This window comes from Salinivibrio sp. IB574, from assembly GCF_001996205.1.
Taxonomy (GTDB): domain Bacteria; phylum Pseudomonadota; class Gammaproteobacteria; order Enterobacterales; family Vibrionaceae; genus Salinivibrio; species Salinivibrio proteolyticus.
In genome coordinates this window covers 57672-115342 of the sequence record NZ_MUFN01000018.1, presented here as the reverse complement: position 1 = coordinate 115342, position 57671 = coordinate 57672, and the positions used below count along the sequence as shown (strand labels likewise).

Annotated in this window: 47 protein-coding genes and 5 pseudogenes (1 of these 52 only partly in view); 21 read left to right on the top strand and 31 right to left on the bottom strand. The window is 49.4% G+C overall.

Going from position 1 to position 57671, the window contains the following annotated elements; all coding sequences use genetic code 11:
- From BZJ17_RS10590 to BZJ17_RS17290, 9 genes and pseudogenes are all read right to left on the bottom strand, one after another.
- Positions 1-53, bottom strand: partial view of a YoaH family protein gene (locus BZJ17_RS10590; RefSeq protein ID WP_077480879.1) — the 5' portion only. Its footprint begins 106 nt before the window's first position; only the first 53 of its 159 coding nucleotides appear in the window; it begins with the start codon at positions 51-53; the stop codon falls past the left edge of the window.
- An 80-nt stretch (positions 54-133) separates the two neighbouring features.
- Positions 134-1267: a conjugal transfer protein TraF gene (locus BZJ17_RS10585; RefSeq protein WP_069586625.1), complete on the bottom strand. Its 1134-nt coding sequence runs from the start codon at positions 1265-1267 to the stop codon at positions 134-136.
- A 119-nt stretch (positions 1268-1386) separates the two neighbouring features.
- Positions 1387-2277: a DUF2861 family protein gene (locus BZJ17_RS10580; protein WP_077640686.1), complete on the bottom strand. Its 891-nt coding sequence runs from the start codon at positions 2275-2277 to the stop codon at positions 1387-1389.
- Positions 2277-2942 (bottom strand): response regulator transcription factor, encoded by a 666-nt coding sequence (locus BZJ17_RS10575; RefSeq protein WP_077640685.1) that lies wholly within the window; start codon positions 2940-2942, stop codon positions 2277-2279. Before BZJ17_RS10575 ends, BZJ17_RS10580 begins: the two co-directional genes overlap by 1 nt.
- The gene (locus tag BZJ17_RS10570; protein ID WP_241836789.1) at positions 2914-4320 is read right to left on the bottom strand and encodes a DUF3404 domain-containing protein; all 1407 of its coding nucleotides are present in this window, start codon (positions 4318-4320) and stop codon (positions 2914-2916) included. Before BZJ17_RS10570 ends, BZJ17_RS10575 begins: the two co-directional genes overlap by 29 nt.
- 214 nt (positions 4321-4534) lie before the next feature.
- Positions 4535-5911 (bottom strand): Re/Si-specific NAD(P)(+) transhydrogenase subunit beta, encoded by a 1377-nt coding sequence (pntB, locus tag BZJ17_RS10565; RefSeq protein ID WP_077457734.1) that lies wholly within the window; start codon positions 5909-5911, stop codon positions 4535-4537.
- 9 nt (positions 5912-5920) lie between these two features.
- Positions 5921-7290, bottom strand: a pseudogene (gene pntA / locus BZJ17_RS10560) (Re/Si-specific NAD(P)(+) transhydrogenase subunit alpha).
- 372 nt (positions 7291-7662) lie between these two features.
- Positions 7663-7947, bottom strand: coding sequence for an HlyU family transcriptional regulator (locus BZJ17_RS10555; protein WP_077640684.1), 285 nt, complete (start codon positions 7945-7947; stop codon positions 7663-7665).
- Positions 7948-8112: 165 nt separating this feature from the next.
- Positions 8113-8286 carry a hypothetical protein gene (locus tag BZJ17_RS17290; protein ID WP_167315127.1) on the bottom strand — a complete coding sequence of 58 codons (174 nt, stop codon included), beginning with the start codon at positions 8284-8286 and terminating at the stop codon, positions 8113-8115.
- Between the two features lie 338 nt (positions 8287-8624).
- Here BZJ17_RS17290 and BZJ17_RS10550 point away from each other — a divergent pair, with 338 nt between their 5' ends.
- Complete coding sequence (locus tag BZJ17_RS10550; RefSeq protein ID WP_077640683.1) at positions 8625-9569, top strand: hypothetical protein; 945 nt, start codon at positions 8625-8627, stop codon at positions 9567-9569.
- A gap of 227 nt (positions 9570-9796) precedes the next feature.
- Here BZJ17_RS10550 and BZJ17_RS10545 read toward each other — a convergent pair whose 3' ends face one another.
- Positions 9797-11545, bottom strand: a complete 1749-nt coding sequence (locus BZJ17_RS10545; protein ID WP_077640682.1) for a bifunctional metallophosphatase/5'-nucleotidase — start codon at positions 11543-11545, stop codon at positions 9797-9799.
- Positions 11546-11655: 110 nt separating this feature from the next.
- On the opposite strand from BZJ17_RS10545, the gene BZJ17_RS10540 reads away from it, so the two are divergent.
- Together BZJ17_RS10540 and ylqF are read left to right on the top strand one after the other, a co-directional pair.
- On the top strand, positions 11656-12540 hold the full coding sequence (locus BZJ17_RS10540) for an NAD(P)-dependent oxidoreductase (RefSeq protein WP_077640681.1): 885 nt from the start codon (positions 11656-11658) through the stop codon (positions 12538-12540).
- A 144-nt stretch (positions 12541-12684) separates the two neighbouring features.
- On the top strand, positions 12685-13629 hold the full coding sequence (ylqF, locus tag BZJ17_RS10535; protein ID WP_077640680.1) for a ribosome biogenesis GTPase YlqF: 945 nt from the start codon (positions 12685-12687) through the stop codon (positions 13627-13629).
- 98 nt (positions 13630-13727) lie between these two features.
- Here the strand turns inward: ylqF and BZJ17_RS10530 are convergent, their stop codons facing one another.
- Positions 13728-14579, bottom strand: coding sequence for an SIS domain-containing protein (locus tag BZJ17_RS10530; RefSeq protein WP_069586909.1), 852 nt, complete (start codon positions 14577-14579; stop codon positions 13728-13730).
- 236 nt (positions 14580-14815) lie between these two features.
- Here BZJ17_RS10530 and murQ point away from each other — a divergent pair, with 236 nt between their 5' ends.
- Both murQ and murP read left to right on the top strand, forming a co-directional pair.
- Positions 14816-15718 carry an N-acetylmuramic acid 6-phosphate etherase gene (gene murQ, locus BZJ17_RS10525; RefSeq protein ID WP_069586910.1) on the top strand — a complete coding sequence of 301 codons (903 nt, stop codon included), beginning with the start codon at positions 14816-14818 and terminating at the stop codon, positions 15716-15718.
- A gap of 28 nt (positions 15719-15746) precedes the next feature.
- Positions 15747-17201: a PTS N-acetylmuramic acid transporter subunit IIBC gene (gene murP / locus BZJ17_RS10520; RefSeq protein ID WP_077640679.1), complete on the top strand. Its 1455-nt coding sequence runs from the start codon at positions 15747-15749 to the stop codon at positions 17199-17201.
- A 153-nt stretch (positions 17202-17354) separates the two neighbouring features.
- Here murP and BZJ17_RS10515 read toward each other — a convergent pair whose 3' ends face one another.
- From BZJ17_RS10515 to nrdD, 3 genes are all read right to left on the bottom strand, one after another.
- Positions 17355-18542: an amino acid aminotransferase gene (locus BZJ17_RS10515; protein ID WP_077640678.1), complete on the bottom strand. Its 1188-nt coding sequence runs from the start codon at positions 18540-18542 to the stop codon at positions 17355-17357.
- Between the two features lie 74 nt (positions 18543-18616).
- Positions 18617-19114, bottom strand: coding sequence for an anaerobic ribonucleoside-triphosphate reductase-activating protein (nrdG, locus tag BZJ17_RS10510; RefSeq protein ID WP_077640677.1), 498 nt, complete (start codon positions 19112-19114; stop codon positions 18617-18619).
- A gap of 9 nt (positions 19115-19123) precedes the next feature.
- Positions 19124-21265 carry an anaerobic ribonucleoside-triphosphate reductase gene (gene nrdD, locus BZJ17_RS10505; protein ID WP_077640676.1) on the bottom strand — a complete coding sequence of 714 codons (2142 nt, stop codon included), beginning with the start codon at positions 21263-21265 and terminating at the stop codon, positions 19124-19126.
- A 312-nt stretch (positions 21266-21577) separates the two neighbouring features.
- Between nrdD and BZJ17_RS10500 the strand changes: the two genes are divergently transcribed.
- From BZJ17_RS10500 to BZJ17_RS10490, 4 genes are all read left to right on the top strand, one after another.
- Positions 21578-22483 carry an endonuclease/exonuclease/phosphatase family protein gene (locus BZJ17_RS10500; protein WP_077640675.1) on the top strand — a complete coding sequence of 302 codons (906 nt, stop codon included), beginning with the start codon at positions 21578-21580 and terminating at the stop codon, positions 22481-22483.
- 224 nt (positions 22484-22707) lie between these two features.
- Positions 22708-22833, top strand: coding sequence for a hypothetical protein (locus tag BZJ17_RS17615; RefSeq protein WP_277868801.1), 126 nt, complete (start codon positions 22708-22710; stop codon positions 22831-22833).
- A 124-nt stretch (positions 22834-22957) separates the two neighbouring features.
- Positions 22958-23275, top strand: coding sequence for a hypothetical protein (locus BZJ17_RS10495; protein WP_077640674.1), 318 nt, complete (start codon positions 22958-22960; stop codon positions 23273-23275).
- A gap of 133 nt (positions 23276-23408) precedes the next feature.
- A complete protein-coding gene (locus BZJ17_RS10490; protein ID WP_077640696.1) occupies positions 23409-24203 on the top strand; it encodes a DUF2797 domain-containing protein in 795 nt (264 codons plus the stop codon).
- Positions 24204-24304: 101 nt separating this feature from the next.
- Here BZJ17_RS10490 and BZJ17_RS10485 read toward each other — a convergent pair whose 3' ends face one another.
- Positions 24305-24529: a DUF3389 family protein gene (locus tag BZJ17_RS10485; RefSeq protein ID WP_069586918.1), complete on the bottom strand. Its 225-nt coding sequence runs from the start codon at positions 24527-24529 to the stop codon at positions 24305-24307.
- Between the two features lie 5 nt (positions 24530-24534).
- Complete coding sequence (locus BZJ17_RS10480; protein ID WP_069586919.1) at positions 24535-24981, bottom strand: hotdog fold thioesterase; 447 nt, start codon at positions 24979-24981, stop codon at positions 24535-24537.
- Between the two features lie 172 nt (positions 24982-25153).
- Here BZJ17_RS10480 and BZJ17_RS10475 point away from each other — a divergent pair, with 172 nt between their 5' ends.
- Positions 25154-25948 carry a M48 family metallopeptidase gene (locus BZJ17_RS10475; protein WP_077640673.1) on the top strand — a complete coding sequence of 265 codons (795 nt, stop codon included), beginning with the start codon at positions 25154-25156 and terminating at the stop codon, positions 25946-25948.
- Between the two features lie 182 nt (positions 25949-26130).
- Positions 26131-27660 (top strand): sensor domain-containing diguanylate cyclase, encoded by a 1530-nt coding sequence (locus BZJ17_RS10470; RefSeq protein ID WP_198534148.1) that lies wholly within the window; start codon positions 26131-26133, stop codon positions 27658-27660.
- 6 nt (positions 27661-27666) lie between these two features.
- Here BZJ17_RS10470 and BZJ17_RS10465 read toward each other — a convergent pair whose 3' ends face one another.
- The 3 genes and pseudogenes from BZJ17_RS10465 to BZJ17_RS10455 form a co-directional block, all read right to left on the bottom strand.
- Positions 27667-28128 (bottom strand): PAS domain-containing protein, encoded by a 462-nt coding sequence (locus BZJ17_RS10465; RefSeq protein ID WP_069586922.1) that lies wholly within the window; start codon positions 28126-28128, stop codon positions 27667-27669.
- Positions 28129-28132: 4 nt separating this feature from the next.
- Positions 28133-28899, bottom strand: a pseudogene (locus BZJ17_RS10460) (response regulator).
- Between the two features lie 105 nt (positions 28900-29004).
- A complete protein-coding gene (locus BZJ17_RS10455; protein ID WP_077640671.1) occupies positions 29005-30588 on the bottom strand; it encodes a hypothetical protein in 1584 nt (527 codons plus the stop codon).
- 268 nt (positions 30589-30856) lie between these two features.
- On the opposite strand from BZJ17_RS10455, the gene BZJ17_RS10450 reads away from it, so the two are divergent.
- Entirely contained in the window at positions 30857-32005 is a 1149-nt protein-coding gene (locus BZJ17_RS10450) for a fatty acid desaturase (RefSeq protein WP_069586925.1), read from the top strand.
- A 93-nt stretch (positions 32006-32098) separates the two neighbouring features.
- On the opposite strand, the gene BZJ17_RS10445 is transcribed toward BZJ17_RS10450, so the two are convergent.
- A complete protein-coding gene (locus tag BZJ17_RS10445; protein WP_077640670.1) occupies positions 32099-33073 on the bottom strand; it encodes a GTP-binding protein in 975 nt (324 codons plus the stop codon).
- 212 nt (positions 33074-33285) lie between these two features.
- Between BZJ17_RS10445 and BZJ17_RS10440 the strand changes: the two genes are divergently transcribed.
- Positions 33286-34674, top strand: coding sequence for a TldD/PmbA family protein (locus BZJ17_RS10440; protein ID WP_077479975.1), 1389 nt, complete (start codon positions 33286-33288; stop codon positions 34672-34674).
- Positions 34671-36023, top strand: a complete 1353-nt coding sequence (locus BZJ17_RS10435) for a TldD/PmbA family protein (protein WP_077640669.1) — start codon at positions 34671-34673, stop codon at positions 36021-36023. Before BZJ17_RS10440 ends, BZJ17_RS10435 begins: the two co-directional genes overlap by 4 nt.
- A 34-nt stretch (positions 36024-36057) precedes the next feature.
- Here BZJ17_RS10435 and BZJ17_RS10430 read toward each other — a convergent pair whose 3' ends face one another.
- Positions 36058-36963: an alpha/beta fold hydrolase gene (locus tag BZJ17_RS10430; RefSeq protein WP_077640668.1), complete on the bottom strand. Its 906-nt coding sequence runs from the start codon at positions 36961-36963 to the stop codon at positions 36058-36060.
- 370 nt (positions 36964-37333) lie between these two features.
- Here BZJ17_RS10430 and BZJ17_RS10425 point away from each other — a divergent pair, with 370 nt between their 5' ends.
- The 7 genes from BZJ17_RS10425 (at position 37334) to BZJ17_RS10395 (ending at position 46917) form a co-directional block, all read left to right on the top strand.
- Positions 37334-38725 (top strand): L-cystine transporter, encoded by a 1392-nt coding sequence (locus tag BZJ17_RS10425; protein ID WP_069586930.1) that lies wholly within the window; start codon positions 37334-37336, stop codon positions 38723-38725.
- 186 nt (positions 38726-38911) lie between these two features.
- Positions 38912-39475, top strand: coding sequence for a PhnA domain-containing protein (locus tag BZJ17_RS10420; protein ID WP_077640667.1), 564 nt, complete (start codon positions 38912-38914; stop codon positions 39473-39475).
- A gap of 169 nt (positions 39476-39644) precedes the next feature.
- On the top strand, positions 39645-40097 hold the full coding sequence (locus tag BZJ17_RS10415; RefSeq protein ID WP_077640666.1) for a hypothetical protein: 453 nt from the start codon (positions 39645-39647) through the stop codon (positions 40095-40097).
- Positions 40098-40236: 139 nt separating this feature from the next.
- Complete coding sequence (locus BZJ17_RS10410; protein ID WP_077640695.1) at positions 40237-41892, top strand: LytS/YhcK type 5TM receptor domain-containing protein; 1656 nt, start codon at positions 40237-40239, stop codon at positions 41890-41892.
- Positions 41889-42602 (top strand): LytTR family DNA-binding domain-containing protein, encoded by a 714-nt coding sequence (locus BZJ17_RS10405; protein WP_269599022.1) that lies wholly within the window; start codon positions 41889-41891, stop codon positions 42600-42602. The genes BZJ17_RS10410 and BZJ17_RS10405 overlap by 4 nt, the downstream gene beginning before the upstream one ends.
- A 131-nt stretch (positions 42603-42733) precedes the next feature.
- Complete coding sequence (locus BZJ17_RS10400) at positions 42734-43960, top strand: OFA family MFS transporter (protein WP_077640665.1); 1227 nt, start codon at positions 42734-42736, stop codon at positions 43958-43960.
- Between the two features lie 275 nt (positions 43961-44235).
- Positions 44236-46917 carry an EAL domain-containing protein gene (locus BZJ17_RS10395; RefSeq protein WP_198534146.1) on the top strand — a complete coding sequence of 894 codons (2682 nt, stop codon included), beginning with the start codon at positions 44236-44238 and terminating at the stop codon, positions 46915-46917.
- Positions 46918-47074: 157 nt separating this feature from the next.
- Here the strand turns inward: BZJ17_RS10395 and BZJ17_RS10390 are convergent, their stop codons facing one another.
- The 10 genes and pseudogenes from BZJ17_RS10390 to BZJ17_RS10350 all read right to left on the bottom strand — a co-directional run bounded on the left by BZJ17_RS10390 (position 47075) and on the right by BZJ17_RS10350 (position 57604).
- Positions 47075-48031: a hypothetical protein gene (locus BZJ17_RS10390; RefSeq protein WP_077640663.1), complete on the bottom strand. Its 957-nt coding sequence runs from the start codon at positions 48029-48031 to the stop codon at positions 47075-47077.
- A 1-nt stretch (position 48032) separates the two neighbouring features.
- Entirely contained in the window at positions 48033-48989 is a 957-nt protein-coding gene (locus BZJ17_RS10385) for a hypothetical protein (protein WP_077640662.1), read from the bottom strand.
- Positions 48990-49020: 31 nt separating this feature from the next.
- Positions 49021-52563 (bottom strand): toxin VasX, encoded by a 3543-nt coding sequence (locus BZJ17_RS10380; RefSeq protein ID WP_077640661.1) that lies wholly within the window; start codon positions 52561-52563, stop codon positions 49021-49023.
- The gene (locus tag BZJ17_RS10375) at positions 52556-53362 is read right to left on the bottom strand and encodes a DUF4123 domain-containing protein (RefSeq protein ID WP_077640660.1); all 807 of its coding nucleotides are present in this window, start codon (positions 53360-53362) and stop codon (positions 52556-52558) included. The genes BZJ17_RS10380 and BZJ17_RS10375 overlap by 8 nt, the downstream gene beginning before the upstream one ends.
- Positions 53359-54405 (bottom strand): annotated as a pseudogene (gene tssI / locus BZJ17_RS10370) (type VI secretion system tip protein TssI/VgrG); the annotation flags it as partial. The gene BZJ17_RS10375 and the pseudogene tssI (BZJ17_RS10370), both read right to left, overlap by 4 nt.
- A pseudogene (tssI, locus tag BZJ17_RS10365) lies at positions 54308-55840 on the bottom strand (type VI secretion system tip protein TssI/VgrG); the annotation flags it as partial. The pseudogenes tssI (BZJ17_RS10365) and tssI (BZJ17_RS10370), both read right to left, overlap by 98 nt.
- A gap of 123 nt (positions 55841-55963) precedes the next feature.
- Complete coding sequence (gene hcp-2 / locus BZJ17_RS10360) at positions 55964-56482, bottom strand: type VI secretion system effector Hcp-2 (protein WP_069590456.1); 519 nt, start codon at positions 56480-56482, stop codon at positions 55964-55966.
- Positions 56483-56585: 103 nt separating this feature from the next.
- Positions 56586-56681, bottom strand: a pseudogene (locus tag BZJ17_RS10355) (type VI secretion system tube protein Hcp); the annotation flags it as partial.
- 302 nt (positions 56682-56983) lie between these two features.
- A complete protein-coding gene (locus BZJ17_RS17140; protein WP_131825055.1) occupies positions 56984-57271 on the bottom strand; it encodes a hypothetical protein in 288 nt (95 codons plus the stop codon).
- Between the two features lie 75 nt (positions 57272-57346).
- Positions 57347-57604 carry a glutathione S-transferase N-terminal domain-containing protein gene (locus tag BZJ17_RS10350; RefSeq protein ID WP_077640658.1) on the bottom strand — a complete coding sequence of 86 codons (258 nt, stop codon included), beginning with the start codon at positions 57602-57604 and terminating at the stop codon, positions 57347-57349.
- Positions 57605-57671 lie beyond the last annotated feature (67 nt).

Below are 57671 nucleotides of genomic sequence, written 5' to 3'. Positions count from 1 at the left end.
CGCTCTGCAGCCTGTTGCTGCTCATCATGCGTCAATGTAATACCGTCGAACATAAATACGCTCATCTATTAGAAAGGCAGGCTATTTTAGGGCCTGCCTTTTGCGTTGTCATCGACTTTTCGTCACCGCGAGCTTAGAAAGTAAATGCGAGTTGGGCTGAGCCCCCATAGCTGTTGCTATCAATGATACTCGCCGCGATATCCACGTTGACCACCCCAAAGGGTGACAAGCCTAGACCCAGAGTAAATGCGTCTTCAACGTTATCTTTCATATCCGCGCGATAACCAGTGCGTAATTGGGCATGGCCAAAGGCATCAAATTCAGCCCCGATACGGAAAAACTGGGTATCATCGTCAATATTCAGGGTGCCTTTAAACCCTTTGCTCTTGTTTAAGTCGATATCGCCGGCAATGGTGACAAAGTCGGAGACAAACGCCGAGCCAAGCGTAAACTGTGGCCCTACCTCATAGGTAAAGCTGTGACCCGTTGTACTACTTGTCACTGTGTCCACATCGTTACTGATCAGGTTTTTACCGGCCAAGCCGACGCGATAAGGACCAGTCTGCCACACTGCCCCAACATCAATGTTAAAGCCGTTATCTTCTTCACGGTAACGGCTATCATCCCAGTCATCGGTGTCATAAGAATCAACCGAGACGCCATAGTTGTAGGTTGTGATACGTTGCAATTTTGGGGAGACACCCACCGCGATACGTTGACCGGCAATTTCCACGTTTGATGCGAGCGCAACACCTAGCTCACCCACCCCCACGGCAACGATGGTCGCGGTCGAACTGGGGTTAATCGACGGTGTGGTAATATCGCTGTCTTTAATATCCGGTAAGACTGCAGCTTCAATGATCCCTGAGGTAAAGAGTGTCGCAGAGATAGAACCAGTTGGGATCCCCACAGCTGCACCGACCCCCGCATCCAAGTGCGCCTGATCGCCCTTCGCATTTTGCATCGCTTGCTGCGCAGCCGTCAGGTCGTTGTTATCGTACGCATCAGAGATATCATCTAAATTATCCAAGAGCTCATCTGGGTCACGCACTTCTGCGCCCAAATAAGGGAAAACCACCCCAAATGCGCTGTCAGGGTCAAGTGCCGCCAAGGCAGGGTTGTGAAATCCCGCAGATAAGTAGTCGCCAGCCGCAACTGCAGCGCCACCCATCGCATTTGTTCGCGCATCGGTAGGATTGGTCGCTGCCACTGCAGACCCTGAGCATGCTGCAAGTGCAAGCACAAGTAGGTGTTTTTTATCGTGCATTAGGTTGCCTCGCTTTCCTCTTCGTTTTATCTAAAGAGCGTAGCGGCTTGGCGACCAGCGCGATCAAGTAAGGTCAAAAGATGTGAACAATGTCAGGTTTAAGCCGTGTAACACCTTGGTCAGTCGGGCTTTATTGCGCGAAGCGCATCCGGATCCAGATCAGGTAAATCAATCGCCCGACCAATTCGCTGCACTTCCTCAACAGACAACGCACCTTGCCAGCGTCTTTCAATCAGCGCCACACTAAACCAATACTGCCCGTTCGGTACGTCCAGCACTGGCAACGTCGTGGGCAGGCGTTTGTGCTTTTCGACCGACCATATCGGTGCACCATCTGGCTGATTGTGGGGGTAGAGGTTGAGCGTTAGAAACGGACGCTGACAGGTGGACTCTAAGCTATCAGGCGGGGCAATCCGCCAACTTCGCGTGTCTTTCCAACTGATTTTTTGTAAGGGTTGAGGCTGAGTCATCAATAACCAGCTGGTCCATGTTTCTCCTTCCACTGACGTCACCTCAAGCTGATAGAGCCCTTCTTTCATTGGTTCGGAAAGGCCATCTTGCTCTAGCAACCACTGGTGTTGGTTTTGACCACTCAAACGCTGCGAAATAATGGTTTCATCAGGCCAATGTTTAAGCGAAAAACGAGCAATACCGGGCTGAGATTCCCCACGAACTTGCAAGCGATAGTAGACACGGCTGGTCGTCTGCACCGTTTCACGGCGCAGGGATAAATTGCTCAGCCAATCTGGCATCGTCTGCTGACTCAAGCTCCGCCCGCAATCTTCGGTTATCGCCAACGCAAGTAGCTGCGCCAAGTGTTGCTGACGCGAAGCAGATAGATTTGGCTGCTGCCAAGCTTCAATCATGGCATCCATACTGCCTGCTGTGTTCCCTTCCAGCAGGCGTTGATGGGCGCTGGTCAAGGCATCATTGCCATCAAACCAGGCCGCTTGGGTACCACCTGCTATCAAGGCAGCAGCGAATAAACCGTGCGTGAGCCGTAAACGCATTATGCTTTCATGCGATAGCCAACGCCACGCAATGTCTCAATATTGACTGATGGCAGCTTTTGGCGAAGTTGCAAAATGTGCGTGTCAACCGTGCGCGTGGTCGGGTAATGGTTGTAGCCCCACACTTGATCCAGTAACTCATCCCGAGTGAACACTCGTCCCGCATTTTTAGCTAGGAAGTGGAGCAAATCAAACTCAGTCCGCGTCAGTATGACTTCTTGATCGCCACACATTACTGCGCGACTTGCAGTATCAATGCGCACATCGTTGACAACAATTTCATCACTGGATGCATCGACTTCACCAACAGGGTTGCGCAGGTGAACACGAATACGCGCCAGTAATTCTGCTTCAGCAAAAGGTTTGGTGATGTAGTCGGTAGCGCCCGAGTCAAGGCCGCCGACACGGTCACGCACGGAGACCATCGCGGTCAGCAAAATCACAGGCACCGCTTTGAGCTTGTTCCAGTCAGGCAACCAATCAATTGAGTCGCCTTCGGGTAACTGGCGATCGAGTATCACCAAGTCTGCATCACGCCATAGCTCTGCCACTTTTGTCGCGCTATCGGCGTATAAACAGCGGTAACCGGCCTGCTCTAAACTGGCAAGTAGGCCATCAGCCAAGTTGGCATCATCTTCAACCAGAAGTAACGTCGCTTGCGTCACAATGAATCTCCAAAGTAAATGTAGTGGGCGGGCCCGATAAGCTTAGCTTACCCCCCATCCGCTCAATCATAGATTCCACGATAGTTAGTCCGAGGCCTAAGCCACTTTGACTAACAAAGGGTTTACGAATATGTTTCCAGTCCTTGGCAGTCAGGTCGCCCTGATCCTGAATCGCGATCGTAAAACGATCTGACAATACCTGTGCGCGCACTTCAACCGGTGCCACACCGTATTTGACCGCATTAGCGATCAAATTGTTCAATGAGGTTGCTAGCCAATACACATTGGCACTGACGGCGCCATCTTGCGAGACATACATAGTGACATTGTGCTCATCACAGATGTACCCCAACCATTCTTTTAGTGAAGGGATCGTCTCTTTATTCAACGGTTTTTGGTTCGATTGTAAATAGTCTTTGCTCGCTTCAGCTAACTGCTTTAAGCGACGTGCATCCTCACATAAGCGCCGAAACTCGTCATAAAATGACTCAGGCAAGGTATCAAACTTGCGCCTAAACCCTTCTACAGTCATTGAGAGGCTGGCAATCGGCGTACGCAGTTCGTGGGTGAGGATCTGTAGCACCAGCATCCGCTCTTGCATCAACCGGCGCTGAACCGTCCAACGGTTAAATGCCCAACCTCCGAGCGCCGCAAGGTTGATAACAATCAAGGCACCGACTAAATAGGGCCAATACGTCGGCGCTTTTTCTTCATTCCAACAAATGTTTCCCACACGCGCCAAACAAAAATCTTGCTCGCCCATCGCAGACAAACGCAAATCAAACTCTGCTAATAATGGCTGCCATTGTGTCGAAGGGTACAAGTGATAATAGCTACCGACGCGAACCCACATTTCATCACTACTGAGTAACGATTTCGCACCACTATTCAGCGCTTCAACAGCAGCGGTATCCATACGCTGCAACCGACCCAACAAGGTATCCGGTTGTGCCGTTGGCCGTTCTTGAATATGAAAAAAACGGGTCAGCTCACTGCGCCGAGACGGAAATTGTTCGACATATTTCGCCGCATAGCTGCCTCCCCCAGGATGGATAAACCCTGAGCGGGAAAACCAAGCAACCGGCAACTGGGTATGATTACACATGGCGCGCGTGAACACTAAAGGCTCAGTCACTTTGGGGTGTACAGGCCACGGCCCTTGGCACTTTTGTGCGGCTTGGTACAAGCGACGAATATCCTTAAGCGGGTAACTAGCGGTTTGCGGCAATAAACTGTCGGGACTGAGTAAGACCTTGGGGAAGGCGCGGTTAATGCCAATGAGGTTATATCGCGCCACCGGATCGGCAAGCAATAGCTGTGCTCTGAACGCTGTCATTTGTTCAGAGAAAGAGCTTGCAGCACTCGTTGGCAGCGCCATAAGCGCCAGAGTCATTAACAGCAGGATTCGCATAGTCGCAAGCTTATCACCCAACGTGAATGAAATGTCAGTGCAATGTAAGTTCGGCCTATTGCACACGGTGAAAGCAATCGGTAACAACGATGACACCGCAGTCCAACGCGCCCCCTCTCGCCCCAAAAAAAAGAGCCAGCCTTCGCTGACTCTTTATACCTATATTGATGCTTTTTGCCAATCAAAGCGCTTTAAATATTGCCTCAACGCTTTGTTTCGCATCACCAAACAACATCGCACTGTTCTCTTTAAAGAACAGCGGGTTTTGCACCCCAGCATAGCCGGTATTCATAGAACGCTTAAATACCACCACGTTGCGTGCATTCCACACTTCAAGCACTGGCATACCTGCAATCGGGCTTGACGGGTCTTCGGTCGCGGCAGGGTTAACCGTATCGTTCGCACCAATCACTAAGACAGTGTCCGTTTCAGGGAAATCATCGTTGATTTCATCCATTTCCAACACGATGTCATAAGGGACTTTCGCTTCGGCTAACAATACGTTCATGTGACCGGGCAAACGACCCGCAACAGGGTGAATACCAAAACGTACGTCAATACCCATCCCGCGAAGCTTCTCTGTCACTTCATAGACGGGATACTGCGCCTGAGCAACCGCCATGCCATAGCCTGGAGTGATAATGACGCTTTTTGAGTCTTTCAGCATCTCAGCAACATCCTCGGCGGTCACTTCGCGGTACTCGCCCATCTCTTCGTCACCAGATGACGCCGTGCCATCAGAGCCAAACCCGCCCGCAATCACACTGATAAACGAACGGTTCATCGCTTTACACATGATGTACGATAGAATCGCACCCGACGAACCTACCAGCGCACCCGTCACGATCAACAGATCGTTTGCTAGCATAAAGCCTGCGGCGGCAGCCGCCCAACCTGAGTAGGAGTTAAGCATCGACACCACAACCGGCATGTCTGCACCACCAATCGAGGCTACAAGGTGATAACCGAACGCTAACGCAATGACGGTTACAATCAACAGTGCTGCCGTTGACCCTTCCGCATTCACAAAGCTAATCAGCAACAAGAACGAGACGACAACCGCGGCTAGATTCAACTTGTGACGGTGCGGCAGCATCAAGGCTTTAGAAGAAATCACACCACGCAGTTTACCAAAAGCGACAATGGAACCAGTGAAGGTAATCGCGCCGATAAATACACCGAGGAAAATCTCAACCAAGTGGATATTAAGCATCGCACCGGTCAATGGTGGATGATCGATATAGGTATTAAAGCCCACTAATACCGCAGCCAGACCCACAAAACTATGTAGCATAGCCACCAGCTCAGGCATTTCGGTCATTTCAACACGCTTGGCATAATAAATACCAATCGCACCACCAATGACCATAGCAAGAATAATCCAGCCAACGCCCTGTACTTCAGGACCCCAAATCGTCGCGACTAACGCGATCGCCATCCCGGTAATACCGTAATAGTTACCAGCACGCGCTGATTCTTGCTTGGACAGCCCAGCCAAACTCAGAATAAAACACAACGCCGATACAATGTACGCAGCTTGTACCAATCCTTCAGACATTGTTTCTCCTTATCCTTTACGGAACATTTCAAGCATGCGCTTTGTAACAGTAAAGCCGCCAAATATATTGATACTCGCGATCAACACGGCAATGAATGCAAGGAAGGTAACAAACCCAATGCCTTGTCCAACTTGCAGTAACGCGCCCACAATAATAATCCCGGAAATCGCATTGGTCACCGACATCAATGGTGTATGCAGTGCGTGAGTGACATTCCAGACCACGTAGTAGCCGACCACACAGGCCAAAACAAACACAGTGAAGTGGGAAAGAAACTCGCTCGGTGCATAGTTCGCAATCCAACCAAATGCCCCAGCGGCCGCGGCCATCAAACCATATTTGGTTGCACGAGAGGTTTTCTTAGGCTCAGCTTTTGGYGTCGGCTCGGCTTTGGGTGCTGCTTTAGGTTGCGCCGAGACCTGAATCGGTGGCGCAGGCCATGTAACTTCACCTTCTTTGATGACGGTCACGCCACGAATCACCACATCCTCAAAATCAATGGCGATATTGCCATCTTTCTCTTTGCAAAGCAGTTTAGTGAGGTTAACCAAGTTGGTGGCATACAGTTGTGATGACTGCGTCGGTAAGCGGCCTACCATATCGGTGTAGCCAATCACTTTCACCCCGTTGGGTGTTGTGATCACTTTATCCTTTTCCGTGTATTCGCAGTTGCCGCCGTTTGCAGCGGCCAAATCAACAATCACGCTACCCGGTTTCATACTGTCGACCATCTCTTTGGTCACCAGTTTCGGGGCAGGTTTACCAGGGATAAGCGCAGTCGTGATAATGATATCGACATCTTTCGCCTGTTCAGCGTAGAGTTTTTCGGCAGCTTTATTAAACTCATCAGACATTTCTTTGGCATAACCGTCGCCACTGTCTGCAGTGTCTTGTTTAAAGTCAGCCTCTAAGAACTCGGCGCCCATACTTTCACCACCGCGCGATAACCGGCAATGTTGGCCATCGAACTTAGCGCATCCAGCGATTGTGCACGGGAGATCCTTGGCACCGCATCCATCGCCATCACATTGATTTTGCGAGCCGCCAAACGCTTCAACAAGTCTTCATTTTGCGCTGGCCAAATAAAGCTGACTAGCGTGGCTCCTTCTTTAATGAGCGCAATTTCGTCTTGACCGGTTTCTTCAACCACACCCGGTGCATTCACTTTAAAAATGACATCCGATTGCCAAACGGCTGCGGTATCAACAATACTCGCCCCGGCTTGCTCAAAGGCAGTATCTTCAAAACTCGCTAGCTCCCCAGCGCCTTTTTCAACTGCTACTTCAAAGCCGAGTTTTATCAACTGCTCCACCGACTTTGGTGTCGCAGCAACTCTCGTTTCATTAACGAGCCTTTCTTTTGGAACACCAATCTGCATAGCTATTCCCTGACTATTGGCTTATGAGAAATTTTTTGTAACGAACCACAGGTCAAATATCAAGCACCTGTAGGCATAATACTGACAAAAAAAGGCATACCTTGATAAAACCCATAAAGACTGCGAAAAATCGATAAAAAATAACGCCGCAAGCACCACATAAGGCACGTGCGACGTGGGTGCAGTCTGTTGTCAGCGTCCGATGCTTAGCAACGCAACATCACTAACTTAACGAGTTTGAGCGACAATCACCACAGGGCAAGGATCGCAATTCTGGTGTAAATGTGATCAGTGCTACATTTTATCTTTTTTTGTTTCGAATATTTATGCATTAGTTTTGGTATGGCGCAGAAGCCCATGCCAGTAGTAAGGTCAAAATAGGCGATCACCTTTCTGGTCAATCATCATTTTGGCTTTGACTAGCATCAAGCTGTTGGCATCTTCCTGATTCCCCAATAAATCTGAGCGAATAAACTGATGCGTGAGCGTTTCTTGTCCCTGCTGTTTGCAAATTCGCCCACACACTCGGTACTGCCCGTTTTCTGGCGTTGCTTCGGGATATATTAGATAGCCTTTGTACTCAGTCGGGGTCACTGTTGGGGCTGATGCCTTGCGAGGGGCATCGTTTCGTGAGAATAACTTAGAAAACCATCCCATTGTGTTTGTCGCTCCATTGAAATACGTTTAGCGTCAATGGCTAACCTGCCATGATCCAAGCCAAAGTACTAGTCGCACACCAGTTTCTTTACGTTAACCGTCGCGATAGAACAAAAAAAAACGCCATATCGTTATGATATGGCGCTTTGTTTTTATCAGGTCATCTTATCGGTTTATGCCAATGTCACGTTGCAAATGTGCGGGTAAACGGCTTGCATCATAAGCATGTGCATTGGTGTTGCTGGTAAACAACACATCCATGGCATGAGCGATCAGTCCTTTGATTGTCACCGCGTAAGATCGACGTGTGCGTGGCATGTTTGCCGTAACAGTTGTCATACGATCCTCGCTTTGTTTTCTGAATCACTCGCGGCGCATTATAGAAACAGTGACTTAGATTCTAAACTGATGATAATTCAACCCAGGCATTAGTTTTATTTATCCGAAACACGGCTATCCACCGCAATGACTTTTGTTAATTTTCGGTTAAATAAAGAGCTAGGATAAATAATGGGGGATACGGCAGATTTTAAACAACGTCGATTGCTGAACCTGCCTTCTGCGACATGCTATATCAGGCTTTTTTGCGTATAAATCGACGAAAACGAACAAACTTTACTCACTTTCAGGAAAAAGCTGGTAACATAGCCGTTACACATGTGATTAGGGTGCTGTCCATGCTAGCATTTCTTGCTCGACATTCTGCGTTGTTTCTTTTTATTGCCGCTTTAATCGGTTTTGCGTTTCCTCACCTTTCATTGGCACTTTTTCCCTACCTGCCCTATGTGTTATTCGCATTAATGTTATTTACCTTACTCGGGATCAACCAGTCCCTATTGGTAAGGGCTCTCGGGCAATGGCGCGTTTGGCTTTACGCATTTGTTCATGCCGTGGCTCTGACCATCATCACCTGTACGATTGCATGGGGACTGGGCGCCTCCGATAACATGCTACTCGCGATCAGCGGGATCTGTGCCACTGGCTCGTTATTCGCGACACCTGCCATTATTCGCTCATTAGAAATGGACGCATTAATCGCCATGGCATACACCATTGCGTCAACCTTGCTAATGCCCATTGTACTCTTTATCAACCTCAGCCTATTGAGTGGCGAAGCGTTCTCACTCGACTTACACAGTTATATCGCAAGGCTCGTGATCTTTATTTTTGGTCCGATGGGGATGGCCGCGCTATTTCATGCATGGATTAAGCCTGAGAAGTTAAAACGTATTCATGGAAAACTGGCGCAGTTCACGATTGTATTGGTGTTTAGCTTTCCACTGGGCTTGGTGGGTCCGATTGGCGCTATGTGGCAGAAGGATAGCGGTTACGCCTTGGAGCTGTTAGCAATTTCAGTCGCATTATGCATGCTTTTCTTTGCAGTTGTGTATTGTATCTATCGGCGGTACGGGGAAGAAGCCAGCATGATTGCCGCAGTCACCGCCGTAAACCGCAACGTGTTACTCACTTATACGGTAGCTGGCGCCGCATTAGGGCCGGTATTTTTACCTCTCATTGGTGCCATTCAGCTACCTATTTACTTACAACCGTTACTGGTGCGTTGGGGAGTACGTTTAAAGCGCGCATCCCACAACGCCACCACGGATAACTCGCTTAAATAACGGGCACGAAATACACTAACGATGCCCACGCGAGTAGCCAAAAGGTGATTAAACCCACATCGAACCAATCACGCATTTCCATACGAACCTCACTTTCTATTCGTGTGCCGATAAATTGCGTTCCTAGATACATATCGACCATGGAGATGAAAACTTAACCTTGCGGCAACAAAGTGCCGTGGTTACCCTTCATCTGATAGTAAGCAAGGGATGGGCCAAGTAAGTGATTATGATTGCCAGCAGCTCTCGCCTTGCTGAGGTGATGCGAGATAACACACCAAAGGCTGGTCAGGGAGCTGCAATACATCTTGCGCTCGCGCGTATTGCATGAAGCATTCTGCCATCGATAAACCAATCGAGCGACGACGCCCGGTTTGAAGTGCATCGTAGCCCTCTTTACCTTGCGCGGTATATGAAGATGACACACCAACGTATTGGCGCTCATCATCAATCGCAATCCAGTGCTGACCGCGCTTAATGTCTAATTGGGTGATGCGCGCGCCCATTGGCTGCCATGCTTCATAGCGATAGCGCAGATCGGCACAATAGGGAAAACTGCCCGAACCGAGTCCAATCACCCCATTATCCGTGGCATTATTAATCGCACCTTCCAGCGCATTGCGGATTTGCGCGCCAGTTACCCGATACGCAATCACATCAATCGCAAACGGAAGTAACGAACCAGCGATAAGTGCGGCAGAGAGCGGACCTGCATTTAAGCTCACCCGAACACCGCCGGCATTATGGATGGCAAAATCTGCCTCGATACCCTGTTCACGCGCCGCCCATAGAAAGCTTTCCGTCACCAATGGCGCGACATCACTGCCGCCTTGCTGATCCGGCACGCGAACATGACGCAACCGCTGCGGCACATGCGTGACAATGTCACTTTCTAACTGTGCTACCCGAGGGCGATAAGTTTGCTGCAAATACTGCTTGAGGGTGAGATCACTCGGCAAAATTAGAAGATTTTGCTGTTGGTTCAGATAGTCACGTGCCGCTTGGTATGAAGAAGCGGTCAGTTTATGCTCACGCGACGCATCCATCGCCAAACTGCGGCCTAACAATAAATAATTTTGCCCCTCAAAATGGGTCGGGCGCCCTTTGGCATCTAGCGTTAACGTAAAACGTCCAATTGCCTGAGCGTGGCAACCGGCTTGGACAATCCAGGTATCATTCACTCGATAACCGTAAGGGTCTTGGTTGTCGAGGCCAATGTTTTGAAAATCACCCTGCAGGACGTGGGTGTGCCCACCCACAATCACATCAATGCCAGAGACAGATTCAGCCAATGATTTATCTTTGTCATACCCTAAGTGGCTGAGCAGGATCACGGTACCGACCCCTTGCGAACGCAAGTATGCCACCGTGTTTTTGGCAATTTCTGTCGCGGGCAAAAAGGGCGTGTCATGATCAGGGTTAGCCAGTGCAGCCATTTGCTCGACCGCAAGACTAAAAATACCCACTTTACGCCCCGCTATCGTCTTGATCATCACGCTGGCGCGTTTCTGTTCGGGCAAATACGGCAATAACGCGGGCTTTTCACTGACGCGCTTTTCTTTGTCTGCAGCTTCATTGGCAACGTGCCAATTGCCGGCCAGCAAGGGAAAGGTAATACGATCAAGAAAATCAGCAACCGGACCATTACCCAGATCTAACTCATGATTCCCGATTGCCATCGCATCAATGCCCAGCTGATTGAGCATATCGGCATTGGCTTGCCCTTTAAATAGGGAATAGTACAAGGTACCTTGAAAGCAATCCCCCGCATGCAAGAACATGAAAGCGTGGCCTTTCTGGTCCGCCTCAGCACGAAAACGCTTAACGGCAGATGCAATACGTGCAAAGCCACCGCAGTTCGCATAAACACGCGTCTGTGTGCTATCCAAGCTCAGCGAAACAGGTGTCGATTCAAAATGCGAGTGGGTGTCGTTGATGTGTGCAATGGTTAAAGCGATAGATTGAGGTGCTGTCATAGTAATCCGTGTTACAACACAAAATGTGATGGTACAAGATTATCATCTGAAGGAACAAATCAGGTTAAGTTTCTGATAAATTATCGCTCATATAACAACAAGGATGCTATATGACAACTCAAACTCCTTCCGTGGCTTTTATTGGCCTAGGCGTCATGGGGTTTCCCATGGCCGGACATCTACAAAAAAATGGCTTTCCAACCACTGTCTATAACCGTACAACGGCCAAAGCAGAACACTGGTCAGAACAATATCAAGGGGCCTTCGGTACGACACCAGCGGAGGCTGCCGCTCACGCCGATATTGTTTTTATGTGCGTCGGTAACGATGACGATGTGCGCAGTGTCGTGTATGGCGATATAGGTGTACTTGCCAACATGAAAAAAGGCAGTGTGCTGGTCGATCATACCACGACATCAGCCGAACTGGCCTTAGAGCTCGCTGACGTCTGTGGCCGACAGGGTATCCAATTTTTAGATGCTCCAGTATCGGGCGGACAAGCAGGCGCGGAAAATGGCGCATTGACCATTATGGTTGGTGGTGAGCCATCCGTTTTTGAACGTGTTGAACCCGTCATGCGCGCTTACGCCAAGGCAAGCCAACACATCGGCCCCCATGGCAGTGGACAGCGCTGTAAAATGGCCAATCAAATTTGTATTGCGGGCGTTTTGCAGGGCTTGTCAGAAGCGATCGCATTTGCCCAGTCGGCCAATTTAGATATCGACAAAATGATTAGCGCCATCCAGCACGGTGCAGCAGGCTCGTGGCAAATGAGCAACCGCGCCCACACCATGGCAGACGATCAGTTTGATTTCGGTTTTGCCATTGACTGGATGCGCAAAGACCTTGGCTTTTGTTTAGACGAAGCCGCCAAATTAGGCGTGGATCTCCCTCTCACCCAACAAGTTGATCAGCGTTATGCACAACTTCAACAGCGCGGGTTTGGCCGCTGTGATACCTCTGTTTTAATCAAGCAGTTTGATAATAAGAAATAATTTACCCTCCAAGTGTGCAGGCCAGCATGGCCTGCTTTTCTCATTGTTGCGGTTAAGTGGTATGATGCGCGCCATAATAACGCTATCTATCAGCGTCGTGCTTCCGCATTGGTAGCATGCAGACGTAGAAAAGGCCGTAAGAACATGGTTAATAACAAAATTCAATGGTTTCCGGGCCATATGCACAAGGCGCGGAAAGAAATCGAAGAAGTCGTTCCTAAGATCGATGTGATCATCGAAGTGCTCGACGCACGCATTCCCTTTAGTAGCGAGAACCCGCTGATCCGCACACTGCGTGGCGATAAGCCTGTTATCAAAGTACTGAACAAGCGCGATCTTGCCGATCCTGCCATGACAGATATTTGGATGGCACATCTTGAGCAAGAGCAAGGCGTTTCTGCTATGGCCATCACCACACAGCAGCAAAGTGAAGTCAATCGAATCATGGAGCGGTGTCGCGCGCTTGCTCCTCATCGCGAAGCCATGGGCAAAAATATTCGCTCGATGATCATGGGGATCCCTAATGTGGGGAAATCAACCATCATCAACAGCCTTGCCGGTCGAGTAATTGCTAAAACAGGTAACCAGCCCGCTGTGACGCGCCAACAGCAACGAATTAACTTGCAAAATGGCGTAGTGCTTTCGGATACACCGGGAATTCTATGGCCAAAAGTAGAGAATCCACATAGCGGTTTTCGCCTCGCGGCAACCGGCGCCGTTAAAGACACGGCGATGGACTACGACGAAGTGGCGTTTTACACCGTCGAGTACCTAGCCAACGCCTATCCAGAGCGTCTGCAAGAGCGCTATCAGCTGGACGATTTACCCGAAACTGAAATCGAGTTGATGGAAGCGATTGGGGCGAAACGCGGTTGTTTGCGTGCTGGCGGGCGGGTCGATATTCATAAAGCGTCAGAAATCCTGCTTCACGACCTCCGTGCCGGGGCACTGGGTGGTATCACCCTGGAAGCGCCCGATATGATTGAAACTGAATTAGTGCAAGTGGAAGAAGAAACCGCACGCCGCGAGGCAGAAAAAGCGGCAAACAAAGAAGCACGGCGTAAGCGCTATTTAAAGAATAAACGCTAAGTACTATCCCGCATCTACCTTGTAAGATGCCGGAGAATCCGCACACAATAAGGCCCGATTGCATCGGGCCTTTTTAATGACACATCCCTTTAAACGTATCACGATAAGATTTGTTTAATATCGGAAGAAATATCACTGATCAATTGCCGAGCGCTCTCATCTCTTTGTTGCACCAAACTGATAAACAGTAAATCTGTGATCACATTTTGCGCCGTACGGGACGCAATAGACGAACTGCGATGCTTGGTTTCGTCAGCAATGGTATCGAACGTAATGTCTGCGATGTGTCTGATACGACTTCGGCCGGGTCCTAATAAAGCGATCACCTTGGCACCTTGTTCTTTAGCCGCCTCCGTGGCGACTAAAATCTCTTTTCGTTCCCCCGAAAATGAAATGACAATTTGCACGTCATCCACCCCCAATGTGCGCGCGACGGCAATTTGTACATGACTGTCTTGTTCACACAGCGCCGTGATCCCTAGTTTCAATAATTTAAAACTCAGATCTTTCGCAGTCAGCGCCGAACTGCCAATCCCCACCACTTGTACCCGACGTGCTCCATTAAGCCACGCTACCGCTTGATGACAGGCTTCATAAGAAAGGGCATTGGTGGTTTGAAACATGGCCTCCGTTTTCGCTTTCACTAATTTTTGGGAAATCACCGTCATGGGATCATCAGCCAAAATATCACTGTGCATTGGTGTCGATTGCATCACTTGCTTACGGCCAATCTCTTCATTCAGCGCCAACTTGAACTCACTGTATCCTTTGTAACCCATTTTTTGGCTGAATTTCACAATGCTCGATTGACTCACCCCCACCTGCTTAGCCAGTGCTTGGCTCGTTAGCTGCGCCGCTTTCTCTGGATGCGCGATAATCCAATCGCCAATCAGGCACCCCTGCTGCGACAATTGTGTCCGCCGAGCTAAAATTTTATTGATAATTGACATAACGCCTCAACGCCATAAATAAATTATTCCAACATTAGAATTACATCGAATACCCCTAAATTGCTGAAAAAGCATCATTCACCTGCAAATTAAGCGCCATTCATCCCAAATATTATCGACATTATTCCAGAGTCTCCGTGTATAAAGAATAACCATAACAGTGATTTTGATCACTATATTGGAATATTTTATTCCATAGAATCGCCGTCAAATAACAGCTGATGTGAGAACAAAGCATGACAATTGATTTAAGCGGATTGGTCACAGAAAGCCGCAACCCGGCCAGTGCAGAGATAGACACACTTTCAACGGTCGAAATGCTACAAGTGATCAACGATGAAGACCAAAAAGTGGCGCTTGCGGTAAAAGCCGTCTTGCCACAAATTGCGCAAGTGGTGGATGCAATTACGCATGCATTTGCACACGGCGGACGCTTAATCTACATGGGTGCGGGAACATCTGGCCGCTTGGGTATCTTGGATGCCAGCGAATGTCCTCCCACCTATGGCACACATCCGGATCAAGTCATTGGGCTTATCGCGGGTGGCCATCAAGCCATTTTAAAGGCGGTGGAAAACGCGGAAGATAACGAGCAACTTGGCCAAGACGATTTACAGTCACTCAACCTAACCGATAAAGATGTGGTTGTCGGCATTGCGGCGAGCGGTCGTACACCCTATGTACTCGGCGGATTAGCCTATGCGAAAACCATTGGCGCCATGACAGCATCGATTGCTTGTAATCCTCATTGCCAAATGGCTGAGGCGGCAGATGTTGCCATTCTGCCCATCGTGGGGCCTGAAGTCGTCACCGGCTCTTCGCGCATGAAAGCCGGTACCGCGCAAAAGCTCGTCCTCAATATGCTGACATCTGGAGCAATGATCCGCAGCGGTAAAGTGTTTGGTAACCTGATGGTTGATGTTGAAGCCACTAACGCCAAACTGATCCAACGCCAAATCAATATTGTGGTGGAAGCCACCGGTGCCTCAAAAGCGGTAGCTGAACAGGCCCTCTGCGCATGCGATCGTCATTGCAAAACTGCCATCTTGATGATTTTGGCCGACTTAGATGCCGAGCAAGCAAAAACTCGCCTCACCGAGCACAACGGTTTTATTCGTGCAGCCCTCCATCGTGATTAACTATTTTTAGCTCCAGAGGATCGCCCCCATGGCCAAAATCACTGCAAATACCGTCGCGCAACTGCTGTCCGCCGTTGGAGGGAGCAGCAATATCAGTCGATGTGGTAACTGTATGACAAGACTGCGGTTATCCCTTGCCAATAACAGTTTGGCTGACCAGTCTGTTCTTAAAACAATCCCCGGCGTTATGGGGGTGGTCGAGAGCGATGAGCAGTTTCAAATCATTCTCGGCCCCGGTAAAGCACAACAAGCGGCGGAGATGATGAATCAGCTTCTTGAATCCTTGACCGTCAGTGGTGACGAAACGTCAGCTGCGACACAGCCAGATCTGGCTACACTGGCGGCCGAGCAAAAACAACAGCTAAAAAGCAAACAAACCAGCGCTATTCAACGCTTTCTGAGTAAGTTTGCCACCATATTCACGCCACTGATCCCCGGCTTTATTGCCGCGGGATTGCTGCTTGGATTTGCGACCTTGTTAGATCAGATGTTTGTACTGGGCCAAACCCCGAGTCCGTTTGTGGTCGATTTGATCGCGTATATGCAAGTATTTGGCAAAGGCTTGTTCGCGTTTCTGAGTATCTTACTCGGCTACAACGCCCAACAAGCGTTTGGTGGTTCGGGCGTCAATGGTGCTATTCTCGCGTCTTTGTTTGTGTTGGGCTATGACCCCGACGCCAGCTCGGGGATCTACTCGGGGATGAGTGAGTTTTTTGGCATGACGATCGATCCTCGCGGCAACATTATTGGCGTATTGATCGCAGCCATTGTCGGTGCGCAAGTGGAACGTCAGGTTCGCAAGTATATGCCAGACGACCTCGACATAATTTTAACCTCGCTCATTACCCTATTTATCATGGGTGCGGTGACCTTCTTGTTGATCATGCCGATCGGCGGCGAGCTATTCAAAGCGATGTCTTGGCTGTTCCTTAACTTAAACGATAACCCGTTAGGTGCTGCGGTTTTAGCCGGCGTGTTCCTGATTTCTGTGGTATTCGGCATTCATCAAGGATTCGTCCCTGTGTACTTCGCGTTGATGGAGGCCCAAGGCTTTAATTCGCTGTTCCCTATTCTCGCAATGGCGGGTGGTGGCCAAGTGGGTGCATCCATGGCGCTGTATTTCAAAGCGAAGAAAGATGCGCTACTGCGGACCCAAGTGAGAGGCGCGATTATCCCTGGTCTGCTCGGTATTGGTGAGCCACTAATTTATGGCGTGACCTTACCTCGCGTGAAGCCCTTTGTGACAGCATGTATTGGTGGCGCAGCCGGCGGATTTTTTATCGGTCTGGTGTCGTACTTAGGTCTGCCAGTTGGCTTGAACACAGTGTTCGGTCCTTCCGGTATCGTAGCGATCCCGTTGATGACGTCAGATAGCGGCATTTTTCCGGGCATGCTGGTCTTTGTTGCCGGACTGCTTATCGCTTATGTGGTTGGCTTTCTCGCGACATACTTCTTTGGCTGTAAAGATGTCGATTTAAGCTAGTTCATTCCCCCATCCGCATGAACCAGCTTGCGCCCTTGTCTTCCTCAAGGGCGCACCTTTTTCTACATCCGCGTGCGCGTTTTATACTGACAAAAAAAGAAGGCCTAGCAATATGCGCTAAAAGCCCTCTTCCGTTATACAACCCACGCTAAATTAAGAACGCGTTACGTCCACCAGCGCATCGGCCAGTGTATCAATATGGCGCTCCGCTAAGCCGGCAATATTGATGCGGCTATCTCCAACCGCATACACGCCATGCTTATCACGCAGTTGATTGACTTGCTCTGAGCTCAATCCCAACACAGAGAACATCCCACGGTGCTGTTGAATAAAGTCAAAGTAGCCATCACCGGTTCGATCGCGTAAAGCTGCCGTCAGGCCTTCACGCAGGCGGTTAATGCGCGTGTTCATCGCTTCGATTTCTTCGCGCCACTGCTTAGTGAGGGCGTCGTCGGTGAGAATGGTTTCGACGATCGCCGCCCCATGATCCGGTGGCATGGTGTAGGTGCTGCGCGCCAGTTGCAAAATACGCCCTTTGGCATTTTGCGCTTCCTTGGCTGATTTACCCACCACAATGGCAGCACCGGTGCGCTCACGATAGAGGCCGAAGCTTTTCGAGCAAGAGGTGGCAATCAGCATCTCTTCAACGTTATCGGCTAACACACGTAGGCCACGCGCATCTTCATCTACGCCATCCCCAAACCCTTGATACGCAATATCCACAAACGGGGTAAAGCCATTACGATTAGCCAACTCAGTGATGGCTTCCCACTCTTTCAGGCTAATGTCCGCTCCCGTTGGGTTATGGCAACACCCATGCAACAACACCACGTCGTCAGCACCGGCTTGCGACAGTGCATTCAGCATGGCATCGGTATCCACCATTTTGGTGTCTCGATTGAAATACGGGTAGAACTTGACCGTTAGGCCTGCCGCTTCCATGACAGGTTTGTGGTTCACATAGCTTGGGTCAGTCAGCCATACCGTGGTCACCGGCTTGGCAAGATGCATCAGGTCAGCCAGCATCCGCAACGCACCGCTCGCACCCGGCGTTTGTACCGCGGCACAGCGATGGTAAGCATCCGTTCCCTTCAGCAGTAGATCAATCATGGCTTGGTTGAAGTTTTCATTGCCGGCAAGACCAACATAGGCTTTGGTTTGCTGGCTTTGCGCCAATGCTTGCTGCGCGGTTTTAACCGCTTGCATAATCGGTGTTTGCCCGTGACTGTCACGATATACACCAATGCCCAAATCCATTTTGTGCTCACGAGGATCGTCACGAAATGCCAATGACAAAGAGAGGATCGGATCCTGCTGGGCAGGCGAGAGCAGATCTAACATAGTTTTACGTCCTTTTAGGCTTGGATGCTCAAGATACGTAATACCCTACCCCATGCGGGAAAATTGGCAACCTCTCAGCGCTGATTCTCTTGCCACTGCTGGGCTCGCTCGGACAAAAAGTGTACGCATTGGTTGTCACTCCCTCGCCAGACTAAGTTAGGATCGGCGCGAGATTGTATAAACTTCCCATCAATCAGCACATCAACGTAAGCCAATATTGCTTGTTGTTCCGGCGAGAGCTCCGCCAAGGTATAGCCACTCCATAGCCAAACATCCTTGTCTGGTGCATGCTTAGCCACTTTTTGTAACAATAATTTTACACCGGCGAGATTTGCAGGATGCAGGGGATCACCACCACTCAGTGATAAACCACGCCTTGGAACACGGCTATCCGTGAGATCGTGCATGATTTGCTCACACATTAAGTCCGTGAATGGATGGCCGCTAGTAAGCGACCATGTTGATTTATTGTAACAACCACGACACTGATGCTCACAACCCGAGACGAACAATGTGCACCGTGTGCCGGGACCATTCACGACATCGACAGGAATATATTTGTGGTAGTTCACGCCCCTCTCCTACATGTGTTTGACGCGACGAATCACTTCTTGTTGTTTACCCGGATTAAATGGCCGCGTATCAGGACTGCCCAAGTAACCACAGACACGGCGCGTGACAGATACTTTGGCGGGATCATGGTTGCCGCATGCAGGGCAGGTAAACCCCTTACTGGTGCAATCAAATTCCCCTGTAAATCCGCACTCGTAGCACTCATCAATAGGCGTATTGGTCCCATAGTAAGGCACACGTGTGTAGCTATAGTCCCAAACATTCTCGAGCGCTTCGATGTTGTGCTGCATGTTGGGGTACTCGCCGTAACAAATAAATCCGCCGTTTGCCAAGCGTGGATAATCCATTTCAAAATCAATCTTGTCGTAGGGCGTCACCTGCTTTTCCACGTCCAAGTGGAAACTGTTGGTGTAGTAGCCTTTATCTGTGACCCCCTCAATCATCCCAAAGGCTTTAGTATCGAGTTGGCAAAAACGACTGCACAAGTTTTCACTCGGTGTGCTGTACAGACTAAAGCCGTAACCCGTTTCCTCTTTCCAGCGCTCCGTCGCATCATGTAAATACGCGACTATTGCCTTGGCTTTTTTCTGTTTAATCACGCTGTCGTAAAGATGAGGCTCACTGCCGTATAGAGCATTGATGGTCTCATGTAGTCCGATATACCCTAAGGAGACAGATGCGCGACCGTTTTTAAAAATCTCGCTCACGTCATCATCCGCATTAAGACGCACGCCACAGGCCCCTTCCATGTACAAAATCGGCGCAACACGGGCCTTCACCCCTTTGAAACGTGCGATACGGGTATCCAAGGCTTGGCGGGCAATATTAAGCGTCGCATCTAGGCGCGCAAAGAATGTCTCTTCGTCGCCTTCAGCCTCAATCGCCAATCGGGGTAAATTAACACTGACCACCCCCAAATTATTGCGTCCTTCGTGGACCCACTCACCATTTTCTTGATAAGCGCTTAAAAAGCTGCGGCATCCCATGGGCGTTTTAAAAGAACCTGTTACCTGAACGACTTGCTCATAGTTGAGAATATCGGGATACATGCGTTTGGACGCACACTCCAACGCAAGCTGTTTGATGTCGTAATTCGGATCTGAAGGATGACGGTTGAGCCCTTCGCGAATACAAAACACAAGTTTAGGGAAAACCGCCGTTTTGCGATTTTCGCCCAAGCCCGCAATACGATTGGCAAGGATGGCTCGTTGCACCGCACGAGCGGCCCAGCTTTGTCCGAGTCCGAAGCCAAACGTCACAAATGGCGTCTGCCCATTGGCGGTATGCAAGGTGTTCACTTCATACTCCAGCGACTGAAACGCATCGAAGCACTCTTTCTCGGTACGTGCCATGGCGTATTCATCCGCCTTGGCAATGGACCAGGTTTGCGCCACTTTTAGGTGCTTCTGATAGCTGGCTTCGACATAGGGCGCCAGCACTTCATCGATACGGTTAATCGTGGTGCCACCATAAATATGACTGGCCACTTGCGCGATGATTTGTGCCGTTACCGCGGTTGCAGTCGAGATGGACTTTGGCGGCGCAATTTCCGCATTACCCATCTTAAAGCCTTTTTGCAACATGCCCGCCAAGTCAATCAACATACAGTTAAACATCGGGAAGAAAGGCGCATAATCGAGATCGTGATAATGGATTTCTCCCGATTCATGCGCACGTACCACCGCACTGGGTAGCATATGTTGTTTGGCATAGTGCTTGGCGACAATACCGGCCAGCAGATCCCGCTGAGTTGGGATCACTTTGCTATCTTTATTGGCATTTTCGTGCAACAGCTCGGTGTTCGTTTGTCCTACCAAGCCTTGCACTTCGTGATTCAATCGGCCACGGCGTTCACGGGCAATATCGCGATCGTGACGATACTCAATGTAGGCACGTGCAACCGCTTTATGCGGCCCAGACATCAGCGCATCTTCCACGGCATATTGAATATGGTCGATATCCACTTCTTTCTCGCCAGCGAACTGGGTTGCGATCTTATCGGCCAATGATCGAATCGCCTGATCCGATAACGAACACGAACGCGTCCCCTGCGCACGCTGTGCCGATTCTCGCGCACAAGTTACCGCTTGAACAATCCGGTCTGCATCAAATGAGACGCGTGTTCCGTCGCGCTTTATTACCGCTGGCATATGCCCTCCATCACCATATATTGGATTTAAACCTAGCAAACAACACAAGATGTGGCATTTAATAGCAAGTGGGGTCGCCATTGTGTTGATACAGATCATCGAAGTTTCGAATAGAGAAATTCGGAGGAATAAACGCGTACAAGGTCATCAATGTTGTGATGAATTGTTGTGACTTTTGTTAGTTAAAATCAAACCTTGTCCGCATTTTGTGGGTTCGATCAAATGTGACTTACAGGCTTCAAGTAAGATCACAGTTATGAAGTCATAATTGAGGTTTACGCCACTGTGATCCGGCGGTTTGGAATCGTAGTGATGCTTTGGGCGGTAACGTGCCCTAGCTTTGCGCTGACGATAGCAACATGGAACTTTGAATGGTTAACCCTAAAAGGCGATCAACGCGCTGGAGAACGTGGTGACGAAGACTACCATCAACTCGCCTCGGTTTTTGAACAGCTCTCGCCGGACGTGCTCGCGTTTCAAGAAGTTGATAGCCCGGCGGCACTTGCTCGCGTAGTTCCCAGCGATCAATACACCTATTACTTTTCTGACCGCTACCCCGCGTTGCGTGATAAGCCCAATAGTCAACAACTGACTGGCATTGCGGTACGCAATGGATGGACCGTTTCGGATCCAAAAGATCTTCGCGCGATCGCGTTACCCAGCTTTTTTGGTGTCCCAGCGCTACGCTACGCCACTTACGTGATTATTACGCCCCCTGACCAAGCGCCGTTTCATATGCTGTCTGTCCATCTGAAATCAGGTTGTTTTCATCAATCACAAGGCACCCGAAGCTGCGATAAACTTAACAAGCAGATGCGCGTTCTCGCCGATTGGGTGAGTGATCGTCATCATGTGGGCGAACACGTCGTTGTCGCGGGCGATTTTAATCGCTACATTGGCGAGAGTGATGATGCCGTTTGGCGAGATTTTCAGGCGCGTCTGGTTGAAACGTCTCCCACACCGCCCCATTTAATAAATGTCACCGCGTCTGTCCGAGCGCGCTGTAAGGCAAGACGGTACAACCATCGAACCCAATCGTGGAATCAAGTCATGTATAACCGCTTGGTGGATCACATCTTAGTCAGTGAACCTTTGGTCAAGCAGTGGCAATACAGCTACCAGCATCACTTTGATTACCATGCCGTGATGCGTTACCGTTTAAGTGACCATTGTCCCGTTGTGGCGCAGTTCACTCCGCCAGCAACGTCGCAACGCTAACCCAAAGCACATCATTGCTGTGGTTAACTTGTCACAATACTGACATCGAGCCGCCATAGACTGAATACACTGATGGCAATCAACCATCTAAATCGTTTAATGTGGTCAATTAGTAAAAAGACGCAACCTGTCATCTGGCACCCTGAGTCAGCTAACTGCCATGTACAAACTAAAAGGGGAAACCGCTAAGCCTTGAAAACAGGCGCAGCACAAGGAGAACCATCATGGATACATTACAACAGCACGTGATCCCAACCGATGACGATCTGCTTGCCGACTATCTCGGCAATGCTACCGGCTTCGAGGAAGACGACGTATTTAGCGATGATGTAGAAGACGCATCCCGCTAACAGATATCATTGCGTCACTCGTCAGCAGTGACGTACGAATCTTTCAGTTTTAACGCAGCGCTGACAACGTTCCCGCCGCCATTTTGCTAGGTTGTCAGCAAATCCACCGACTTAACGATGCGTCATGAAAAAAATCCTCTCGATGTCCATGCTTTTTGCTTCACTGCTTTCTTTCAATGCATTTGCTGCGCCAGAATTGATTGCCAAATCCACCCTCGATTTTGGTGATTTTGAGAAGACCGCCAATATCGAGATCCAAGGAAACATTCAAGAAGATGTGCTGCGTTTAGCAGAGCGTGGCGTTCAAGATCAAGACGCAGACTATTTCGTGATTGAACACATTAACGAAGACACACAAGAAGAAGTGTTAGTCGTCTCGGTGAGCCTGTACCGTGAACATGCCACCGACAACCAACAAATGGTTGAAGACCGCCTCGGCTAGCAGATTATCTAAACACAGGCGAGTAGCTGCTGGCCTGTGTTTTCCCACCTGACGTCCGTGCACACCATTTGCTACACTTGCCGCTCTTAATAAAACTAAAACGAGCAATGTCGTGATTGGAACCTTAGATAAAATGCGCACAGAAGCCGGCGCAGAGGTACAGTACTTTCTGCGTGTCGGTGACGAAGAGCTGCATCTCAACCCTCTCCTTGGACAAACCCTAACCCTGACCCATACTGGCAATATCTTTTGCGATGCGTGTGGACGAAAAACAAAAAAGAGTTACTCGCAAGGCCATTGTTATCCGTGCATGAAAAAGCTCGCCCGCTGCGACATGTGTATTATGAAACCTGAAACCTGCCACTATGCACAAGGGACGTGTCGCGAGCCAGAATGGGGAGAGCAGTTCTGCATGACAGACCACATCGTCTATCTGGCCAACACGTCTGGGTTAAAAGTCGGGATTACTCGCGCTAACCAAATGCCAACCCGCTGGCACGATCAAGGCGCCACACAGGCTCTTCCGCTGTTTCGGGTAAAAACACGCCATATTTCTGGGCTGGTTGAAGTCGCCATTGCACAACATGTCGCGGATAAAACCAATTGGCGCGCGATCTTAAAGGGCGACAATGGTCAGCTCGATCTCCAGGCCGAAGCGGCGCGACTTACTCAAGCGATTGAATCGGAGCTCGCGGATATTCGTCTACAGTTCGGTAGCGATGCGGTTCAGCCCGCCGAGCTGGATGCCCTGAGCTTTAGTTACCCTGTCACTAAGCACCCTACCAAGATCAGTTCGCATAACTTTGATAAACACCCTGAAGTCAGTGGTGTGTTACAAGGGATCAAAGGTCAGTATCTGATCTTTGATACAGGCGTGATCAATGTGCGCAAGTTTACCAGCTACGAGGTCAGCGCGTCGCACAGTTAATCACGCGTCCAATCCGCGACACTGTGCAAGTGATGATTAACGCTTGCACAGTGTGCCTTTCTCACAACCTCCAGAGGAAGATGCCGTTCATTTCAGTCAGATTATTGCGGTTGAATACCGGTAATATCTGAGATCAACGCAATATGTTGGGCACTTAACGGCAGTGACCAACGAACATCGCCAGCATCAGCCACCAACACATTGGCATCCGCAATCATCTGTAACGAATCAGATTGAACCTGCATACTCAATTTCATTGCGGGCAATTTGATCACCACTTCATGCGCGGTCACGATTAGCTTACCGTGTTCGATATCAACCACCATCTCCCTCAGTCCTCCAACGATTTATCGGCACGCTTATCGGTGAGCACCGCCATCGTAAGTCGGCTTACACACACGTCTCGACCTCGCTCATCGTGAATAGTGATATTCCACACCTGAGTGGTTGCCCCAAGATGCACAGGACTTGCCACGCCAGTCACTGTCCCTTCTCGCATCGCACGCAAGTGATTAGCATTGATATCTAACCCAACACAATACTTACCTTCAGGCACACACATGTTTGCCGCCAACGATCCCAGCGTTTCTGCGAGTACCACAGACGCGCCACCATGCAACATGCCTAAAGGTTGATGGGTATGGGGAGCCACAGGCATGGTCCCAGTGAGGCTCGATTCATCAAATGCCGTATACTCTATGCCCAAGTGAGCAACCAGGGTATTGCTCGAAGAAGCGTTCAAAGCCTCCAATGACATCGCTTTTTTCCAAATGCTCACACTTTGCCTCTATTTTTCATCGTCGCTGTGGATGTTTGTCATACTATTGGGTGGGGATCAAGCTACATGTCATGACAGCCCGATATTGAAAACGGCGCCCAGTCGATTACTATACGTTAGTTTTTTCAGCAGCTTGCCATCATCAACGAGTATAACCATAAAGGGAGCCCTCATGCTACGCATCGCAAAAACCGTGTTCTTGTCAGCAAGCCTCACGATATTGCTCTCAGCATGCGCACACTCTCCCACCGGGCGCAATCAACTATTACTGTTTTCCGGTGACCAAATGGCCAATCTTGGTCAACGCTCTTTCGAAGAGATGAAACAGTCTCAGCCGATTAGTTCCGACCAATCCATCAATGCCTATGTACAATGTGTCACCGATGCTATTTTGGCCGTCGTGCCCCCACAGGCAGATTTCTCCGAATGGGAAGTAGTGGTGTTTGACAGCGAGCAGGTCAATGCCTTTGCGTTACCGGGAGGGAAAGTGGGCGTATACACGGGTTTACTCAATGTGGCAGACACTCCGGATCAACTCGCGGCAGTCATCGGGCATGAAATCGGACATGTACTAGCCGATCACAGTAACGAACGCCTATCTCGCTCTCAACTTGCCACGCTGGGACTCACCATCACAGGTATGTCAATGTCTGACAGCCCATACGCTGCGATGGCAATGGCCGGTTTAGGGCTTGGCGTGCAAGTGGGGATATTACTGCCCTACAATCGTGCGCAGGAGTCTGAATCTGACAAAATTGGCCTACAGCTCATGCATCAAGCTGGCTTTGATCCAAGTGCGAGTGTCGCCTTATGGCAAAACATGGCTGCGGCTTCAGAGGGAACGCCGCCAGAGCTGCTTTCGACCCACCCATCGCCTGACACTCGTATTCAAGCGCTAGAAAAAGGCGTGAAGGCGCTTCCTCAGGTGCCTCATCGTTTGACACCACGCTGTCAAAAGCCTAGTTAGCCTTATCAATGTAAACATTTGATTAACATCGTGAAGAGCATCACACACTGCTCCGAATCACGCTGATGCAAAGGATATCAGCCGCGTTAGGCTACAGGCATCACACAATAAATTAACTTATATGTTACGCTTAAGTTTTAGGCCATACGCAGCGAACACCACTTGTGATGAAGCAGTTGTTGATGTTTCTGTTAAGCGTCTTGCTTGTGCCAGTAGCCTTTGCCACGCCACAGAGTCAAGTCGACCTATTCGATCAGATGTTTGAAAAGAATACGCTGGTAATGATGCTGATCGTGCCAGACAGTGGTGAAATTGTGGCCGCCAACCCCGCCGCGAGTCGATTTTATGGCTACTCTATTGATGAATTGACTCAAATGAGCATCAATGATATCAACGATTTATCGCCAGAGGCGGTTTCTGAAGAGCGCAAACTGGCTAAACTTGAAAACCGTAATTATTTTGTTTTTCGCCACCGTATAGCCGACGGTTCTACCCGCACCGTAGAAGTCTCTTCGGTTCCTATAACGTTTGAAGGTGCCACTCTACTTTTCTCCATTATTGCTGATATCAGCGATTTCCGTGCCACGCAAGAATCTCTTTGGCATTATCAAAACCGACTCGAACAGATGGTCGCGGCACAAACCGAGCAAATCGAAAAGCAAAAAAATCATCAGCTCGTCATTACATCACTGATTATCTTTCTTTTGGGTGCAGGGCTCGCGGTCATGTGGTTAGTGCTGAGCAAATCCAGACGGACTGAATACGAGCTAAAACTCGAACGACGGCGTCTCGATGAAATTATTCGCGGCACCCATGTGGGCACCTGGGAATGGCATATTCCCTCTGGAGAGCTGGTAATCAATGAGCGCTGGGCCGAAATCTTGGGTTACCAGAAAGAGGAGCTTACCCCAGCTTCTTTTGAAACCTGGAAGAAACTCTGTCATAGCGACGATTTCAGCCGCGCATCCAAAGAGATAGAAGCGGCGTTCAGTGACAACAATCCCTTTTATGAGTGTGAATTCCGCATGCTACATAAAGATGGGTTCTGGGTATGGATTTTGGCGAAGGGCAAGATTATGGAGTGGGACCGGAACCACCAACCGCTGCGGATGGCCGGCACCCATCAAGACATCAATGAGACCAAACGCTTATATCTTCAATTCGAGCATATGGCGCATACTGACACCTTAACAGGTGCTTTAAATCGTGTTGCGTTTAAACAACGTGCCGATGTCGTCATGGCTCAAGCACGTCAGCAAAGCGCTCACTTTGCGCTTTTGTTTATCGACCTTGATGGCTTTAAGAAAATAAACGATACCTATGGCCATGATGCGGGAGACTGTGTACTCATTGAAACCACCAAACGAATGGGCCATAGCATCCGTAATTCCGACACGCTAGCACGACTCGGCGGGGATGAATTTGCAGTGATTCTCGAGTACACCAGTCAGCCAGACGATGCTGCGCGCGTGGCAACCAAAATTATTGCCAGCCTCGATAAACCATTTGACGTGGGAGACGGACAACAGGCGCGGATCTCTGCCAGTATTGGCATTGCTTGCTACCCCGAACATGGCGAATCCGTCGAACGACTACTCAATTGCTCTGACGCTGCGATGTACTATGCGAAACGCTCATTACAGGGTGGAACATATTCATTTTGCGATCCTGAACATACCCACTCACCCCCGCCGCAAGATGATGCCGAATGACCAACATTACGACGATGCAGTTCGAGTCGGTGCAGTGGCTCGGGGCGTTTGACTTGCTAACGCTTCATTGGTCACATCTTGAATCGAAATAAACATATGATTCACCTCACCGCGTGTATTGGCCATGGGGTGCATAGTGACGTTTTGATACATAAAGGGAAGCTGCCCGGTAATCGGACGCACGTGACGGCAACGAAACAAGTAAGGGCGCTGCTGCCAGACAATAAAGCTGCGGCAGCGCAACTCAAACACCGGCTGTGATTTGGCGCGAAACCAAGGCTCGTTGATTTCCGGAAACACCTCGAATAAGGTGCGATTTTGCACATCCTTGGCGTGTTTGCCGCTGTGGTGAACCATAAAGCCGTTCCACATCTGAATTTGGAAATCTTTGTCTAATACAATCAATCCCATATCAATGTGTTGCACCATATCGAGCATCCAATGGAATTGATCAAAATCTTCTGTCATCGCCTTACTCCTCGTCCATCAGATAAGCCAACTTCGCATCCAATAAAGGTAGCGATTCATCCAGTAATAACAGCAATAGATCGCACTTAATCTCGGTGCCATCAATCTGGTAGCTCACTTCAATGGTCACCGTGCGTTTCCATGAGCCTTTCATCGCGGCTATCAAATAGTCCGCTTCTACATGTTGCCCCATTAATGCCGGATAGCTTTGCGAAAACTCGAGCGCAGCTTGCTCACCGAGCCCTCGCAAAAAGGCACTAATCAAGATATTACTAATGTCGACTAACAGCTCGAGCTCATTATCGAGAGAGCCGTCATCGGGGTAATCCAACAAGTCAATCATGTCACTGATACTGGAATCGCTGATCAGCATTAATGCTTCACCGGCAATTCCTTCGCCACTAAAACCTTGGCACACGCGGCTTTAATCAATGCCTCAACGCGCTCGCGGCTAATAGGTTTTTTAACAAAGTCTTTCGCCCCCCGTTCAAGCACTTGCTGCTGAGCGAGCGGTTGAATATCACCAGACACCACCACGACAGGGACTGTCATCCCATCGGCTTGCATCGCTTCAAGGGTTTGATAACCATCCAATTCCGGCATGGTTAAATCAAGGAACATAATATCGATCGACTGACTGTTTAAAACATCTAACGCCACCTTGCCATTCTCGGCAAAGTGCACCTCGGCATCTAAGTCTTTGGGTAAGGTTCGCGCGAGCTGCTTGCGTGCCAATGCGGAATCATCAGTGATCAGAATTTGTGTGGTCAAAAGCCTCTCCTTGTCGACTTCTTAACTGAGAGTGTGGCTGGGTCAACACAGTAAGCATAAACCAAGATGAACAGGGATGAGGGCAAACCAGTCAAAATACTGTCTTTATCGGTCACTGGTTTGGGTTTCAGCCAAGTCACACAGAGCCTGAAGGCGATCCGCGCGACTGATTAAGTGAGGGTGTTGTAAGTACAAATGATGCAGGCAGACCAAACAAAGCTGAACACAATCGTTCACCTTTTCACTGATCGTTTCTGGGTCTTCAAAAAACTCGCCCGTCAACAGCGCCTGCCAATCCTCTGCGAGTGCACTAATCATAGAAATATCTAACGGCGCATTCACAAGATGGCGCGCCGCGGATTCAATGCGCGCCATGTCATCACTAGCAGCAAAAATATTTCGCAACGCAATAATCGCATCCACCAGCGCCCCTTGCGTGTTGGGACGTTTTGCCGCGGCATATAAGCGGGACATGGCTAAACGAATGCCGCTCGAATCCGTATCATCGACCAACATGCTCCAACGCTCGATGTCCACCAAATCGAGTTCACCTATCGCGATAGGATCACTAGTTTCGGCCACTGAGCCAAAATCTTGCCGACGGTTATCCAGTGAAAAAGGATCTATGCGCCAGACCCACTCGGGCGCGACAAAGGGTTTGTATTCTGTGAGGTAGCAAAGCGCCATACACAAAGTGATATTGAGCTCCGTGGTTTGCTGATCGGTATTCGCATCCATCACTTCATCTGGCCAATCGTCATCTTCGAGGAAGTCACCAAAGTTGATCGCAAACGCATAGCCCGACTCCAACATAAAGCCGTTATTGCGTCGTTTGGCCATTAACCCCGGTGCTTGAAGTACATATTCAGCAATACTCGGGGTATAGCGGCGAATGCTTCCCCATTTGGTATCCAATTCCGCTAAGTTGGTGAGTGCCGCATTACGAAATCCAACAAACATCGGAATATGTGCCACTTCGCCATCGGCAAGACTTCGGGCGATATCCAACATTTCTTGTACAGTGCTGACAAAGCGATCCGCAGAGACTATCCCGCGGATCCGCATCAAGTCATAACTGTTGATTAAAATCGATACCGGCAAGCTCGCCAAACTCACTACACCACGATGCCCGGTCGCATCTTTGTAGTCACCGAACGTTTGCTGAGGATCATTACCTATGGCGTCAAACAAGCGCTCGAGAGACGGATCGGACAAAATACGCTTTTGCACAATCTTACTGATTGGGAACTGTTCGATAGCAGCCGTTAAGTAACCTGCCCCACGATAGAAAAGATGAGGACGGTGGCCCGCTTTGATCAAAAAGAGTGGATAGAGCTCACCGGCAAGCTGACAAAAAGCACTAATAAGCGGATCAACGCTATTAACACGCGTTGCCAACTCTCCACCTTGTTGTGCGCGCCACACATTGAAAATATGACGACCATTTTGCATCACATGGGGCAGACGATAGAAGAAAGATTGCTCGCTCTCCCCCTGCTCCACCGCGGACACACGTAGCTGTCGACACAGCTCGACATATTGGTTGAGTGTGTCGCGCTGTGTGCGGCTTAGCCCCAATTTTTGCATCAAGATCAGTCGGCCTTCCGCCTCTGTGACATTGAGAATGTAGCTCACCACCCGGTGACCCATGGTTTTCACAAAGTGCGGAATAGCCGGATAGGACATCATGCTTATCCGCCTATTTTTAATCGAAAAATCAATCCAGTGTTTATGACCGTTATCGGCAGAAAACGGCAAACCTTCACCGTGACTATCGTTAACATCGTACTCGTCACATCGTCTCGTGAAAGCTAAGTATAGCTATCTCAACAAGTAACGGACGAAGGACAAAAACAGAAACAATTTTGTGACGACTCAATGCGGGGAATGCTTGACCAAGCTGTAGCACGCATCTATTCTAGCGTACAAGTGTACGCTTAAATAAAGATAACGAGTTATGGATACCAAGGCTTCAACCTCTCCCCCTCAGAAACCACGCTTAATCTGGTTAAACATTAGCGTGTTTACGCTTACTTTTTTGATTGCCGCAATTGGTACGCCATTGTGGGCATGGCATCATGGTTTTGATTGGATGCAGATCACTGCGCTGATTGTCGCATTCAGCTTTTGTGGCCTATCGATCACCGCCGGTTATCACCGCTTGTGGGCCCACAAAACCTATCAAGCCCATCCGGCTTTGCGCTTTATCTTCGCTATTGGTGGGGCATTTGCGCTGCAAAACAGCGCGCTTCATTGGTCATCAGATCACCGCATTCACCATCGCCATGTCGATGACAACGATGTTGACCCGTACTCGGCCAAACGCGGCTTTTGGTTCTCACACCTTGGTTGGATGCTGCGCGAATACCATCCCAACCGTTACGGCGACTACAGCAACTGCCGCGATCTGCAAAAAGATAAGATCGTGATGTGGCAACACAAGCACTACCTTGCGCTGACACTGGCCACCAACTTTGGCTTCCCTATCGCGTTTGGTTTGCTCCATGGCGACCTTTGGGGCGCGATTTTACTGGTCGGCTTTACTCGATTGGTGCTAAGCCACCACACCACCTTTTTCATTAACTCACTGGCGCATGTGTGGGGCAGCCAGCCTTATACCGATAAAAATACCGCGCGGGATAATGGCGTGCTTGCCTTAATGACCTTTGGCGAGGGCTACCACAATTTTCACCATATTTTTGAGAACGACTACCGCAACGGCATTCGCTGGTGGCAGTTTGATCCCACTAAATGGCTGATCAAAACCGCATCTTGGCTGGGCCTAGCGGAAAAGCTGCGCGTGACCCCCGAAGAGAAGATTGAAAAAGCGCGTGCGACCATGCAATTGCAGCGCGTCACACAGCAGCTCAGTGACAAACCACACGCATCGCATCGTCTGCAAATCCTGCAACAAGAGTATGATGCCTTGGTCGCCAAAATGGCGGATTACTATACGCTGAAAAAACAGCTGTTAGCGCTCGAGCGTGACAAGCTGCGCGAAAAAGTCGAAAACGCCGAATTGACTCAGCAATACAAAGATTTAAAGGTGCGTTTTCAGCAACAAAAACGTAGCTGGCAGGTGCTCACCGCCAAATACGCCAGCTAGCCGCGACGAACAAGCGACACACGACAAACCGGCCACTTGGGCCGGTTTTTTATCGGATAAGAAGGCGCCGTTGGCAAGATCTGTGTATGCCAGTTAGTGGGACGGGGTAAGGAAAGAAAGCAGGATCGACTCTAGCTCATCCCAAGGTAAGGCGTCGGTATCGATCACTTCGATGCGCGACTCGGCCTGTTCAATCGACATAGGCGTCACAGTAACCACCTGATTGGCGACGTTAAACGCGTAAAACCCCTCGTCTGTATTGACCACCGCTTTAATCCGTTGGGCGTTGATGTTGCTTAATAGCCCATATAAAGCATCAAAGGGAAAGCAACAGTGCGCGGCAAACAACCAGCCGCAGCTGACATAACCCTGCCCTTGGTTTTCTTTGCGGGTATAGGTATCGTCCGGGCCCAGAGCGAGTGTGGTCATCGGCTCAGCATCGTTGTGATGGTGATGATAGTGCGCTTGACGGGCATGACGCGGTAACGCAAGCCACGCGGTCTCGAGCGCCCCCTGCTCAACGCCGGTTACCAAGCTCTTCTCGCCATCAAACGCGGCGACATAATTATAAAAGGTGGCGATTTGCGCCTCGCTACACTGGTCAAGCTTATTGGCCACTACCACATCCGCGAGCGCGATTTGATCATGAAAGTTTTGATTTTCACGATAGCGCACATCATCAATACAACGCGGATCCACCAAAGTAATGGTCGCGCCCAGCGACAAGGTGGCATCGAAAGGCGGCTGAGTCAGCTTACCAATAATGTCTTTAGGATGACCGAGTCCGGTCGGCTCAATCAAAATCCGATCCGGCTGCTCGGCGAGCAAGGTATTTAGCCCCACTGTCATGGGTAAGCCAGCCACACAACACATGCATCCGCCCGGCACTTCCTTTACCAGCGCACCTTGTTCAGAGAGGATAGCGCCATCGACACCCACCTCACCAAACTCGTTCACCAAGATAGCCCAACGCTCATGCTCGGGTTTATTCGCTAATAAATGACGAATCGCCGTGGTTTTCCCCACGCCAAGAAATCCAGTGATAATGTTGGCTGCGATCTGACTCATGATTCTATCCGCTCCTTACTTGTATCGGCGTAGTGTAACGGATTGCGCCACACTCGTCGCCTTTTGGTCACACGCATGGAAGGTGTCCATGTGCAGGTCAGTGAATGGCACAATAAATGATGAAATATCATGCACTCACTGCAAGTGGTGATCATTACCAATAAAAGCTTGGTAGAATGAAAGGTTCGCTAACACACTTCTTAGGAGGAAGTATGCTGAATCCATCAACGGCAAAGTCGGTGATTGACCATGCCCTGTTTTTAGGCGCGGATTTCGCCGAACTCTTTGTCGAACGCCATCACTCAGGCAACGTAGAGCTGTTGTCTGGTGAGGTGGATAAAGTGAGCTCAGGGATTGATTTTGGTATTGGTATCCGGTTGTTTTTCGGCCACAAAGTGCTTTATGGCTACACCAACAGCCGCGATGAAGAACAATTGAAAAAAGTCACCAGCTTGCTGTGTGCGCGTGATAAGCGCGATCAAATCGCCACCGCTGGTCCACTTAATTTGTCCCATTTAAATGACAAACATCCGGTGTCTGAGCCGTTATCGGCAGATCAACATGTGGCCGATAAGGTGGCGTTCTTACGCCAAGTGGATGCGCGTATTCGTGCCGAGAGCGATAAAATCGCCCAAATTATTGGTCGTGTCGGCCAACGTGAGCAACAGGTCGAGATTTTTAACTCTCATGGCCTGCATGTTACAGATACCCGCCACTACACGCGTATTGCCGCTACAGCGGTCGCAACTAACGGTGAGGAACAGTCAACGGGCTTTGATGCTCCCGGTGCACTCACAGGCTGGGAGTTCCATCAGGATATCGATCCGGTTGAGCTTGGCGAGCGTGTCGCACGACAAGCGTTGGTTAAACTCGGTGCCCAAGCTTGCCCATCGGGCGAAATGCCGGTGGTGATTGGCAACGGCTTTGGTGGGGTGATTTTCCACGAAGCCTGTGGCCACTTGTTAGAAACCACCTCGGTTGCTAAGCAAGCTTCCGTCTTCCATGACCAAATGGGCGAAATGATTGCAAGCCCTGTGGTGAGCGCGGTGGACGATGGCACCTTGGCGAATGCATGGGGCTCAATCAATATCGATGATGAAGGCATGGAAACCCAGCATACCCAGTTGATCAAAGACGGTAAGCTCACCTCCTTTATGGTCGATCACATGGGCAGCCTGAAAACCGGTTATGCGCGCACCGGCTCTGGCCGACGTGAGTCTTATAAATTCGCACCGACCTCGCGGATGCGAAACACCTTTATTGAGCCCGGCAACGACAGCTTAGACGCCATGATTGGCTCCATGGAGCGTGGCATCTACGCCAAGAAGATGGGGGGCGGCTCAGTACAGCCCGGCACCGGCGAGTTTAACTTTGCGGTCCAAGAAGCTTACTTGGTCGAAGACGGTAAGATCACTGTGCCACTCAAGTCTGCCACCTTAATCAGTACGGGGCCTAAGGTGCTTAAAGAAATCAGCATGGTCGGCAAAGATCTTGCCCTTGCTGCCGGTATGTGTGGCTCGGTGAGCGGCTCAGTCCCCACCACCGTGGGCCAACCTGCATTGAAAGTCGATAACATCCTAGTAGGAGGCGGTAACGCATGAGTGAGCAAACCATTAAAGCAACCCTAAGCGATGCCGTCGATCAGGTCCTCAGCTTGGTGAAACAGCAAGGTGCGCAAGCAGACGTGATTGCCAACGCCAGCGAAAGCTTGTCACTCAAAGCCGACCAAGGCGATCTCTCCGAGCACAAAGTCACCGCCGGTCAAGTGATCGGCGTGCGGGTGGTAAAAGGGGATCAAGTCGCCACCAGCTATTCAGAATCACTCGATAGCGACAGCCTTGCCAGCATGGTGAACGCCGCACTCACCAACGCAAGCTTTACCAAGGCCGATCCGGATCAGCAAATTCGCGCTGAAGGGCAGCAAATTGATCAACAAGATCCTAGCTTACTGCAAGCAGATAACACCCCGATTGAAGACAAGATTGCGTTGGCGCTGGCCCTTGAGCAAGAGGTAGTTAGCCAACCCCGCGCAACGGGTGCGCCCTACAATGGTTACAGTGAGCAAACCCAATATCAGTTGCTTGCCAATACCTTAGGCACACGCTGCTATCACAGCGAACGTAGCTTTAGTTGCTACACCGCAGCACTGCTCAATCACGACGGTAAGCAAGCGATGCATCTCGGCGCGTCAGTATCACGCCGCTTTGCTGATCTTGATCTCGCCCATGCGACCCAACTGGCCTACCAAACCGCTGACGCCTTGCTTGAGGGTGGCCCAGTGAAAACCGGTTCGTATCCGGTGATTTTTGAGCATGATTGTCTCAACGAATTGCTGGGCGCCTTCGGCAGCTGCTTCTCCGGTGATGCCGCCAAGCGCGGAACCAACCCGTGGCGAAAAAAAGTCGGCAAGCCCGTTGCAGATAGTGCGCTTACCATCACCGATGTAGCAAGGCTTGATGGCGGGATGCGTATTAAAGCGTTTGATAGCGAAGGCTTTGCCACCGCCGACACGCCTTTGATTGAAAACGGCGTCTTAGTCGGCTTTTTACACAACAGCGCCACGGCGCAGCATTTTGGTGTTCCCCATACGGCTAACGCGGGTCGCAGCCCTAAAGGCGGTTTGGATGTCACTTCTCGTCATGATGTGATTGCCGCAGGTAGGCATAGTGATGCGGATGTGCATGCCGGTGAATACCTTGAGTTGGTATCACTGCAAGGGGTACATTCAGGCGCGAATGCCATCAGTGGCGACTTCTCTTTCGGTGCAAGTGGGTTTGTTTGCCGAGATGGCAAACGCGTTCGTCCGGTTCGCGGGATAACGGTGGCTGGTAACTTCTATACCATGCTCAATGAGATAGATGCGATCGGCAATACCGTGTTACCCAACTATGATGGCGCCTTCTTTGCGCCACGCATCCGCTTCGCCCGCTTATCCATCGCGGGTGAATAACATCGCACCTTCTAAAGGCACTAAAGGCATCGGTTTAGGCTGATGCCTTTTTATTTTCAGTTTGTGCTTCTACGCTTTGTACCGCTGGATTCATCTTTGCCGCCAAGTCGGTAAATGCCTGCAAGGCGACGTCACTGGTAAGAATACGCCCATGCCCTAACCCTTCGGTAGCTAGCACAGTCACATGTGGATAGTCAGTGGCTTTTTCAGTGACGGTAAAGGAAGCAAAACGGTCGTTTCTATCGTGGGCAATAACCACCGGATGACGGCGACGTGACAATTTTTCGAGCGGCTCAATGGTCTCGATCGGATAACCATGTTGATCCCCCACTTCTCGGACAATTTCATCAAACAGCTTCAGTGAATACCCCGATTTTCGGACTGTGGCATATAAATTCTCGCGATAATTCAGCACAGGTGCGACCAAAAAGAGCGGTAAATCATCCATCTGAGGATGCTGGCTCTCGAGTACCGCGGCAGCGCCCATACTATGTGCAATGATCCCAGAAACATTATCAACTTGATCTAATACATCATTGATTGCCTGCACAAAGCCGGGAATATGGCTCTCCTCTCCACCGCTTTGACCATGGGCAGGATGGTCAAATGCCACCGCACGAAAGCCCAGTGACGCGATATGCGCCATCAGTGGAAAAAACTGGCTGGCAGACCCCGACCAGCCATGCGTGAGCAACCAAGTTGGCCCAGCGCCAAGGCTATACATTTGCAACAACCCTTCTTGGCTTTGTACTTGCGCACGCACCAAGCCTTCCGGTTCTGGGTTTGCCATTGGACTGCGGGTTGGAGTGAGAAAGAGCTTACGTGCCACTTTTTTAGCATGACGAGGTGCCAAGCGATGATGACAACGGCTTACCGCTCCCACGAGTGCGCGTTTAGCGCTAAAACGACCCGGCGTTGAAAAATAGACTTTTCTGCTCATTTGCGATCCTTTACGTCAATAACACACCACTCCTAATGTTTGCTACACCAATCATCACGGCGTCTCGGGATTAACACACGTCGCCACCTTACCGGAAGCCTTGTCGTATTAATAGAACGAACACCGGTTTTAGAATAGGTTGACCTAATACATACTTTCTATTGGACACTATACCATCAATAGTCGCGCAATCGTTGCGCCATATTCGATTTGGTTTTAACAAGTGCTTTTTTTATCTAATTGCACTGTGACATATGTCTTCATTATGTGCACCAGTCGGCATAAGATGCGAGGCAATATCGATCCATTAGCGACATCCGCGGGATCTCACGCTCAAATTATTATAATTCTCTAGATTGGAACGCCGACTATGACAGTTATCCTTTTAAATCTGATCGCTTTTGCGCTGTTGCTGGCGGTGCTTGTCAAATTGCACAAGCAACAAAAATCCTTATCCACACGTGTGTTTACAGGCCTCGGCTTAGGGGTCGCATTTGGTGCTGCCCTACAAGCGCTATACGGTGCCGACGGTGCAATCACACGCGAAACCATTGGCTACATCAATATTGTCGGGTCCGGCTACGTCAGCCTGCTTAAAATGATCATCATGCCGTTGATCACCGTGTCAATTATCGGCGCGATTTTGAAAGTGAAAGACTCTGGCTCGCTGGGCAAAATCTCTAGCCTGAACATCGGCATCTTGCTTGCCACGACCGCTGCCTCTGCGCTCATTGGTGTATTCGTGAGCAACCTGTTCGGTTTGTCTGCGCAAGATATCGTACAAGGGGCGCGTGAGATGGCGCGCGGTGCTGCTCTGGAGCAACGCTTGGGCTCAGTCGAAGACTTATCACTGGCGGATATGGTTATCTCTTTCTTCCCGCAAAACCCATTTGCAGATCTCGCTGGCAGCCGCCCGACGTCAACCATCGCTGTGGTGATTTTCTCAGCACTCGTTGGTATGGCTGGTGTCACCTTGTCACGTACTCAGCCTGAACTCGGCGAGCGTTTTGAACGCTTTATGGAAGTGGCACAAGAGCTTGTTCGTGCCTTGGTACGTATGATCATCGGCCTCACGCCTTATGGTATTTTGGCTCTAATGACCAAAGTGGTGGCTGGCTCAAACGTGAGCGAAATTCTTGAGCTGGCGAACTTTGTGGTTGCCTCTTATGTAGGCTTGGGTGCCATTCTGGTGATGCATCTGGTATTGATTGGCCTTGTCGGCATGAGCCCGATTCAATATCTGAAAAAAGTGCTCCCAGTGCTGACGTTTGCCTTTACGTCTCGTTCAAGTGCGGCCACGATTCCCCTTAACATCGACTCGCAAATGAAGAACTTGGGCAATGATCCGGCCAGCGCCAACTTCTCCGCCTCATTTGGTGCCACCATGGGTCAAAATGGTTGTGCCGGCCTGTATCCAGCCATGCTAGCGGTCATGATTGCGCCAACCATTGGTATTAACCCACTCGATCCGGGCTTTATCGCCACCTTGGTTGCGATTGTCACTGTGAGCTCATTCGGCATTGCAGGTGTAGGCGGCGGCGCCACCTTTGCGGCACTGATCGTGCTCTCAGCATTGGATATGCCTGTTGCGCTTGCCGGCTTGCTGATTTCTATCGAACCCTTGATTGATATGGGCCGTACTGCTGTGAATGTGAGTGGCTCAATGACAGCCGGCACTCTCACCTCGCGTTTAACCGGTGGCCAAGATAAAAGTGTTTTCGATCACCATGAAGTGGTAAAGCAAGACACGGCTAACGCCTAACGTTACATAACCTTGATTGAAACAATGCCACGCGTTTGCGTGGCATTTTTGTTTTTGCGTTACTCGACATATATAGCCACTCTATTCGCTGACTCAATCCCTTATAACTTGTAAGAATTTATGTCAGCGATTACACTCTGCCTCATTGTTAATGCAGGGACCTCCCTGCCCGTTGTGAGATAAAACATGAGTATTGAACAAACGCTTCAGGCACGCAGTGGCGGCCAATGTGAACTTTGCACCAGCCAAGACAACCTCTCTGTGTATGAAGTCCCGTACTCGCCAGACACCACAGCCAACAGCTGCGTTTTGGTCTGTGGCACTTGTCATGATCAGCTTAGCAGCCCGGAAAACATGGACGTGAACCACTGGCGTTGTCTAAGCGACAGCATGTGGAGCCAAGAGCCTGCGGTTCAAGTGGTTGCCTATCGCCAACTTTCTCGTCTTTCTAGCGAAAGCTGGGCACAAGATAATCTCGACATGATGTACATGGAAGACGATGTCCGTAAGTGGGCAGAAACGGGGCAAGATATCGAAGAAGTCAAAGTGCTGGACGCTAACGGTGTCGCACTGCAAAAAGGCGACGACGTGACCGTGATTAAAGATTTGCCTGTTAAAGGCTCAAGCCAAGTGATCAAACAAGGCACCGTGATCCGTGGCATTAACTTGACCGATGATCCGACCCATGTACAGGGTAAAGTAAACGGCCAAACCATGTTTGTGATTGCGGAGTTCTGCCGCCGTAAGTAATCGACTTTCGCGCCTGTCGAATTCTATACGTAACATGCAAACCGACGCCATCAAGGCGTCGGTTTTTTTTCGGCTGACAAACCGCTGACAGAGTCATACAAAATTCCGCTAGTCGGTATGTGTCTCACGCACTATGATACGCGCCTTTCTCAATCATCTTGGAGTTACTATGAAAACGCGCGGTTGGTTCTTCTTGTCAGTGTTGCTGTTGGCCGGTTGTGCAACGCCTTACTCAACCGAGAAGAACTTTTGGTCATTCGGCATGGGCTTTGATGTGATAGCGGTGAGCGAAGACACGTGGCACATCAGTTTTGTGGGTAATGACTTTACCGACCGGGCCATTGCCCATAAATACGCCCTGCGCAAAGCCGCAGAGCTGGCACAAAACGCTGGCTATCCATACTTCACCTTAAGTGAAGAGCAGCTACACGTTGACAATAAAGGCAGCCACGCCACATATAGCGAGCGTAAAGATAAGAAGTGGGATTACGGCTACGGCAATACCTCCACCACCAGCGAAACCACCATCATGGTAATTGCAAAAGGTTATCATCAAGCGCCTAAAACCGACGCCATGGTTTATCAAAGCGCCTTTATTTTACGCAGCGTTACGGTCGAATAGCGCGCGAAAGTGTGCATCATGGTAAGGCACTTACGTTATTTTCGCCTGCTTGTACACCATGATGCTTGCGCTAGGTCAGTATCGATGGCATGACGAAGGGTGTATACTGCCGCCTCTTTGCTCATTGCCTCGCTCGATTATGTACAACGACCAATTTTTAATGTTGCTGGCTGTGTTTGAACGCGCCGCCCTTCTCCTTATGGCGCTGTTTTGGCTCACTCGCACCCACCTGATCCAAACCATTGTGCAGAAAACCCAGCGCCATCCGATGGAAACGGCGCTGATTGCCGCGTTGTTCGTGTTGTTTGCATTGTTCAGCACCTACACAGGTGTCAATGTAGATGGATCACTGGTTAACGTGCGAATCATCGCCATCGTCGCTGGGGGCATTTTGTTTGGCCCTTGGGTGGGTGTGACAGCAGGCRTCGTCTCAGGTATTCACCGCTACCTGATTGATATTGACGGACCAACCTCACAAGCCTGTTTGATCGCCAGCATTATTGCTGGGTGCCTGTCTGCCCTGATCCATTATCGCGCCGATAAACAGCACTATGCCCGTTATGGCATTTTAGCGGGAATGATCTGTGAATCGCTGACCATGTTGCTGATTCTTTTACTGGCGAGTGACCAAGCTCTAGCCCAACACATTGTCGCGACCATTAGCTTTCCGATGATTGCGGGTACCGTCTGTATTGGCCTGATCATCCAACTGGTACAGTACATCGATGATGAAAAAGAACACCTCGCCGCCCAGCAAGCCAAACAAGCGCTGGATATTGCTAACCGTACGTTGCCTTACTTCCGGCGCGGTGAAACACGAGGCTTAACCAAAGCGTGCAGTATTATTCGTAAAGACACCGGTGCCGATGCGGTTGCCATTACCGATACCGCTGATGTGTTAGCGTATGTTGGCATTGGTGAGGAGCAATATATTGATGCCCACCACCAAATTAGTCGCCTGACTCAGCAAGCGGTAAAAACCGGTGAACAAATCATCAGCAATGATCTCAACGTGCATGACTTTCGCTCTTTGTTGATCATTCCGCTTTGGGAAAATGGCGTCGTCACCGGGACTTTAAAGGTGTTTTATCGTCAACCTCACCGTATTCGTCGCCCGATGCAAGAAATGGCGATTGGTTTATCGCAATTGATTTCAACCCAGATGGAAGTAGCGCGCATACAAAAGCTTAAAGAAATGGCCAGTAAAGCCGAATTTGCCGCACTACAAAGTAAAATTAACCCACATTTTTTGTTCAACGCTCTCAACGCGATCTCCAGCTTGATCCGGTTGCGTCCGGATGACGCCCGTGGCTTGATTGCCAATCTAGCCGACTTTATGCGTTACAATTTAGAGCGCACACAAGATCTCATCCCTATTACGGATGCTATCAAGCAAGTCAAAGATTATGTGGCAATAGAGCAGGCTCGTTTTGGTGACAAACTTTCCGTTCACTTTGATATTGAAACGACCGACATTAATATTGCGCCTTTACTGATACAACCGCTGGTAGAAAACGCCATTCGCCACGGTTTTCAACCTTCTCGCCGTCCTTGTGATGTCACCATTGCAGTCCGGGCAATTGAACGCGGCGCAGAAATTAGCATTACAGATACCGGCGTGGGCATCGACCCAAATATCGTTGAACAGCTTTATCATGGCACCATCGACAGCCATCATATTGGCTTGATGAACGTTCATCAGCGCTTGATCTTACTCTATGGTCAAGGCCTCACCGTCGAGCCACTTCATCCAGGAACGCGGGTATCATTTACAGTCGAAAACAAGGAGGCATAATGCGCGCTGTCATTGTTGAAGACGAATATCTTGCTCAAGAAGAGTTGAGATACCTCATTGAAAAGCACAGTGCTATTACTATCACCGAGAGTTTTGATGATGGGTTAGCAGCGCTTAAATATCTGCAGACCCACAAAGTGGATGTGCTGTTTTTAGATATCAACATCCCCTCCATTGATGGCATGTTGCTGGCGCGCAGTTTACACGCGGATGCACGCCCGCCCTTTGTGATTTTTACCACCGCGTACAAAGAGCATGCAGCAGATGCATTTGAGCTTGAGGCATTTGATTACTTGCTTAAGCCGCTCAATGAAACGCGCGTGAAAGGCGTGCTCGACAAGCTTGCTATCGCAGCTACTCCTGCTGATACTCTTACAGAGCAACGCCATACCTTGCATTTAATGCGCGATAACCGGATCCGTATTACTGATACCGCCGACATTCTTTATGCCGCGGCCAACGAAAAGACCACCTTGGTATATACCCCAGATGGCGAGTTCTATGTGCCCTACACCATCAGTGAATTGATGACACAATTGCCAGCCAACTTTTTCCGTTGCCACCGCTCTTACTGCGTTAACTTAGATAAAATCACCGAGATTGCACCGGGCTTAAACAGCACTTACCACGTTTTTCTTCCCGGTATTCCTCATCCCGTGCTGGTCAGTCGCAGCAATCTGAAGGCGTTTCGCGAACGCATGCAGTTGTAATTCATGCCATCTCGCTGCAGTTCATGCCCGCTAACTGCAGCTCATTTTATCTTTTTCACCTACTCTTGATGTGGGGATTCAGGGTCGTATCTTGGGGGTGTTCCCAATAGATAAAACCCTGGAGCGTTACCATGAACGCACGTTTATCCCCCGGCATGAAAACCCTGCTTGGCACTGTATTAGCCCAATTTGCACTTGGCTCTGTCTATACATGGAGCCTGTTTAATGCTCCCCTTGCAGCCCAACTTAATGAGCCTGTCAGCCAAGTGGCTTTCACCTTTGGTATTATGACACTGGCACTGGCGTTAGCGTCTTCCGTTTCCGGCCATCTGCAAGCACGCTTTGGTGTGCGCCGTGTAACTATCGGCGCAGGCTTATTGCTTGGCGCCAGCCTCGCACTAACCTCTGTCGTCGGCCAACTATGGCTACTTTATCTGACCGCCGGCCTTCTGATTGGCTTGGCTGACGGTACTGGCTATCTCATGACGCTCTCCAATTGCGTACGCTTTTTTCCAAAAAACAAAGGGCTTGCCTCAGCTTGTGCCATTGGCGCTTATGGGTTAGGCAGCTTAGGTTTTAAATACATCAATCTATACTTTTTAGCCGCAGGCGGTGCAGCACTCAGCTTTCAAATGTGGGCAGTTCTGGCCTGTGTCATGGTCGTGATTGGCGGCGCACTGATGCACGATGCACCACAGCAAAAAGCAGCTACAAACGCGTCTGAGACCGATGCACCTGCCGATTACACGCTCTCAGAGTGTTTTAAAACGCCACAATTTTGGCTGCTTGCCACAGTATTCGTCACGATTTGTATGAGTGGGCTTTATGTCATTGGCGTCGCTAAAGATGTGGGTGAACTTTATGTCCACCTTGATGCTGCCACCGCTGCGGAAGCCGTTGCCATTATCGCACTGGCAAATCTAGGCGGCCGTCTGGTGCTGGGTGTGCTGTCTGACCGCATGGCACGCAGCAAAGTGGTTGGCTTAGCGCTGTTAGTCTGCGCCGCCGGTGTCGGCATGCTCCGCTTTATGCCACTTGACCAATACAGTTTCTATCTATCAGTTGCTTGTGTCGCATTCAGCTTTGGTGGCGCAATTACGGTCTTCCCAACCTTAGTCAGCGACTATTTTGGTATGAATCACCTCAGCCAGAACTACGGGTTTATTTATCTTGGCTTTGGTGTGGGCAGCTTTATGGGCTCTGTCATTGCAGCGCTATTTGGTGGCTTTATCGCCGCGTTCAGTGTCATGCTGGTGATGATCGCGCTCTCGCTATGCATTGCCTTTACTATCCAAGCGCCGAAACGTGATAACCAAGCGATCAATCACAGCTGGCAGCTTGAATCGTCAACCCATTAAGCGCTCGCCATCTCGGCACGTTACCTCGCTCTGAACGCTTTCCATGATTCAGGGCGAGGTATTTCTCTCTCCAATCTTCATTCTTATTTCCCCACGGACTCTTCCCTTATTCACATAAGACTAAAATGTGACAGTGTCACTAAGAGGTGAATATTTACACTGTAAAGTCCCAGAGTGTGGGCGATATCTCCTTGCTTTATTGATCATTCCTTAACCCTTGCCTATTTTCAATGGACGGCAGATCGCCACTCCTCGCTTTTATATTAGGTTTTTGCATGGCACGTACGTTGTTTGTCACCCTACACAGCAAAGCCGCACTGATTTTCCTTCTCGGTATTGTTGGGATCATCTTTAGCAGCTTATTAGTGACTCGCTATTTCTTTTTGTTTGGTATTAACCATTTAGAAGACATAGAGATAACCCGTGCCAACCAGCAGGCAAAAGCCGTTATCCAACGCGTGGTTGATAACCAAGTTGAGTACGCCGTCGATTGGGCCTATTGGGATGACACCTATACGCTACTCACCAACGGGAATAAACAATATGCCAGCCGCAATCTCGAGGCCGATACACTGATTTCACTCGGGTTGAGTATGATGGGTTTTGCTGATTTAGACGGTCGCGTGGTGGAGGCTCGGGTGCTCAATAACGATGATGAACGTGAGTTTATCCAACGCATTTATCAATCAGCCGCTATCCGTGAGCATATTTCGCAATCGCTGCCTGATGATGCCCTGACGCCACTTTCCGGCCTGTTAGAGATAGATAATCGCCTTTGGGTGATCAGTCTCAACCCCATTCGTGATAGCTCAGGCACAGCGCCTGCGGTGGGTTGGATGGTATGGGGCCAAGCGCTCACCGGACGTTTCCCATCTGCCTATGAGAACATCCTTACCGGCGACAACAGCCTGCTTGAAGGTGCAATTCTGAAACAAATTGAAACCAGCGAGCATATTGTTCGTACCGACACCAAGCTGACTCGCTACACCCCTTTGTACGATTTAAATAATCAGATTGTTGCGACCCTGAAAACCACCGAACAGCGGCGTTACTATCAAAAAGGTAGGCAAGTATTCCAGTATTTGATCATGACGATGCTCGCTATCACATCACTAATTGGCGTACTCGTTTTTATACTCTATCGCCGGAAAATCGCGAAACAGTTTATTTCCTTTGAGCGCGATGTCAGTGCCCTCCTCGGCGACGGCCCGTTACCGCACAAACGCAAAGACACATTCACCCATATTACCGAGCAAATTAAGGCGCTAGCACACGCGTCATCAAAAACAGAACGCCAACTCAAGGAAACGCTGTCGCGCTTCGATGCCTTGTACCACAGCCAGCACTTGGGAATGATTATCTTAATGGATGATCAAATTATCGATGTTAATCAAGCGCTATTGGATTTATTGGGTTACGAACGAGAACAAATTACCAGCTTATCCATTCGTGATCTCTGCCGTAATGATGAGAGCACGCTCGCACGTCTTAATTCCCTCTATCAGCAAGGCCCTCGTGATGTGACTCACTTTGAGACGGCCCTGCGCTGCTATAAAGGAAACACGCTACCTTGTGCCATTGAGGCAGTCAGGCTCGATGAAGGAGAAAACAGCTCGCTGATGCTTTCCGTAAAAGACATTAGCCAACAAAAACAACAAGCAGAGCTGATTGAAACCTTATCACACTATGACACCCTATCTGGATTACTCAATCGCCCATCAACAACAGAAGCGTTGAACGCGGCATTGGCGAACCAAAAGGGCGTATTCGCACTTTATTTTATTGCCACACGTCTGAGAGAGATCTACGAGATTTATGGCCATCATGCCTATGACAGTATGGTGAAACACATTGCCGATACCTTAAAAGGACAGTTTGTTGGTGCCACCATAGGCCGATTAAGCGAAAACGAGTTCATTGTCTTTACCGACAAAAGCAATGAGCGTGACCTTGAGGCTCATGCCTGTCTTGCCCTCAAAGCCAGTGATAACCATATTGCACTGACCGATGCCGAGTTTGATATTGGCTTGAAAGGCGCGCTGATCGGCCCACACCTGCAGTTCCAGCACTTTGAAACCTTGGTACATTGCGGTTTTTACGCTATTGAACAAGCACGTACCGGTAGTAAATACCGCGTGGAGATCGTTGACGAACATATCGCACAGGCAGCGCAAGAAACCTTGGTGATCAACCGCAACCTTGTCTCTGCGTTAAAAAACAATGAGTTCACCGCCTACTTCCAACCCATTGTCAACGCCACATCCAACCAAGTGATTGGCTTTGAAGCACTGGCTCGATGGCATCACCCCTCACTCGGTTTAGTCTCACCAGGTGTTTTTGTTCCTCTGGCAGAAAAACACAAATTAATCATTGAGTTGGATGAGGTTGTTCTCGAAAAAGCTTGCGCTTTCTTACAACAATTACAGCAGCATTGGCGTAAAAAATCACAACATCGTCTGACCATCCACGTGAACCTTTCCAGTCCCCACTTTGGCGCGAGACGATTAGTGGACAATCTAAAACGCTTGATCAATCGCTATCAGCTTGCCCCGGGGCAACTGGTACTCGAAGTAACGGAAAGCATTCTGCTAGGTGCCGATAAAGAAACCATCAAACGAATGCATGCGTTAAAAGCGTTAGGCGTACAACTGGCTCTCGATGATTTCGGAACCGGCTACTCGTCATTCAGTTCTTTATGCAATTTCCCGTTAGATATCGTCAAACTCGATAAATCTTACATGAGCGAAATTGAAACCAATGATAAAGCCAAAACCTTGGTCCGCAGTATCATTAACATGGCGCAAGAGTTGGGAATGACCACAGTGGCAGAAGGCGTCGAAACTGCCTCTCAATTACGCATTGTGAATGTATGGCGCGTCGATGAAATTCAAGGGTTTTATTTCTTCAAGCCAATGAGTGCAGAGCAAGCATTAAACACCTTTGGTGAAAATGGTTAATTGTAAGAGCCAGCCATATTTAGTATTCCTCTCGCAACGTGCTAATACAATTGCTATTTAGTATTATGAGGTTATAAATAAAGGTTATTTGGCCTACTCTTACTTTATGATGAGCGCCCCTCGCTGTTTCAGACTGAAAAAGTCTGCTCAAGTCACTTTAATCATCCGCAAAGATATTGATTTTTGGACCGGTGGCGGGCGATGTTTTTTGTTTTTCGGCTATTTCCGCTAGCGTCTTCTTATAGGTATCATCGCTCATATCCCGCCAGTAACGGGGATCGCGGCCAGTCTGTTGATCATGGGCGGCAGTTACAGGGTCTTTGGCTCGAGCTTCTTCTAACACCAACAGATCTGGCATCGGTTGACTCAAATCCATGTAACGCTGGATCATATTCCACAAGCGCTGGTACTCCACCACTCGCTCGTTGGTGCCAATTAAGTTACTAATAGGTACGCCCACAGAGTAAGGCTGATAGCGATGAACTAACATCAAATTGTAGTTCAGGTGGCCCTGCGGACTGGGGGCCGACATCAATACACAATCAAATTCAATAAAAGGATGCGTAAAGCGCACTTTATTGCCACGCTTATACAGCGTCACCATCCCTGTTTGACGGTTTAAGCTATATACACGTTTGCTTTTTAATAAAGGGGCTAGGAAATAATAGCCTTTACATACCAACTTATAGTGGCCCCAAATTAATAGGCATGGCAACGTCCCATAGAGTGTTAATACGTAAGTACCTGTTGACCAAGTTTCTAATCGGTCATCCCAACTAGCATATCCGAATAACAATGGATAGAGATAAATCAAATAAAACAATGGTAAAAACAATATTAATTGTATTTTCGCCAATCCCACTATTAAAAAATACAGATGAGACAGGCCTGATAGAGATTCACTATCTAAGCTTTCTTCGGTCCAGAATGATGGCTTTTCACTTCCTTCTGTCTCTTTTATTTTCGATGGTAATGTTTCTCGAGCAAGTGATAAAGCAATGGTGTCATTTGTCTTAGTAAAGGGGAACACTTTCCCCTTAGTGAGTAGCTGCTGCAAAAAACCGTGCGGTGGTTTAGCAGGTTGTAGCGACAGCTGCTCGGTGTTGTAGGCCATATCAGCTATCTGCAAAGATATTGATTTTTGGACCGGTGGCGGGCGATGTTTTTTGTTTTTCGGCTATTTCCGCTAGCGTCTTCTTGTAGGTATCATCGCTCATATCTCGCCAGTAACGCGGGTCGCGCCCGGTCTGTTGGTCATGGGCGGCGGTTACAGGGTCTTTGGCTCGAGCTTCTTCTAGCACCAACAGATCTGGCATCGGTTGACTCACATCCATGTAACGCTGGATCATATTCCACAAGCGCTGGTACTCCACCACACGCTCGTTGGTACCAATTAAGTTGCTAATAGGCACACCCACAGAGTAAGGCTGATAGCGGTGAACTAACATCAAATTGTAGTTCAGGTGGCCTTGCGGGCTCGGTGCTGACATCAATACACAATCAAACTCAATAAAAGGATGCGTAAAGCGCACTTTATTGCCACGCTTATACAGCGTCACCATCCCTGTTTGACGGTTTAAGCTATATACACGTTTGCTTTTTAAGAAAGGGGCTAGGAAATAATAGCCTTTACATACCAACTTGTAGTGCCCCCAAATTAATAGGCATGGCAACGTCCCATAGAGTGTTTGTCCATAGAAGGCAGCTGATAAGTCATCCCATCTTTCACTCCAGCTTCCATGACTGAATAATAGTGGATAAAGCAATATTAAATAAGCCAGAGGCAAAAATATAATTAATAGTATTTTTGTCATAGTTAGTAAAAATGTATAAAACTGAGACCAGCCGGATAACGCTTCACTATTTAACCTTTCTTCATTCCAATATAACGATTTATTATCACCTTCAATATCCTTGAGGTAAGAGGGCGTAATCTCTCCAGCCAAAGATAGAGCAATGGTGTCATTTGCCTTGGTAAAGGGGAAAACTTGCCCTTTGGTTAGTAGCCGCTGTAAAAAACCGTGCGGTGTTTTAGATGATTGTGGAGTGAAGTTTTCGGTATTATATGCCATTAATTACTACCAACTTATTGTTTTACAAGCATTAGCCACGCAAGCTTATTATTAATGTGTCTTTCGTCCAGCCCAGATCGCTATCATCATCTAGATTAAAGCTAGGAACAGGGGTTCTAACTTTTCCCTCTTCAAGTTGCTCCATCGTCAGTATTGGAAAAGTAGCCTCTTCGACTTTAAGTTGAGCCCTTGTAATTAACGCTGGCGAGTAGTGATGTTCATAAACTCGCCCAGAAAGCAAACGAGATTCCATATTTGTTTTAGGCACGTGTTGTTCGTACTTAATAAAGAACGCATAGCCTTCGTCAGTTTTTTCTTGTTTTAATAGTGTTAAATTAGCCGAATTTATGTTGGTGATCTCTCTCTCTTCTTGCCTACCTACGCGACTAATCGTCACCGTTTTTCTTTCAATTGCCTGACGTGCATAAAAGTCGATATCAAGGCTAGTGGGGTTTAGCAATGAGGCTAGGTTCGTATTCACGTGAATAATATGTGTTGCGCCAAGAGCTTGCACACGGCGTTTCAGTTGCTCAGAAAAAGCCGTTTGACTCTCGAGATGATAACCTTTTACAGATATCGTTAAAAAAAGGCCTACCAAATGTTCATACGCCGACTTAGGATCTAACAGGTGCTGATAGTCTTCATTAGGCTCTTTAGCAAAGGGGCCATTCGTCATCCAGTCTTCTAACGGGCTATTTTTCCAAAATGAATAGAGTACTAAGCCTGCTACTGACAGGCCTATACCTAGCCAAGCCACTGGGCCCATACCAAATAGTATTGGTGCGCTGGTAGTAAATAACCCTGTCGCAACTGTGGTAACCAAGGCTCCTGTTGCCACCATTCCCTTGGCAATACTGGCATCAATATCATTGCTTTGCCATAGACGAATCGCATCCCAACCAGCAATCGCCGCGGTTAAAAAGCCTGCGGCAAGGCTGGCAGCGCCCAAAACACTGACTCTTGCCACCAGATGAGATCTTCCCCCATCGAAGGTTATCGTACGTGCTAGATCGTCATAAAGAGTAAACGCCGTGGCCTTTGATACAGTCGCAAGGCGAGAGGCATTTTGTGTGTAAAAATTTGAGGCATGTACTGTGGCAATCCCTAAGTCTGCTAGGACGCTGAGCACTTGCGCCCTAGAGTAACCCACGTCCTTCCTTTTCGCTAAATTACTAAAATGTTGAGCATTAACCATCAGGTTGATAAGCTCAATAATCGCAATAAAATAAGGAACACGTAATCCCTCGTAGGCATTGCTAGCCGTCTGGTTGACATTGTTTAACGCTCGGCGGGTGTTGGCTTGATTAAAGGCTTCTGACACATGGCTGTCTTCTGCAACCACAACCACCTTAAGTGGTAACTTCGGCCCAACTAGTGCACGATCAACGTCGGGGATATCACTCGGCCTAAACGCATTTTTACCGGTTGAGGCCACCAACTTCCCTGACGCATTCTCATACATACGTGCCATGGGTGCTTTTTTTTGCTTTGTTTTAATGTATTCCCGATCAATATCACTTAGGCCCCAAGTCAGGCCATGCCCTGCTACGCCAACGACAGTCCCTTTAAACGCCTTTCCACCGACGGGTTGATAGGTAATGTCCCCCAACATTTCACTGTTTGCTGATTTCATTAACCGCAAAACAGGTGCATAGGCGCTGTTAAACTCAATGACCTTTGCTTCATCAGCCAAATCTTTGCTCAATTCCAACAAGGTTTCGTAATAACCTCCTAGAATAGTATTTAGAGTATTCGCAACCTGTCGCGCGGAAGCAAAGGCACCCTCTTCGTTGTTGTTAGCGGACGACACTAAGGCAAGATCGAAGATGCGCAAGTCTTCATCTTGAATATCTGGACCCTTTTTAAACCACAATGCGAGTAACTCAGGCGTTGCCAACCCATCGCCTAGATTAACTGGCTCTGGCGGCTCTTCCAACAACTCGTCCAAGCTAACACTTTGTTCTGCAGGGAAAAGTATCGGGTGCAAAGCTGAGCCGCCACTGGGCAGTAGAATATTCTTTGCTGTATCTAAATAGGGAGACATCCCCCGATCTTCATAGTGAGAGAGTTGGTCAAGTTTTTTCGTATTCACGCAAAGCGCAGATACCGCTTCCCCTATCAGCTTTTGGGCTGCCGCTGCATTGATATCGTTGAGTGAGCTGATATCTCGGATCACCACAGCCAGCCGCGGTTCCTCAATAATACTTTGTACGTAACCTTGCAAATTTTCTATATCGGTGCAGCATATTTGACGCTCTACGGTGCGCAGTGTTCGATGAAAACGTCCCCCTAAGAAAGTATCCATCTCATCGTACGCAGCATGTGACGGATTTTCATTTTTGCCAAACTTGGGAGGAACAACTAACTTTTGCACTAACTCCGCAGAGCGGTAATGAGGTTGTTGGCTCATATCAACGTAAATTTGTTGCATGTAAGCCACACCACTTCGCACGAGGTAAGTATGGTGTCTAAGATCAAAAAGCGGATCATCCAGCACGATGGCTCTTAAGTGACGTTGCTTGGCTTGAGCAAGATAGTCGTCTGTCGATTCCGCCTCCCACATTTCGCCCTCTCCAGAGTCGGGAGAAAGAATGTCCATCAGTGCAGAATGTCTGAGCCCATACTCGTAGCGGTGAGGTTGATGATCATAATACCGAAGCATATTCGGCGCGGACTCGCCATCTTCCCTCATGGATTCAAGCTCTCCCTTCACCGTTTGATAGGTTTGATTAACCCAAGCGCCGGATAGGTCGCGATTCAGCTGCATCGGCTCGGCAAGGAAGAACTCTAATTCAGGCGCCCTCACTCGCATAGCAGGTAACGCTGTGACTTTCAGTATGTCTGACCCATCAACCGCATTAAGACTGTCTAGCGGTTTAGCACGTTGCATTAACTGCTCTGGGTGTGCCTCAAGATAGTTCAGACGGGGCGCACTCCATTGCACTTCAGAAAATGCAATATGAACAACGGATTGCTCGTTTTTTGCTTTGGCGGGGATCCAAATCTCACCTAAGGGCATTCCTGTCGCCACACGTTCTTCATCTTTAAAGGGTTGATCTCGCCCCTCTCGATAACGATAGAGATGAACGTCTTTTAAGCACATTTCCCCGTCTTCAGGTGTAATGTGGATCTCTCGCCATGCTTTGTGGTTATAAAAAACATATAAATACCCCGCGCGAACAGGTGCCACACGGTCCGCATTGGTCACGGATTCCTGATATGACGGCAAAAGAGTGAGCGGAAGCACTGAGTGAACCAAGTAATCTTGCTCGTCTTGCTTTCTCTCGGTCACTGTTACATTTTCAAATAGCGGTAGCTTAATGGGTCCATCGTCGGCATCCACTTTCAACCAGACGTTACGATTTTCTTTCTCGTCGCTCCAGTCCCAGCTGTATATTGTGGTGTCATCGAGTTCGGGGTCTATCTTCTTCTTGGCTTCAAGAGAAGGTTGCTGCGTCATGTCTGTTAGATCATAAAATTCAAAATCCTGCTCTGCTCCATGTTGTATTCCTGTCACTTCAATAAGAAGCTTTTTGCCATCGCATGCAGGCGCTGAAGAAAACTTATCAGACATTTAAATACTCCCTAGACACCCATTTCTCTAATTGTTCCACAATGCTCGTTTCAGTCTGTCCTGGTGCGATTGTTAACGATGCTTCGTCCAAACTGATCGCATTTTCATGTAGGAGAGAGTGAACCTTATTGATTAACGCTTGGCTCTCTATTTGATGCTTTGCACAAAAGTGGCTAACTGCTTTTTGTTTGGGCCATTCAAACACGTCAATGCCTTGCGTTTCAGCCCATTGCTGTATTTCTTGCTCTGTGTGCTTTTCGTTCAATGCATCTTTCTGTGAATCCGTCAGCTGCCACAATGACGACGATGCTTCTACGGTATTTGCTCCGAGGATATGCACCCACTCAGGTTGTCGACTGTGTATCTTCTGGTACACATAAGCCCCAGAGAGAACACCGAGCCAATCAGCGGTATCACTTGGTTCAGCAAGCAACAAAAAATAGCTTGCTACTGTCGGTACGTAGTAATGTAAAAAGCCTTTTCGCGCTGCTGAAAACTGCACTTGAAGGCGATTTCTTAACTGCGCGAGAACAGCGTCGAACCCTACCGTGTTTGGAGCAGAAAAGTATAAAGTCCTATCTTTGGATAGCTTATCGACAATGGGGTCATTCGCTCTCAAAGGAATAACAAGTGGACTACGCTCTATCATCACTGATAGCGGCGTCGATAAATAAAGTGGTTCAATATTGTGACCAGCAATAAGTCCATAAACCTCTTGATGCATGCCGTCATAGTCACTCACTAACGCATACCAGTTTATCGGCTCATCACCATGTGTGGATGCTAGATGTAAGCTCATACGTTGTTCCCACAGGGGCAGTCTGATAGCGGGCAACTACCGTCAGGTTGTTTGAGGCACGCTTGCGTAATTGGTGTTTCAGATTTAACGTCGGCAATAACTTGTTGCACAAGACTCGCCGTCGCTGGAACAGCGATAAGCGTCGGTGCCCCTTGCTGTGTTTCTGATGTGGTCATTACATCAACCGCTTGGATATCGGGGAGTGGCGCGGCTTCGGGATCGGCTAAGGCGTCGATGGTTTTTGGACGCTTGGCCATTTGGCCATTAAAGCCTGGGCCACTGCCCGCGCTGCCGCCTGAGTTTAAGTTCACCGCGGCACCAGAAGCATGCACGCCAGCCGCATCCACTTTCACAAAGCTACCGCCGGCACTTAAGGTAACTTCTGAACCGGCTTCAATCACCAGTTTGGCGCCCGTTTTTAGGTGAATGTCACTCCCGGCTTCCACCGCATGAACCTTACCGACTTTATAATGCTCACTGGCTTTGACGAGATTGGAGTGGTTACCACCAATACGGGTGCGACTCTCTCCCTCCACGGAATGATGCGCATTGCCCATCACACGATGAAATTGGTCATTGTGTACCTGATGGTGGTTGTCATGACCAATCTCGGTCACGCGGTCGTTTTCTACCTCGGTATGCCAGTCTTTTTGCGCGTGTAAATACACTTGCTCACTGCCCGATTGGTCTTCGAACGTGAGCTCGTTGTAGCCCTCGCCTTGRTGACTCTCGCTGCGCCAAACCGTCTTGGTTTTGTTCGCGGGCAAGGTATAAGGCGGCACATTGGTCGCATGATAGGTGCGGCCGGTGATAATCGGTTGGTCCGGGTCACCGTGTAAGAAGGACACAATCACTTCATGGCCAATGCGGGGAATGGCCATCATGCCATATTGGCTACCTGCCCAGCCTTGAGCAACACGAATCCAGCAGNTCTGCCTCGGTAGGCCAGTCGTGTTGCGCGTGTAAATACACTTGCTCACTGCCCGATTGGTCGTCGAACGTGAGCTCGTTGTAGCCCTCGCCTTGGTGACTCTCGCTGCGCCAAACCGTCTTGGTTTTGTTCGCGGGCAAGGTATAAGGCGGCACATTGGTCGCATGATAGGTGCGGCCGGTGATAATCGGTTGGTCCGGGTCACCGTGTAAGAAGGACACAATCACTTCATGGCCAATGCGGGGAATGGCCATCATGCCATATTGGCTACCTGCCCAGCCTTGAGCAACACGAATCCAGCAGCTGCTTTTGTCATCGCCGTTGGAATAACGGTCCCACGGGAAGTGGACTTTCACCCGACCGTGTTCATCACAGAAGATTTCTTCGCCATCCGGTCCCACCACGGTGCCTATCATGGGGCCATCCACTTGCGGTTTGGGCGTGGGCGTCGCGCGCCACGGGGTGGTGGCAGGAATAAGCATAAATTGGTTGTTGTAGGTGGTGGCGCCTTGGCCGCCCTCTTCTTCCAGTGCTTGTGGTTGGCTGCCTTGGTGATGCACGCGGACTACTTGCCACGCTTGGTTCACGCCCTCATCCAGATGGTCGCTGATGGTAACGCGATAGCCAGCCCTTAATGCGGGTTCATTGCTTTGCCCGTTAGCGTGCTCGGCCCCACGGCGTAAGTACTCGAGGCGGGTTTGGTTAAACGCCTGTCCGGTGGCGTCGTCTTTAAAGCGGCCCGGGAAGTCAAAATGCTCGTAGCTGTCGGTACGCTGGTAATCAATGCCATCGGCTTGCGCCGCTTGTTGGAAGCTGTAGCTTGGCTTTTTAAAGCTGTAGTCCTTTAAGGCCGTGTGACTAGGCCGTGCCGCGGTGTGGCGTGTCAGGCCATAGATATACGGGGTATCGGTACGACCGCCGCTGACAGCATTATAGGGCACAGGACTGTCAAGCTGGGGCAAGCTATCGGGCGCATCAGTCACTATCAGGGTATGGGTGTTGGCATCGTGCTCATGGTGATACACCAAGCCTTCTTCTGCAGCTAAGCGGTGGAAGAACGCCAAGTCACTTTCACGGTACTGCACACAGTATTCGCGCTCGGCATAGTCACGGGTTAGCGAGAAGCTAACCTCCGTTACCCCCATTTCCGTGAGCAGGGTTTCTAGAATAGTCGGCACGGTTTGGTGCTGGAAGGTACGACTGTTTTGGCGAAGCGACAGACGATACAGGGCGGGCACCAAGGTTAAGCGGTAGCGGGTAAAGTGATGACCAATGTCACCTTGGCTAAAGGCACTGGCAATACCCTGCACCCGTTTGACCAGCTCACCATTGCGCCACAATGTCAGCTGCACCGGTTTGTCGACCACTTGCTCTGGCGTGATGTCGGTATGGCGGCTTGCCAAGGCCACCTCATACTGGAACCCATACACCGGGTTGCCATTTAGGCCAGCTTGGTGAGAGAGGCACTCGTCCCCTTGGTAGTCCACCACCACGAACGGTTGCGGGTCCAGCCCCGCCACGGTTAACGCTATTTGCAATGTCGCCATCTGTGTATCCTTCGCCCTGCTTGTTTACCCTGATACGTTCAGCCAGACCCTGCCGTCTGGCTCAACGCACCACAGCCCGCCCGTAAAGGCAGGCTGTTTGTGTCTTCATGTCGCCATGAAAGATTAGGCTTCGATTGGCTTGCGCCAGTCGTCTGAGCCTGAGGTGCCTGCGTTGACGTGGTCCCACGTGATTTTGCGGTAAGACATCGACACCGTCAGGTTCTGCGTAAAGTCTGACTTCGCCGGGTCTTGGCAATGAGGCATCTCGCAGTGAATGTCCACAATCGAGGCGCTTTCCAGCTTGGTGGTAAAGAAGTTTTCTTGTTTACCTTCAATCGACGTGCGGTACCACTTCAGCTCAACCGTTGACATCTTCTCACCTGACGCCAGTGCGTTATAAAGCAACGGCACCGCTTTGTTGAGTGCAACGGTGAATTTAAACGGCTTGTGCACTCGCTGGCCTGATGGCTGACCTGACTGAGGGTCAGTCGGTACCGTCACATTGTGGTCAAACTGTTGTACCAGCATCTCGTCTTCGTGGCCTTCAACAAAAGCATCACCGATAGAATCCGCGGTGCAGGCACCGGCAGTAATCAAACCCTGAGTTTCACCTTCAATCGAGATATAACATGGCGTTGGCATAATCGCTCCTTTCTCATTAATGGAAGAGGCTGTCCAGTCGGCGCCTCTGTTCGCCATCCCATATAGCGAAATGCATGCCAGCTTTTTTAACCCTATAATTCAGCACGTTACTCTCNCCGATAGAATCCGCGGTGCAGGCACCGGCAGTAATCAAACCCTGAGTTTCACCTTCAATCGAGATATAACATGGCGTTGGCATAATCGCTCCTTTCTCATTAATGGAAGAGGCTGTCCAGTCGGCGCCTCTGTTCGCCATCCCATATAGCGAAATGCATGCCAGCTTTTTTAACCCTATAATTCAGCACGTTACTCTCCCATTGACCAATTTTTTGCACGCCACAAGCAAGTTTTTGCTCGGCGAGGCAAGAAGTTGCTTTACGGTCAGATTAACGATGAGTCAACATGGTTGTCATATCTAAATCGGCATTTTTGAAGCCAGGTTGTATTGTCGAGAAACACTATATTGTCGACAAACGACTAGAGGAGATTGTCAGGAAATCATCAAGATCGCTGTTTTCGAGCCCAAGTCACATAATCTTGGATGACAGGTTCTGCGAGCAACAGATCAAGCGTGTGGTAGGAGCGGCCTAACTGCTTTTCACTGAATTGACGATGGATAAAGGCGTGGCAACGTCGGCATACCCAGATACCATGCTCGCGCATGTAGGCGCGGGAAAAGCGTTTGGTAAACCACTTATTGTTATGGCAGGTTTTCGGGATCAGGTGATGGAAGGTCAGCGGGCGTTGGTGCTGACAAATCACACAGGGGGTTGAAGAAGGTGGAGGCATTGGCATCGCGTGATTGCACAACGAATGAAGGGGACATCACACAAGCGACGTCCCTTTCAGTATCAAGCCAGCAACTTACGCGAAGTTGTCGCGCAAGTACTCAATGATATCGTCTGACTCATACATCCAGTGCGTCTCACCGCCTTGGTCGATACGCAGACAAGGTACCATGCCTTTGCCACCTTCGGTTTGCAGGCGCTGCCACTCTTGTGCATTCGCATTCATATCCACCAGCGGGATATCGAGCTTTAACTCCGCCATCACCGCACGAACTTTATGACAAAATGGGCAGTGCTCTTTGTGATACAAGCTTAGTGCGTTCAAATCAGCCATCATGTTTCCTTTTTGAAAAAGCGGCCATGGGTGTGCCGCTGTTTACTGTCATTGTTTATCCCTAATG

Coding starts and splice junctions, on each gene's coding strand:
- BZJ17_RS10585 (WP_069586625.1), bottom strand. CDS start 1,267: ATGCACGATAAAAAACACCTACTTGTGCTTGCACTTGCAGCATGCTCA.
- BZJ17_RS10580 (WP_077640686.1), bottom strand. CDS start 2,277: ATGCGTTTACGGCTCACGCACGGTTTATTCGCTGCTGCCTTGATAGCA.
- BZJ17_RS10570 (WP_241836789.1), bottom strand. CDS start 4,320: ATGGCGCTGCCAACGAGTGCTGCAAGCTCTTTCTCTGAACAAATGACA.
- pntB (WP_077457734.1), bottom strand. CDS start 5,911: ATGTCTGAAGGATTGGTACAAGCTGCGTACATTGTATCGGCGTTGTGT.
- BZJ17_RS10555 (WP_077640684.1), bottom strand. CDS start 7,947: ATGGGATGGTTTTCTAAGTTATTCTCACGAAACGATGCCCCTCGCAAG.
- BZJ17_RS17290 (WP_167315127.1), bottom strand. CDS start 8,286: ATGACAACTGTTACGGCAAACATGCCACGCACACGTCGATCTTACGCG.
- BZJ17_RS10550 (WP_077640683.1), top strand. CDS start 8,625: ATGCTAGCATTTCTTGCTCGACATTCTGCGTTGTTTCTTTTTATTGCC.
- BZJ17_RS10545 (WP_077640682.1), bottom strand. CDS start 11,545: ATGACAGCACCTCAATCTATCGCTTTAACCATTGCACACATCAACGAC.
- BZJ17_RS10540 (WP_077640681.1), top strand. CDS start 11,656: ATGACAACTCAAACTCCTTCCGTGGCTTTTATTGGCCTAGGCGTCATG.
- ylqF (WP_077640680.1), top strand. CDS start 12,685: ATGGTTAATAACAAAATTCAATGGTTTCCGGGCCATATGCACAAGGCG.
- BZJ17_RS10530 (WP_069586909.1), bottom strand. CDS start 14,579: ATGTCAATTATCAATAAAATTTTAGCTCGGCGGACACAATTGTCGCAG.
- murQ (WP_069586910.1), top strand. CDS start 14,816: ATGACAATTGATTTAAGCGGATTGGTCACAGAAAGCCGCAACCCGGCC.
- murP (WP_077640679.1), top strand. CDS start 15,747: ATGGCCAAAATCACTGCAAATACCGTCGCGCAACTGCTGTCCGCCGTT.
- BZJ17_RS10515 (WP_077640678.1), bottom strand. CDS start 18,542: ATGTTAGATCTGCTCTCGCCTGCCCAGCAGGATCCGATCCTCTCTTTG.
- nrdD (WP_077640676.1), bottom strand. CDS start 21,265: ATGCCAGCGGTAATAAAGCGCGACGGAACACGCGTCTCATTTGATGCA.
- BZJ17_RS10500 (WP_077640675.1), top strand. CDS start 21,578: ATGCTTTGGGCGGTAACGTGCCCTAGCTTTGCGCTGACGATAGCAACA.
- BZJ17_RS17615 (WP_277868801.1), top strand. CDS start 22,708: ATGGATACATTACAACAGCACGTGATCCCAACCGATGACGATCTGCTT.
- BZJ17_RS10495 (WP_077640674.1), top strand. CDS start 22,958: ATGAAAAAAATCCTCTCGATGTCCATGCTTTTTGCTTCACTGCTTTCT.
- BZJ17_RS10490 (WP_077640696.1), top strand. CDS start 23,409: ATGCGCACAGAAGCCGGCGCAGAGGTACAGTACTTTCTGCGTGTCGGT.
- BZJ17_RS10485 (WP_069586918.1), bottom strand. CDS start 24,529: ATGGTGGTTGATATCGAACACGGTAAGCTAATCGTGACCGCGCATGAA.
- BZJ17_RS10475 (WP_077640673.1), top strand. CDS start 25,154: ATGCTACGCATCGCAAAAACCGTGTTCTTGTCAGCAAGCCTCACGATA.
- BZJ17_RS10470 (WP_198534148.1), top strand. CDS start 26,131: ATGTTTCTGTTAAGCGTCTTGCTTGTGCCAGTAGCCTTTGCCACGCCA.
- BZJ17_RS10465 (WP_069586922.1), bottom strand. CDS start 28,128: ATGACAGAAGATTTTGATCAATTCCATTGGATGCTCGATATGGTGCAA.
- BZJ17_RS10455 (WP_077640671.1), bottom strand. CDS start 30,588: ATGATGTCCTATCCGGCTATTCCGCACTTTGTGAAAACCATGGGTCAC.
- BZJ17_RS10450 (WP_069586925.1), top strand. CDS start 30,857: ATGGATACCAAGGCTTCAACCTCTCCCCCTCAGAAACCACGCTTAATC.
- BZJ17_RS10445 (WP_077640670.1), bottom strand. CDS start 33,073: ATGAGTCAGATCGCAGCCAACATTATCACTGGATTTCTTGGCGTGGGG.
- BZJ17_RS10440 (WP_077479975.1), top strand. CDS start 33,286: ATGCTGAATCCATCAACGGCAAAGTCGGTGATTGACCATGCCCTGTTT.
- BZJ17_RS10435 (WP_077640669.1), top strand. CDS start 34,671: ATGAGTGAGCAAACCATTAAAGCAACCCTAAGCGATGCCGTCGATCAG.
- BZJ17_RS10430 (WP_077640668.1), bottom strand. CDS start 36,963: ATGAGCAGAAAAGTCTATTTTTCAACGCCGGGTCGTTTTAGCGCTAAA.
- BZJ17_RS10425 (WP_069586930.1), top strand. CDS start 37,334: ATGACAGTTATCCTTTTAAATCTGATCGCTTTTGCGCTGTTGCTGGCG.
- BZJ17_RS10420 (WP_077640667.1), top strand. CDS start 38,912: ATGAGTATTGAACAAACGCTTCAGGCACGCAGTGGCGGCCAATGTGAA.
- BZJ17_RS10415 (WP_077640666.1), top strand. CDS start 39,645: ATGAAAACGCGCGGTTGGTTCTTCTTGTCAGTGTTGCTGTTGGCCGGT.
- BZJ17_RS10400 (WP_077640665.1), top strand. CDS start 42,734: ATGAACGCACGTTTATCCCCCGGCATGAAAACCCTGCTTGGCACTGTA.
- BZJ17_RS10395 (WP_198534146.1), top strand. CDS start 44,236: ATGGCACGTACGTTGTTTGTCACCCTACACAGCAAAGCCGCACTGATT.
- BZJ17_RS10390 (WP_077640663.1), bottom strand. CDS start 48,031: ATGGCCTACAACACCGAGCAGCTGTCGCTACAACCTGCTAAACCACCG.
- BZJ17_RS10385 (WP_077640662.1), bottom strand. CDS start 48,989: ATGGCATATAATACCGAAAACTTCACTCCACAATCATCTAAAACACCG.
- BZJ17_RS10380 (WP_077640661.1), bottom strand. CDS start 52,563: ATGTCTGATAAGTTTTCTTCAGCGCCTGCATGCGATGGCAAAAAGCTT.
- BZJ17_RS10375 (WP_077640660.1), bottom strand. CDS start 53,362: ATGAGCTTACATCTAGCATCCACACATGGTGATGAGCCGATAAACTGG.
- hcp-2 (WP_069590456.1), bottom strand. CDS start 56,482: ATGCCAACGCCATGTTATATCTCGATTGAAGGTGAAACTCAGGGTTTG.
- BZJ17_RS17140 (WP_131825055.1), bottom strand. CDS start 57,271: ATGCCTCCACCTTCTTCAACCCCCTGTGTGATTTGTCAGCACCAACGC.
- BZJ17_RS10350 (WP_077640658.1), bottom strand. CDS start 57,604: ATGGCTGATTTGAACGCACTAAGCTTGTATCACAAAGAGCACTGCCCA.